The following is a 57,671-nucleotide window of genomic DNA, read 5'->3' on the forward strand; positions in this document are numbered from 1 at the left end:
CTTAATTGAGGTGTCGCTGTTTCAGTGATGGCAATGGCGTAGTTGCGGACAGATGTTTTGGCAAGAACAAGCAAGTCGCCGCTGTAGAATGGGTTATCCGCGCGTTCCTCTTCGTCTTCACGAGGCATCGGTGCCTGAGGGAAGAACTGGAGAAGCTCTCTTAAATTTTGCTCAATGGCTTGTATGGATACGGCATAAAGCTGTTTAAGCTGAGGGTCTTTTACTTCTTTTATCATTTTCTTCAGTTTAATGAGTCCGATTGCCTGAAAAGCGACCAGCTCATGCAACTCTAATGTCTCATGCCAAGCCAATGTTCTGCGTTCATCCATGTAACAATTCTCCTTTATCAATGAGATTCCATATCAGCATATGCCCAACGCTCAATGTTGTTCATGATGTTTTGAAGTTTTTAAAACGGGAAATTCACCTTATATAGGATACGGGTTGAGAACATGCAAATGAGGTGAAACACATGTGGGACATGATAAGGAATTTTTTCTTGTTTAGCAGCGGCGTTCTGCAGGCAACAACCCTTTTACTGGTGATCTTGATCTTTATGTATGTCAGAAAAACGAAAAAGAAAAACAAGGAATCTTCTGGCTTTATGGATGATAAACATTAATCGTGATGGGCATTCTTTTCAAAGAATGTCTTTTCATTTGCAATGTTTCACATGAAACATCAGCGTCATTTTACTTGCGATTTGGACTTATGTTAAAATATAAAAGTAAAATGTAGAGAAGATATTAAAACATTCGATGCAAGCATGTTGCAACGATGAAAAAAGAGCAGTCGTTTATGCTGCTCTTTTCTATTCGTGTTTTAAGGATGATACGAGGTGACTAAGTGAAACAAACGAGAGCTTTAATGGAAGGCGCTGTTTTAATCAGTCTGTTTGCGATCATCACGCTTTTGGTCGTATATGTACCTGTGATCGGAACAATTTTGTTTTTTGCACTGCCACTGCCCATGATCCTGTATACGATTAGACATGGATTCAAATTGGGAATATGGATGGGCGCTGTCAGTCTTCCGGTTGTTTTTATTGTCGGGTCCTTTAACGGACTTATTTTAGCTTTTATGTCAGCTTGCGCCGGCATTGCCATGGGGCACTTTTTCAAAAAGAAAGAACCCGGGAACGCGATCATTTCGGGCGCCCTTATTTATATGCTTAGTATTGTCTTCTATTTTGTGATAAGCATTCAGTTTTTGGGTATCAATATCATTGATGAAGCAATGACACAATACCGGCAGTCTCTTGATATGGTAGAAACGGTAGTGAAGCAGTCGGGCAATGCTGAACAGCTTGACAAGCAATTGAAACTGATGGAAGAACAATTGGGTATCGTTCAATATCTTTTTCCAACAGCTATTGTGATGGTAGGAGCTCTTTTTTCTTTCCTCAGTTACCTTATCGCTAAGCCGCTCTTAAGGCGATTCTCCCCCGATATTCCTAATCTAAAGCCTTTTAGAGAGTTGAAGTTTCCGCAAAGTGTTGTAGTGCTGTATTTAATGATTGTGTTGCTTTCATTTTTGCCTTTAGAAAAGGGCCAAATGCTGTACTCTATCGCTTTAAATGGGGAGTTTATACTCGGGTTTCTTATTTTCATCCAAGGTTTATCATTTATCTTTTTCTATTGCCATAAAAAACAATATCCGAAGGCTGTGGCTGTGATTGCAGTGGTTCTTGGGCTCGTGCATCCGATTTTTATGGCAGCGATTCGCATTTTAGGCGTTATAGATATAGGCTTTAATATAAGGAATAAGGTGAAATGAACATGAGTTTTACTCACATGGTGGGGAGTGATAGAAATGCCAAGCTTTTATGAAAAACCGCTGTTTCGGTATCCCATCTATGCAATGATTGCTCTGTCAATCATTGCAATCCTCATCAGCTTTTATTTTAACTGGATATTAGGAACCGTCGAAGTGCTGTTGCTTGCAGTTATTTTGTTTTTTATTAAACGCGCTGATTCTCTTATTCGACAAGAGATTGATGATTATATTTCTACGTTATCCTACAGGTTGAAAAAAGTCGGTGAAGAGGCATTGATGGAAATGCCGATCGGCATCATGCTTTTTAATGATCAATATTATATAGAATGGGCAAATCCGTTCCTTTCTTCTTGCTTTAATGAAAGCACATTAGTGGGGAGATCACTTTACGATACCTGTGAATCGGTTGTGCCGCTCATCAAACAAGAGGTGGAATCGGAAACGGTTACATTGAATGACCGTAAGTTTAAGGTTGTCATCAAACGGGATGAGCGCCTGTTGTATTTCTTTGATGTAACGGAACAAATCCAGATTGAAAAGCTTTATGAAAACGAAAGAACCGTGCTGGCGTATATTTTCCTTGATAATTATGATGATGTGACACAAGGGTTGGATGACCAGACGAGAAGCACAATGAACAGCCAGGTGACATCTTTGCTGAACGCTTGGGCGCAGGAGTACGGGATCTTCCTGAAAAGGACGTCTTCAGAACGCTTTATTGCTGTACTTAATGAACACATCTTAACTGAACTCGAAAATTCGAAGTTTTCAATTCTTGATGAGGTACGGGAAAAAACCTCATTCGACGGCGTTGCGCTGACGTTAAGTGTTGGTGTCGGGGCTTCAGTCTCCTCGCTGAAAGAACTTGGCGATTTGGCGCAATCCAGCTTGGATTTAGCGCTGGGACGCGGCGGAGACCAAGTAGCCATTAAGCTGCCGAACGGCAAGGTGAAGTTTTACGGAGGTAAAACAAACCCGATGGAGAAACGAACAAGGGTGCGGGCCCGTGTCATTTCCCATGCCTTAAAGGAAATCGTCTCTGAAAGCAGCAATGTGATTATCATGGGTCATAAATTTCCTGACATGGATTCTATCGGCGCAGCGATCGGAATTTTAAAGGTGGCTCAGGCAAATAACAAAGACGGTTTTATCGTCATTGATCCAAACCAAATCGGATCAAGTGTCCAGCGTTTGATTGAAGAAATCAAAAAATATGAAGAGCTGTGGTCAAGGTTTATTACCCCTGAAGAAGCGATGGAGATTTCCAATGATGACACGCTGCTTGTGATCGTTGATACACATAAGCCGTCACTTGTCATGGAGGAACGGCTGGTCAATAAAATTGAACATGTCGTGGTCATCGACCATCACCGCAGGGGTGAGGAGTTTATCAGAGATCCGCTGCTCGTTTATATGGAGCCGTACGCTTCTTCGACAGCTGAATTGGTGACAGAGCTGCTTGAATATCAGCCGAAGCGCTTAAAAATCAATATGATTGAAGCAACAGCCCTATTAGCTGGTATAATAGTGGATACAAAGAGCTTTTCTCTCCGCACAGGATCGCGGACTTTTGATGCTGCTTCTTATTTAAGGGCAAAAGGCGCCGATACGGTGCTTGTGCAGAAGTTCCTGAAAGAAACCGTTGATTCCTATATTAAACGGGCGAAGCTGATCCAGCATACGGTCCTTTATAAAGAGAACATTGCGATTGCTTCTCTTCCTGAAAATGAGGAGGAATACTTCGATCAAGTGCTGGTTGCGCAGGCGGCTGATTCGCTGCTCTCTATGAGTGAGGTTGAGGCTTCATTTGCGGTGGCGAGACGGGATGAACAAACCGTTTGTATCAGTGCGCGGTCACTTGGCGAGGTCAATGTTCAGATCATCATGGAGGCGCTGGAAGGCGGAGGACATTTAACAAATGCGGCGACTCAGCTGTCCGGCATTTCAGTAACAGAAGCGCTGGAGCGGCTGAAGCACGCCATAGATGAGTATTTTGAGGGAGGCGTACAGAGATGAAGGTTATTTTCTTACAAGATGTAAAAGGAAAAGGAAAAAAAGGCGAAGTCAAAAACGTAGCAGACGGATATGCGCAAAACTTTCTGATTAAAAAAGGCCTCGCAGTGGAAGCGAACGCGTCAAACATCAGCGTGCTAAACGGACAAAAGCAGAAAGAGAAAAAAGAAGCCATCGCCGAGCTTGAGCAGGCAAAGAACTTAAAAGAGACTTTAGAAAAACTGACTGTTGAGCTCAGCGCGAAATCAGGTGAAGGCGGCCGTTTATTCGGTTCTGTAACAAGTAAACAAATTACTGCACAGCTCCAAAAAGACCATAAGATTAAAGTAGATAAGCGGAAACTTGACTTGCCGGACGGCATTCGTGCGTTAGGATATACAAACGTGCCTGTGAAGCTGCATCCTGAGGTGCAGGCTGTGTTGAAGGTACATGTGAAAGAAGAAGCTTAATAGAAATAGAAAAGAAGGCTTGGAGCAATCCAAGCCTCTTTTTTTATTTATTCCACAAGATAAAGAGTTTGCTGGCTTTCACCGCCAGGTCCTCCTCTCATGCCTTGATGACTGCTGTTTGTGCCGCTGGAGGAACTGCTGTACTCGTCAGATGATATTTCTTTTCCGGTTTTCTTAATCCAGGAAACAAGATCGCTGTTGCCTGAGTTATTTTCTGACAGAAGGAAGTATTTCACTTTTCCTTCTTTGACCAGTTTTTTCAGTTCGGAAACAGTCAGAATAGGATCTGTGCCGTTAAATCCGCCCATTGCCATAACAGATTCATTTTCATTAATGATGTATGGCGCAGCTGTTACGGTTGTCAAAGTAGCGAATAAATACTCTTCACCGGTATTATGCTTTCTCAGATAGGACAGGAGTGCGGTGTCGACCTCTGAGGAGAACATGCTCCCGCCGTTTGCTGAACTTTTGAGCTGCGGACCCGATTCCGGAAGGACGCTGTTGCCTCCGTATAGAAGCGGTGTTGCTGACCAGTAGACCGGTGCGAGCAGCAGAACGCATAGGCTGATGATGGTCAGCTGCTTGCTGAACGGATGGCTGCGTTTAAGCATCAGAAGCGCAAGAGTGACGCCAAATCCTAATAGTCCCAGTACATACATCCATACACTGCCGATTTGGCTTGTATAAGCGCTCAGAATATAAACCTGAAACGCGGCTGTGATCAGAACGGCTGCGGGCAGCAGGCAGCTGGCCCAGTCTTTATTGTTTTTGTATAAACGGTACATCGTATACCAGCCAATGCCGGAAAGTGCGGCAATCGGCGGTGCCAGCATGATCAAATAATACTGGTGGAAGAATCCTGCGACGCTGAAGAAACCAGCCACAGGAACGAGCCAAGCTGTCCAGAAGATCGTTTCTTTCATTTCAGCTGCTTGTCCGCGGCGATCACGGTACCAGCTGACGATTCCGCCCAGCAATCCGATCAATGCGAATGGAAGCATCCAACTGATTTGGCCGGAAAGCGCCGATTGGAAGAGACGAAGCGGTCCTGCATCGCCGGTGCCGAACATAGTCATGCTTGTTCCGCCGCCACCGCCAGGTCCTCCGTTTCCAGGTCCGTTACCTCTTGTTGGAGGTGTGCCACCGCCTCCATTGGAAGCGCCGGTCTGTCCGCTGGGCGGCTGAGGTGCCTGTGAGTTGTTCTGGAATGATTGGTTATCGTTTTGATTGCTGACACTTCCGTCAGTTTTGCTGGTTCCGTCCTGAGAGGAAAATGATCCGCTTCCGTTTGGCGTTTGCATGGTGTTATGATTCTGCGTGTTACCGCCGGCGGCAATTGTATCACCCTTTGCAAGGCCAGTGGTTTGTCCTAACAGACGCTCTGTGCCGTTGTAACCGAAGGCCAGTTCTAACACTGAGTTGGTCTGGCTGCTTCCGACATACGGGCGGCTGGTAGATGAGGCTGAATCGACCACAACTGCCCATGAGAGCGAAAGGCTTGTCAGAAGGATGAGAGACAGAATCAGAGAGCCGATTTTTTTCTTCAGAGAAACCCGAGATGCAATCAGGTAGAATAACACAAATGCAGGCAATACCATAAACGCTTGCATCATTTTCATATTAAAGGCGAGTCCAATCAGGGCAAATGCCGTCAACAGCCAAAGCAGTTTGCCTTGCTTTACTGCCCGAAGCAGGCAAGCTGAACCGAGCAATAAGGTAAAGACAAGCATGCTGTCAATGTTGTTTGTTCGGCTGACGGCTGCTGCAATAGGCGTCAGTGCCATGACAAGTGCGGCAATGCGGGCCGCTCCAATTCCAAAGGCCGGTTTGATCATTCTGTAGATAAGGTATACAGATCCAACTCCGGCGAGAGCCTGAGGCATGATTACACTCCACGTGTGAACGCCGAAAACCAGTGCGAAAATCGTTTGAACCCATAAAACAACAGGCGGTTTATCCACTGTTACAAATCCGGAAGGGTCAAAAGACGCATAGAAGAAATTGTGGAAGCTTAGCGTCATGCTTTTCACAGCCGCCAAATAGTATTGGTTCGCTGTGTCATCCTGCCAAATGTTATACGTATTTAGAAAAGCCGCTGCAAGCAAAATGAGAATAAGGATAAAGTCGAATCGTTTGTTTTTCATCGTTTTTCACCTCTTTATGGTGTCTAATTGTAAAAAACAAATATGAAAAACTTATGAATAAACCATAACTATTCAAAGAATTTCATGGAAAAAAGCGGAGAGATCTTCCCCGCTTTTTAGGCTGAATTTCTTTGTTTCTCTGGCTGAAGAATGTATTGATCCCGACCGGCTCCCAGCCCGGCTGCTCCCATTGTGATCAGGGCGGCAATGAGAAGGACAAGCGGCATTGTCCATGAATGCGTCTGGTCAAAGAGATAGCCGACAAAGATTGGCCCGATGGCTGCAAGCAGGTAGCCGAACGACTGAGACATGCCTGACAGCGCGGCGGCCTGCTGGGCATTTTCACTGCGGAGACCAATCAAAGTGAGCGCCAGACTAATGCTGGAGCCTTGTCCGATACCGATGATGATCATCCAGACGGCAAGCAGGATATGGCTGCCGCCCGCCAGCAATCCGCATAGCCCGATGAGATAAACGGCAGTCAGCCCCGCAACAATGCCGCGCTGGTGTTTCAAGCGATCTGCGAAAACAGGTGTCAGAAACGTGGAAGGCAGACTCGCAAATTGCATGAGTGACACCATCCATCCGGCTGTTGACGTATCAATCCCGTGTGAACGGAGAATTTCGGGAAACCATGCGATGCTGCTGTAAAATAAAAAGGATTGCAGTCCCATAAAAATGGTGACATGCCATGCCATTTTGGAAGCCCAAATGGAACTGGTTTGTAGCTTTACCGCCTTGTTTGCCGTATCCCGGTGGCGCAGCTGAGGAATCCAGATTAGCAATGCAAGGAAAGCTAAACCGCCCCATAAGAGAAAGGCCTGTTTCCATCCGCCCTCCATTTGTGCTGCCAGAGGTACACTGACACCTGACGCTAAAGCGGCGAATATACACATTGAGGTGGTATATAAGCTGATCATGATTCCTGATTTTTCAGGGTATTTATGCTTAATTAAGCTTGGGAGCAGAACGTTTCCGATGGCAATGCCGATGCCGATTAATGCCGTTCCGGCAAATAAGGCCGAGATCAAGCCGGCAGAACGAAGCAAAATCCCGATCAATAATATCAGAAGGCCGAGCCATAAGGTCCGTTCATTTCCAAGCCGCTGTCCAAACTTAGGCGCAAGCGGAGAAAGAACCGCAAACGAAAGCAGCGGCAGCGCTGTTAAAAATCCGGCTGTCCCATTCGACATATGAAGATCTGCCCTGATTGAGCTGATGACCGGACCAACTGAAGTGATCGCTGGTCTCAAGTTAAAGGCGATAAAGATAATGCCGATGATCAGCCAAAAAGATTGGATGTTTTTGTGTTTTGGCAAAGCAGTTACTCCTTCTTTCTAACATATACTAAATATAATTCCATAAGATATCAGCAAGTATGCGAACGAATGCTACGATTGTTCTTCTTCTTTCTGCAATTCGGCCAATTTGGCAAGCAGGATATGCTGAGGCATATGCATGATCTGTTCAAGCGGCAGATTCAAGGACTCTGCAAGCTTTTGTGCAGTTTCAGCAGAAATTTGCAAAGGTCTCACAAAAGATTCCTCCTCTCTTCTGTCCATTGTACAAGAATCAGATGGGAAACGTAAGAAGATGTCACAAAGGAGTAGAGCAATCCGAAAATGCCCGTTATAAAAGAGGTAAGGAGGGTTCCTATGTACACGCAGTTGCCATTATTAAAACAAATGCTGAATGAACGACAAAAAGACACTGAGAAAGCTGTCACCTTTGAAGAATATTTAGCAGTGAGGCTAAAGCTTCAAGAACTGATGGGGAAATGTGCTTCGTTCGAGGAGTGGGATCTATATCAAAAAGCGGCGGATCTGATGATGCACACAGGTTTCCAATGGATGAAATAAGGCGATACCGCTAAAAACCCCCCGCTGCCGCGAAGGGTTTCATTCATTAATATGAGTATTCCTCTTCTACATTTTTAAACTTGTCATAAATCACAAGCTTTGCCGGACTGTTTTCTTTTGCCACCTGTTTGGCCTTTTCAATTGCGGCGTCTTTAGATGTATACAAAGCTGTCGGCGCCACATTCTCCACCTTAATAAACCAGCCATCCGCATCGACATTGGGTGTAACGGCATATTCTTTCATCATCTTTCATTCCTCCCTCACGTTTTATTTCGTCTTTCCCGACCTGTTACTGTCCGAAACGATCCAATCGGCTACCTGAAAAAAACAGGAAACAGACAATTTTTCTATTTTTTTTCTGTAGAAATGGTAGAATGGAGTTTGGAGATTTTTTAATGAGAGGACGGTGCTTAGCATGACAGACCTTCTAAATGATCGGCTTCCTCCGCAAAATATAGAAGCCGAACAAGCCGTGTTAGGCGCTATTTTTTTACAGCCGTCTGCTTTAACACTGGCTTCAGAAGTATTGATTCCAGATGATTTCTATAGAATGTCCCACCAAAAAATCTATAATGCGATGCTGGTGCTCGGTGACAGAGGTGAACCGGTTGATCTAGTGACGGTTACGTCAGAGCTTGCGAACACAGAACTGCTGGAAGAAGTGGGTGGCATTTCGTATCTGACAGATATCGCAAACTCAGTGCCGACAGCGGCTAACATAGAATATTATGCGAAAATCGTTGAGGAAAAATCGATTCTTCGCCGATTAATCAGAACTGCGACAACCATCGCTCAAGACGGATATACCCGTGAGGATGAGGTCGAGGATTTACTCAGTGAAGCGGAAAAAACGATTATGGAAGTGGCGCAGCGCAAAAACACGAGTGCCTTCCAAAACATTAAGGACGTCCTTGTCCAGACCTATGACAATATCGAACAGCTTCACAATCGTAAAGGCGATATAACCGGAATTCCGACAGGATTTACGGAGCTTGACCGGATGACTGCCGGGTTCCAGCGCAACGATTTGATCATTGTCGCCGCCCGTCCGTCAGTGGGGAAAACGGCCTTTGCCCTGAACATCGCACAAAACGTGGCGACCAAAACCGACGAGAGCGTAGCGATTTTCAGTCTTGAGATGGGTGCAGAGCAGCTCGTTATGCGTATGCTTTGTGCCGAAGGAAACATCAATGCCCAAAATCTTCGTACCGGCAACCTGACGGAAGAGGATTGGGGCAAACTGACAATGGCGATGGGAAGCCTGTCGAACAGCGGGATTTACATTGACGATACACCGGGTATCCGCGTGAGTGAAATCCGCGCCAAATGCCGCCGCTTGAAGCAGGAAAGCGGACTAGGCATGATTTTGATAGACTATCTGCAATTGATTCAGGGAAGCGGACGTTCAAAGGATAACCGTCAGCAGGAAGTATCAGAAATATCCCGTGAACTGAAGTCGATCGCCAGGGAGCTGCAAGTCCCTGTTATCGCGCTTTCTCAGCTTTCCCGGGGCGTTGAGCAGCGTCAGGATAAACGTCCGATGATGTCTGATATCCGGGAATCTGGAAGTATCGAGCAGGACGCGGATATTGTCGCGTTCCTTTATCGTGACGACTACTATGACAAAGAATCTGAGAATAAAAATATTATCGAAATCATTATTGCCAAACAGCGTAACGGCCCGGTAGGAACCGTGTCTCTTGCGTTCGTAAAAGAATACAATAAATTCGTCAACCTGGAACGGCGTTTTGATGACGCAGGTGTTCCGCCCGGTGCATAAACCCCAAGAGCTGATCTTGGGGTTTTTTTCATTCGAAAGATGGAAGAAAAACCGGACGCACAGCGGATGTGAATTTGAAAGCGGTTTAATAAAATAGGGCGTAAAGGAGATGGTAACATGGGATACTGTTTTTCATCTTTTCACGCAGCGCAAATCCGGATTGCGCGGCCTACAGGCCAGCTTGATGAGATCATTCGTTTTTACGAAGAGGGACTGGACTTGAAACGAATTGGCGGATTTTCGCAGCATAACGGGTATGGAGGTGTCATGTTCGGCCTTCCTCATGCCGATTATCATTTGGAAATCACCCAGTATGAGGATGGGGAAAGCACTGCTCCAGTTTCACATCCCGACAGCCTCCTCGTTTTTTATGTGCCGAATGTGAATGAACTGGCATCGGTCACTTCAAGGCTAAAACACATGGGCTATCAAGAGGTCGAATCAGAGAACCCGTACTGGAGTCATGGAGGCGTGACGATAGAGGATCCAGACGGCTGGCGAGTCGTTTTTATGAATACCAAAGGGATTTCAGGCAAGTGATACTTTTTCATGCTAAAGGACAAAAGTTTCACAAGCTTTTTATGACGAAGCCGTTAGAAAACGCTTCTAAAAAGAATGGAAGCGAACGAATATAGTTTTATATTAATTTAATGTTCGGATTTAAGATTGACTTTCTGTTTCTTCACTGATAAACTTGATTTGTTTGAATAGAATCGTTTTAAAGGTTAACGGAGGTGCACGGACATGTCTTCAGTAGTTGTAGTAGGTACGCAATGGGGCGATGAAGGAAAAGGTAAAATTACAGATTTCCTCTCAGAAAATGCAGAAGTGATCGCCCGTTATCAAGGCGGAAATAACGCAGGGCACACAATCAAGTTTGACGGAGTCACATACAAGCTTCACTTAATCCCGTCTGGAATTTTCTATAAGGATAAAACGTGTGTGATCGGAAACGGAATGGTTGTAGATCCGAAAGCATTAGTCACAGAGCTTGCGTATCTTCATGAGCGCAACGTCAGTACAGACAACCTGAGAATCAGCAACAGAGCTCACGTCATTCTGCCGTATCACTTGAAATTGGATGAAGTGGAAGAAGAGCGAAAAGGGGCTAACAAGATCGGCACAACGAAAAAAGGAATCGGCCCTGCTTATATGGATAAAGCAGCCCGCATCGGAATTCGCATCGCGGATCTGTTAGACCGTGACGCGTTTGCGGAGAAGCTTGAACGCAATCTTGAAGAAAAAAACCGCCTGCTCGAGAAAATGTACGAGACAGAAGGGTTTAAAATTGAGGATATCTTAGACGAATATTATGAGTACGGCCAGCAGATTAAAAAATATGTCTGCGATACATCTGTTGTCTTAAATGATGCGCTTGATGATGGGCGCCGCGTGTTATTTGAAGGCGCGCAAGGGGTAATGCTCGATATCGACCAAGGAACATACCCATTTGTTACGTCATCTAACCCGGTTGCCGGCGGTGTCACGATCGGATCTGGCGTCGGCCCGACCAAAATTCAGCACGTTGTCGGTGTATCAAAAGCATATACGACTCGTGTCGGCGACGGTCCTTTCCCGACTGAGCTGAAAGATGAAATCGGCGATCAAATCCGTGAAGTCGGACGGGAGTATGGAACAACAACAGGCCGTCCGCGCCGTGTCGGCTGGTTTGACAGCGTCGTTGTCCGCCACGCCCGCCGTGTGAGCGGAATTACAGATCTTTCTCTGAACTCAATCGACGTTTTAACAGGAATTGAAACGCTGAAAATCTGTGTGGCGTACCGCTACAAAGGCGAAATCATTGAAGAATTCCCGGCAAGCCTTAAAGCACTTGCTGATTGTGAGCCGGTATATGAAGAAATGCCGGGATGGACTGAGGATATCACAGGTGCGAAAAGCTTGAGCGAGCTTCCGGAAAACGCGCGTCACTATCTTGAGCGTGTGTCTCAGCTGACAGGCATTCCGCTTTCTATTTTCTCTGTCGGCCCAGACCGTTCACAGACAAATGTCCTTCGCAGCGTGTACCGTGCGAACTAAATAGATTATGCTTCAGGCCCCTGAATCCAGGGGCTTGTTTTTTGTTTGAAAGCCGCATCTAAGTTGGTCTAAGAAAAAAATATGAAAAAAACCAAAAAAGTTATTGCCACTTCTATTTGTTCGTGATATTATAAATCTCGTTGTTACGGAAACTGCTTCAATAGAGTACTAGATAAGAACTTGGTCAAAGTTGTTTGCTCTATGGAAACTCCGACATCTTAAGAGCCATTAGCTCAGTTGGTAGAGCATCTGACTTTTAATCAGAGGGTCGAAGGTTCGAGTCCTTCATGGCTCACCATTTCGTGAAGGCCCGTTGGTCAAGCGGTTAAGACACCGCCCTTTCACGGCGGTAACACGGGTTCGAATCCCGTACGGGTCATTGATTTACTTTAGCGTTATTGCTAAATTCCTTATTTGTCTGCGAGGGCTGACACGACAGCTCTCCAGGCAATTACTGTAAGGTCCGGTAGTTCAGTTGGTTAGAATGCCTGCCTGTCACGCAGGAGGTCGCGGGTTCGAGTCCCGTCCGGACCGCCATTTTACTTTACTTAGTAGAGAAAAATAAAACATTTGGCTCGGTAGCTCAGTTGGTAGAGCAACGGACTGAAAATCCGTGTGTCGGCGGTTCGATTCCGTCCCGAGCCACTTACCAAACGCATCTGCAATTGTAGGTGCGTTTTTTCTTTTAGGAAAAGGCGAACATGAGAAGTGTTATAATAGAAGAAAAAGGGAGAACCGGCCCTGCGGCCGGCTCAAAGAAGAAGACGTCATCGATAAAGACGCACTCCGATGTCGGGAGGTTTCAGTTAAGTTATCTTTTTTATAAAAATTTGACTAGCATGACAAAAGAGAAACAATTGGCGGATAAAGGTGAAACATGTGTTTTTTTCTAAACCTTTATTTTTTTTATCTTTTGACCTTTAACCGTTATAATAGACAAGGACCCAATGTTTACACGGGCCATAAGTGATGAAACGAATGTTATTTAGATGAAAAGAAGTTATTCGGCAGGAGGAAATCAAAATGATGGATAAGAAGATCCTTGTAGTAGATGATGAAAAACCGATTGCAGATATATTGGAATTTAACTTAAGAAAAGAAGGCTATGAAGTGCACTGTGCCCACGACGGAAATGAAGCGGTTGAAATGGTAGAAGAGCTTCAGCCTGATTTAATTCTTTTAGATATTATGCTTCCTAATAAAGACGGCGTTGAAGTGTGCCGTGAAGTCAGAAAGAAATACGATATGCCGATCATTATGCTGACGGCTAAGGATTCAGAAATTGACAAGGTCATCGGGCTTGAAATCGGTGCTGATGACTATGTCACAAAACCATTTAGCACACGTGAGCTTCTGGCTCGTGTGAAAGCGAACTTGCGCCGCCAGCTGACAACAGCGCCTGCGGAGGAAGAGTCGTCCTCTAACGAAATTCATATCGGCTCTCTTGTCATCTTCCCTGACGCGTACGTCGTATCAAAACGAGATGAAACAATCGAATTGACTCATCGTGAGTTCGAATTGCTTCATTATTTAGCAAAACATATCGGACAAGTGATGACCCGTGAACATTTGCTTCAAACCGTTTGGGGTTATGATTACTTTGGTGACGTCAGAACGGTTGACGTAACAGTCCGCCGGCTTCGTGAAAAAATTGAGGATAACCCAAGCCATCCAAATTGGATTGTCACACGCCGCGGCGTAGGTTATTACTTGAGAAATCCAGAACAGGACTAATGCCCTTATGAATAAGGTTGGTTTTTTTCGGTCGATCCAATTTAAGATTACCTTGATATATGTGCTTTTGATCATCATTGCCATGCAAATCATTGGGGTGTATTTTGTCAATCAGGTCGAGAAATCACTGATGAGCTCTTATGAACAATCACTGAATCAGCGAATCGACAACCTTTCTTACTATATCGAACAAGAATATAAAAGCGATAACGACAGCACCGTTATTAAGGATGACGTCAGCCGTATATTGAATGATTTCACGAAAAGTGATGAGGTCCGGGAAATTAGTTTTGTAGATAAAAGCTATGAAGTGGTCGGTTCTTCAAAGCCGTATGGTGAGGAAGTGGCAGGGAAACAAACGACCGATCTGATATTTAAAAGGATTTTTTCTACTAAACAATCGTATTTAAGAAAGTACTATGACCCGAAAAGCAAAATCAGAGTTCTCATTTCCGCAAAGCCTGTCATGACTGAAAACCAAGAGGTTGTCGGCGCGATCTATGTTGTCGCGAGTATGGAAGATGTCTTTAATCAAATGAAGACTATCAACACGATACTGGCGTCCGGCACTGGTTTGGCGCTCGTTTTGACCGCCCTTCTCGGTATTTTTCTGGCACGAACCATCACCCATCCGCTTTCAGATATGAGAAAGCAGGCCATGGAGCTCGCGAAAGGGAATTTCTCGAGGAAGGTTAAAAAGTATGGGCATGATGAAATCGGGCAGCTCGCCACCACGTTTAATCACTTAACGAAAGAGCTTGAAGATGCCCAGGCGATGACAGAAGGAGAGCGCAGAAAGCTTGCCTCTGTTATTGCTTATATGACAGACGGCGTTATCGCTACAAACCGAAACGGAGCGATTATTCTTTTAAACAGCCCGGCGCTGGAGCTGTTGAACGTTTCACGTGAAACAGCTTTAGAAATGCCGATTACGAGTTTGTTGGGGATTCAAGAGAATTATACGTTTGAAGATTTAGTGGAGCAGCAGGATTCTTTGCTGCTTGAAATTGAGCGAGATGATCAACTAACAGTGCTTCGCGTGAATTTCTCTGTGATTCAAAGGGAACATGGCAAAATTGATGGCTTAATTGCTGTTCTTTACGATGTAACCGAGCAAGAGAAAATGGATCAGGAACGCAGAGAATTCGTGGCGAATGTATCACACGAGCTGCGGACGCCGCTTACGACAATGCGCAGTTATTTAGAAGCGTTAGCTGAAGGTGCGTGGGAAAATAAAGACATTGCCCCGCGTTTCTTAATGGTGACGCAAAATGAAACAGAGCGCATGATCCGGCTTGTCAATGATTTGCTTCAGCTTTCGAAATTCGACAGCAAGGATTATCAATTTAACCGGGAATGGATTCAAATTGTCCGGTTTATGTCTCTGATTATTGACCGTTTTGAAATGACAAAAGAACAGCATGTGGAATTTATTCGTAATCTGCCGGACAGAAATCTGTACGTTGAGATTGACCAGGATAAAATTACACAAGTGCTTGATAATATTATTTCCAACGCTTTAAAATACTCACCGGAAGGCGGACATGTGACGTTCTCAATTGACGTAAACGAAGAGGAAGAGCTTCTCTATATCAGCGTCAAGGATGAAGGGATCGGTATTCCGAAAAAAGATGTCGAAAAAGTCTTTGACCGCTTCTACAGGGTGGATAAAGCAAGAACGAGAAAGCTCGGCGGCACCGGTCTGGGACTGGCGATTGCCAGAGAAATGGTTCAGGCGCATGGCGGGGATATTTGGGCGGACAGCATAGAAGGAAAAGGCACGACGATTACATTTACTCTTCCATATAAAGAGGAACAAGAGGATGATTGGGATGAAGCGTGAAAATATAAAAACGATATTACTTACGATACTCGTCGTCATCAGCCTTGTGTTTACGTGGGGGATATGGACGTTCCAGCCAAACTTTTCCGGAGGCTCATCATCAACAGCGTCTACTGTGCGTGAGAAGCATAAAATCGAAAAAAACACCCAAAAGCTGTCTGAAACGGTAAGGCCGAGGGACATGTTTATCCATGATGGCGGCGCTCATTATAAAGTGAATGATGATTCACTTTATAATGAAGTCTGGTCTGACTTGCCGCATTGGGATGTAAAAGGGATCAAAGATATTTCTGATCAGTATGACAAGACTTCATTTAAGAGCTGGTTTTACGGGATAAGCGGTTATGATGCGAAGCTTGACTTGCAATTCAACGACACGATTCCTATTGATATCTTCCAAACGCTGTTTAAATGGTCTAACCAGTCATTTGAGTACAGTTCATTTGACCACATTTTGATTCCGATTAATGAAACAAAAGCGAACAAGAAAATCTATTTGGTGTCTTTCAGCAAGCAGCTGATTCTGGAAGTGACTGTTGAATCGGCTAACTACCGGAACATGATGAATGACTTGAAAAACAGTCAATCAAACATGCCGGCATTCAGTCTGTTTTCTATCGGTTCAAAGAAAGAGTTTCTGCTGTCGAACAAAACGCTTACGATGGACAAAAAAGAATTTGTCACAGAATCGATTAAAACAAACACCTTTAAGCAGGCCTTGTTCAGCGATCCAAGTATTGTAAGGGAAGATTCGAATTACAACAACAGAAATGTGCTGACAGATGGAATCAGCCGTTTAGATGTGAATCTAAGCCAGCGCCAGGTACAATTCCAACAGCGCAATTTGGTGCAGAGCACTTCCTATCAAACAGGTGAATTAATTAAAAAGAGCCAAAAATACCTTGAGGATACGGGCAGCTGGACAGATCACTATCAATTTTTCAATATCAATGACAGCCAGCAGTTAAGCTTCTATATCTTTATGGACCAGATGCCGGTCATTAACAGTACCGCCAAACCATTCGGAGCGACATCCGCGATTACGGTGCAATGGGCCAACGATGAAATTCTCAGCTATAAGCGGCCGAATTACAGTCTCGGAACGAATCCGATTAAAACGACAGAGACTGAGCTGATGAGCGGGAGCGAAGTGAAGATGCTGCTTTCTAAACAAACGGCATATAATACGGATAAAATTGATCAGATCTTCCTTGCGTATCAATTGGTATCAACATCATCCAATAATGACCCTCTTGTTGAACTGGAACCGGTTTGGGGGATGAAAATAAACGGGAAAATTGTGCCGATCACGAAGGACTTATTAACGAAGGAGGGGGCAAACAGTGGAGTGGAATAAGACAAAATCAATCTTCATCGTTGCCTTCCTCATTTTAGATATTTTTTTAGGCTATCAGTTTTTTCAAAAATGGCAGTCTACCAGCAAAGATTATGAAGTCATTAAAAATGATGTCGAGCATGACATGAAGGCCGATCATATTACGTATGAAGGGCTGAATAAGGAAGCAACAGAAGGCTACAGAATCACAGCGAATCAAAAGGCCTTCACCAAGGACGAAATTGAGGCGCTCAAGGATCAAAAGCCGTTGATGGACATGCCTAGTGATGATCGTAAAGTAACGACCCTGAAAATGAAATTTACGAATCCGATCGCCCTGTCAAAGAAGAAGATTGAGGACGATGCTCAGGCGTTTGTTTCTTCGAAAATCCAAGATGGTGAAAAATATGAGCTTTGGAAGGTTGATAAATCGCAAAAAGAAATTATTTTCTTCCAAACATATGAGGGCCATTATATTTATCAGCAGACCGACACTTCTTCTAATATGATCGGGCAAGTGATTTTGCGTTTAAACGATAAAAACGAGGTTGTGTCATACGACCAGACGACGCTTGAGACCTTTAAGCAAATTCAGAAGGAAAGCCTAATCACTGAAATGGATGCGGTTGAGTTATTGTACTATCAAAATCAATTAAAAGAGAACAGTACGATAAAAAGTGTCAAATTCGGCTACGTCGCGCAATATCCGCTGACAAGTACACAGGTGCTGGCGCCGGTATGGAGAATTACAGTCGAGTACGATAAAAAAGTGAACGGTGAGAAAAAGACAGTGCAAGAGTATTTTACAGTGAATGCTTTGGAGAGTACGATTTTAGATACAGATCAATGAAAATAATGGAGTGAGACACATGAGCTTGCAATTTAGCGTACTTGCGAGCGGGAGTACGGGAAATGCGTTTTACCTTGAAACTGAGGATCACGCATTTTTGGTAGACGCCGGTTTGAGCGGGAAAGCCATGGATGGATTGATGGCGCAAATCGGGCGTAAGCTGGATGATGTAGACGGCATTTTTGTGACGCATGAACATAGTGACCATATTAAGGGCCTTGGCGTGGTCGCCAGAAAGTACAAGCTTCCGATCTATGCGAATGAGAAGACATGGAAAGCGATGGAGAACCAAATTGGCAAAATTGATACCGATCAAAAATTTGTGTTTCCGATGGAGACGGTGAAGTCGTTCGGCGGACTTGATGTGGAATCGTTTGGCGTCTCACACGACGCGGCGGAGCCCATGTTTTATGTGTTCCATTATAACGGCCGAAAGCTTGCTTTAATGACAGATACGGGGTACGTCAGCGACCGGATGAAAGGGATCATCCGCTCAGCGAATATGTTTGTGTTTGAAAGCAATCACGATGTCGGCATGCTGCAAATGGGGAGATATCCATGGAGCATTAAGCGGCGGATTTTAAGTGACGTCGGGCACGTTTCAAATGAAGATGCTGCCTTAGCGATGACCGATGTCATTGGCGACGAGACGTCTCGTATTTATTTGGCGCATTTGAGCCAGGACAACAACATGAAGGATCTGGCGAGAATGTCTGTACAGCAGACATTGGCTTCTAAAGGGTTTGTGACGGGGGAAACATTTGATTTGTTTGATACCGACCCGAAGAAGGCCACACCGCTCTGCGCTGTATAATTTTTCTATGTAAATCATGACTATTATAGGAGTTTCTAACCCACAATATAACCATATTAACGTTCTTGGAAAGGATGGAATATGGTGGATTACGATCGTGAGGAAGAACATACTGCTCCTGAACAGCCAAAGAGAAGCAAAAAAGGATATTTCCTTTCTAGTCTGATTGGCGTGATTGTCGGTGCCGTATTAATGGCGTTTATCATGCCGTACCTTTCAAATGAAGGGATAGATACGGGCGTCTTAGAAGAGCAGCAGAACAACAATAACCGGGAATCAATCAGAACGGTGAATGTCAGTGTCAACAACGCAGTCACCAAGATTGTCAGCAATGTGTCGCCCGCCGTTGTCGGTGTTGTGAACATTCAAAAATCAGATATTTGGGGAGAGAGCGGTGAGGCTGGGAGCGGCTCTGGCGTCATCTATAAGAAAAATGACAACTCCGCTTATGTCGTGACCAACCATCATGTCATCGAGGGCGCTTCCCAAATTGAAATCAGCCTGAAAGACGGCTCGCGTGTATCGGCTGAACTGATCGGCAGCGACCAGCTGATGGACCTTGCTGTTTTACGAGTAAAAAGCGATAAAATTAAAGCAGTCGCTGATTTCGGTAATTCAGATAAAGTGAAATCAGGGGAGCCGGTTATTGCGATCGGGAACCCGTTAGGCCTTGAATTTGCAGGCTCTGTCACACAGGGCGTCATCTCGGGAACGGAGAGAGCCATCCCAGTGGATTCGAACGGTGATGGGCAGCCTGACTGGAACGCAGAAGTCCTGCAAACAGATGCGGCCATTAACCCTGGGAACAGCGGCGGCGCTTTGTTAAATATGGACGGAAAAGTCATTGGCATCAATTCAATGAAAATTGCCGAGTCGGCGGTTGAAGGAATTGGCCTGTCGATTCCGTCTAAGCTTGTGATCCCGGTGATAGAGGATTTGGAGAAATACGGCGAGGTTAAACGTCCGTTCCTTGGCATTGAGATGAAATCGCTAAGCGACATCGCCAGCTATCATTGGGACGAAACTTTGAAGCTTCCTAAGGATGTCACCAATGGAGCGGTTGTGATGGGGGTAGATGCCTTCTCACCTGCCGGAAAAGCAGGGCTTAAGGAACTGGATGTCATCACAGAATTTGACGGTCACAAAGTAAATGACATTGTTGATCTGCGGAAACGGCTTTATCAGAAAAAAGTCGGTGACCGGGTGAAAGTGAAGTTTTACCGCGCCGGAAAAGAAAAATCCGTTGACATTCAGCTCTCCTCCGCAGACCAATTAGGAAGTTAACAGAAACAGTCTGGCACCGTGCCAGACTGTTTTTTTATGCAAAAAAACTGAACGAGGGTCACGCCCGTTCAGTTGAAAAAGGATCTATCGAATATGAAGAAACATACAAGATGGGTGTTACACGTGAAACAGCAGGCAAGGACTGACCAGCATTGACTTAATGGTTTGTTCCGTATGGTTGCTGGTGATGAATTTTATGATGTATACATAGATTTCTTTTTCTTCCCTCGATACAGAAGATTTTATTGTGCCTTTTGCATGTGTTCAGCGCGATGTTTTTTGTGATTGCGGTTTGCTGTCAACATGATGTTTGAAGGCTTTTCCGCTGTTGCAGTTGGGTGTGAGCTTTGCCGTTTAACGACATACACGTCTGGCTTCCTGCGCCGGAATAGGACTGTTACTCGGCAGGCGGGTGGGAAAATTTCTTCAGCCGGTATTGAAGGCTTTGTCTGCTGATGCCAAGCTCCTGAGCAGCTTGTGAGATGTTATGGCCGTGCTTTCTTAACACATTTTCAATCACATATTTTTCGAAGCTCTCCATTTTTTCTTTTAAGTCCGCGGCCGGCTGGTGTCTTGCTGTTTCCGGTTCTGAGATGTTGGCTGGCTTGATTTTCATGCGGTATTGATAGGGCAGATGGGAAGCCGTAATCGTTTGCTCATCCGTCATGAAATTCATTGCGCCTTCGATCATATGCTCAAGCTCACGTATATTTCCCGGCCAGTCGTAGGATAGGAAAAATTGCTTCACATCTTCGCTGATGTGTTCGACATTCATTTGGAACAGGTGGTTGTTTTTCTGAATGAACTCCGATGCGAGAAGCAAAATGTCTTCCTTTCGTTCCCGAAGCGGCGGGATGATCAGTGTCACGACGCTCAGCCTGTAATACAAGTCCTTCCGCATTCGTTCGCCCGCAATCGCGTCAATCGGGTCTTCGTTCATTGTGGCAATTATACGCACGTCAATCGGCGTATCCTTTGTCGAACCGATGCGCCTGATTTTCCGTTCCTGAAGAGCGCGCAGCAGCTTCGCCTGAAGACTCAGATTCAGCGAGTTGATTTCATCTAACAGCAGCGTGCCGCCATGTGCTTGTTCAAACAGTCCGGGCTGGTCGACAGCGCCTGTAAACGCCCCTTTTTTCGTTCCAAACAAAATGCTTTCTACAAGGCTGTCTGGCAGCGCCGCGCAGTTTTGTGAAATAAACGGGCCGCCTGAGCGATCGCTGCCGTTATGAATACTTTGCGCGAATAGCTCTTTTCCCGTGCCGGTTTCGCCTGCGAGAAGGACCGATGATGACGTTCTCGTTGCCCGTTTGGCGTTTTCGACGACATCTTGAATGGCCGGGCTGGTGCCGAGAATGCTGTCAAATGTATATGTTGTGCTGCCTTTTTTGTTCATATTCTCCCTGATCAGCCGTTCAAGCTTTGTCACATCCTTGGCAATTTCGACTGCGCCCCTGATTTTGCCGTCTTGGACGATGGGATATGTATGATTGATCGTCGTGATTTCCTGGCCTTTATTATTGAAGTAGCTCTGCTTCACATTTTTAATCGTTGTGCCTTCCTGAAGGGCCTGTACCAGGGTGCTGTCCTGCTGTTTAGAAAACATAAACACATCCATCAGGTTTTTATTGAGGACGTCATGCTTCTCCATATCTTCAATCTGCATCATTTTGTTGTTATAAACGATCGTGTTTCCATGCTCGTCTACCACGTGCAGGCCAACATCAATCTCATCCAAAATACTCTGAAAAACCAATGTGAGGAATTCGCTGTCCTTGACCACTGTATGAACCTCCCTCAATTATTTTCTTAATATTGCTTCTATTTTATAAAAGAATGGAGAGGATATGCAAAAGAATTTTGCACTTGCTGAAATTTTTGCTTGAAATATCAGAATGTTTTTGCACCTTATCCTCGAAAATTGTAGAAAACACACGAAATCTTGATTTGGCACAGAACTTGCATTTATAAAAAGGGAAAGCAGGATAACATGTTGAAACAGAAAACAAGGGGGAATTCAAATATGCCAGCTTTATCTAAATCCAAAGAAATTATTGATCAGACGTCTCATTATGGAGCCAACAATTACCATCCGCTCCCGATTGTCATTTCTGAAGCGCTGGGTGCTTGGGTAAAGGACCCGGAAGGCAATGAATATATGGATATGCTGAGTGCTTATTCTGCGGTAAACCAGGGGCACAGACACCCGAAAATCATTCAGGCATTGAAGGATCAGGCTGATAAAATTACCCTCACGTCACGCGCGTTTCACAACGATCAGCTGGGGCCATTTTACGAAAAAACAGCTAAGCTGACGGGCAAAGAGATGATTTTGCCGATGAATACAGGAGCTGAAGCGGTTGAATCTGCGGTGAAAGCGGCGAGACGCTGGGCTTATGAAGTAAAAGGCGTGGCAGACAATCAAGCTGAAATTATCGCATGTGTCGGGAACTTCCACGGCCGGACGATGCTGGCGGTATCTCTGTCTTCTGAAGAGGAATATAAAAGAGGATTCGGCCCGATGCTTCCGGGAATCAAGTTAATCCCTTACGGCGATGCGGAAGCGCTTCGTCAGGCCATTACGCCGAATACAGCGGCATTTTTATTCGAACCGATTCAAGGCGAAGCGGGCATTGTCATTCCGCCTGAAGGATTTTCACAGGAAGCGGCGGCGATTTGTAAGGAAGAGAATGTCTTGTTTATTGCCGATGAGATTCAGACGGGTCTTGGACGAACAGGCAAGACGTTTGCGTGTGACTGGGACGGCATTGTTCCCGATATGTATATCTTGGGTAAAGCGCTTGGCGGCGGTGTGTTCCCGATCTCATGCATTGCGGCGGACCGCGAGATCTTAGGCGTGTTTAACCCGGGCTCACACGGCTCGACATTTGGCGGAAACCCGCTTGCATGTGCGGTGTCTATCGCTTCGTTGGAAGTGATGGAGGATGAAAAGCTGGCGGAACGTTCTCTTGAGCTTGGCGAATACTTTAAAAGAGAACTTGAGAGCATTGATAACCCTGTCATTAAAGAAGTCCGCGGCAGAGGGCTGTTTATCGGTGTGGAATTGACGGAAGCCGCGCGTCCTTATTGTGAGCGCTTGAAGAAAGAAGGGCTTTTATGCAAGGAAACGCATGATACAGTTATTCGTTTTGCACCGCCATTAATCATTTCGAAAAAAGATTTGGATTGGGCAATAGAGAAAATTAAGCACGTGCTGCAAAACGCATAAATCCGCACCATGGCGGGATATTCACTTCGTTTGTATAAATTTACAACAGAAAATTAAGCACTCCCTATTTGCTCAGCTACAGTATTTTAGTATAATGTATCTTTATGAGAAGAAGTGAATTTTATATTAAATAGATAAAGGCTCTTTGGACAGCAAACTGGGATATGCACCGTGTAGTCATTCCAGCTTAGATCCAATACAAGTTGCTGAAGGGGTGCAGAATGTGAATACAAACCAAGATAACGGAAATCAGCTCCAGCGGACAATGAAATCACGCCACTTGTTCATGATTTCATTGGGCGGAGTGATCGGAACCGGTTTCTTCCTTGGAACCGGGTTTACCATTAACGAAGCGGGACCGCTCGGCGCGGTTCTGTCCTATTTAGTAGGCGGCTTTATCATGTTTTTGACGATGCTCTGCTTAGGGGAGCTGGCAGTCGCCTTTCCTGTGTCGGGGTCCTTCCAGACCTATGCGACAAAATTTATCAGCCCGGCCTTTGGATTTGCGTTCGGCTGGCTGTACTGGCTCGGCTGGGCGGTTACATGCGCCATTGAATTCTTATCAGCGGGGCAGCTGATGCTCCGCTGGTTTCCGCACGTAGACGTGTGGATCTGGTGTCTGGTATTTGCGGCACTGATGTTTATACTAAATGCAATAACAGCCAAAGCCTTTGCAGAATCGGAATTCTGGTTCTCAGGCATTAAAATTTTGATTATCCTTTTATTTATTATTCTCGGCGGAGCTGCCATGTTTGGCCTGATTGATTTGAAAGGCGGAGAGCAGGCACCGTTTTTGACACATTTTTATGAAGACGGGTTATTCCCGAACGGGATAAAGGCAATATTGATAACGATGATTGCCGTAAACTTCGCATTCCAGGGGACTGAGCTGATCGGGGTTGCAGCCGGAGAAAGTGAAGATCCTGAAAAAACGATTCCGCGGTCTATCAAACAGACAGTATGGAGAACGCTTGTCTTCTTTGTTCTATCCATCATTGTCATTGCCGGCATGATTCCGTGGAAACAGGCTGGAGTTGTGGAAAGTCCGTTTGTTGCGGTATTTGAACAAATCGGAATCCCGTATGCCGCTGATATCATGAACTTTGTTATTTTAATCGCGCTATTATCTGTTGCGAATTCAGGTTTATACGCATCAACACGTATCCTGTACGCGATGGCGAATGAAGGACAGGCCTTCCAAGCGCTGGGCAAAACAAACAAACGAGGTGTGCCGCTGAACGCATTAATCGTAACGATGGCTGTGGCCTGCCTATCGCTCATATCAAAAGTGGCGGCGGCTGAAACCGTGTATATGGTGCTTCTATCTTTGGCGGGCATGAGCGCCCAGGTCGGCTGGATCACGATTACGCTTTCTCAAATTATGTTCAGACGCAAATTTATCCGTGAAGGCGGCAAGAAGGAAGATTTGAAATTCAAAACACCGCTGTATCCGGTGCTTCCGCTGATCGGCCTGACGTTAAATACGGTCGTTCTCATCAGCCTTGCATTTGATCCGGAGCAGCGTATCGCGCTGTATTGCGGCATCCCGTTTATGATCATTTGCTACATCATTTATCATGTCGTCATTAAAAAACGCCAGCAGGCAAATCGTCAGCTAGAGCTTTAAACACATTGTCCGCAAGTCATCTTTGTTATAACCCGCATAGGACATTATCTTATATGTTGAGGTGGAATCACAGATGGATAAAACGATTTCGGTTATTGGAATGCCAATGGATTTAGGACAAGCACGACGCGGAGTGGACATGGGCCCGAGCGCCATCCGGTACGCCCATCTGATTGAGAGGCTGTCAGACATGGGTTATACGGTTGAAGATCTCGGTGACATTCCGATCAACCGCGAAAAGATCAAAAATGACGAAGAACTGAAGAACCTGAATTCCGTTTTGGCGGGAAATGAAAAACTCGCTCAAAAGGTCAACAAAGTCATTGAAGAGAAAAAATTCCCGCTTGTCCTTGGCGGAGACCACAGTATTGCGATCGGCACACTGGCAGGTACAGCGAAGCATTACGATCATCTCGGCGTCATCTGGTATGACGCGCACGGCGACCTGAATACGCTTGAAACATCACCGTCAGGCAATATTCACGGTATGCCGCTTGCCGTCAGCCTCGGCATCGGCCACGAGTCACTGGTTAACCTTGAAGGCTACGCGCCTAAAATCAAACCGGAAAACGTCGTCATCATCGGCGCCCGGTCACTTGATGAAGGGGAGCGCAAGTATATTAGGGAGAGCGGCATGAAGGTGTACACGATGCACGAAATCGACCGTCTTGGCATGACAAAGGTGATCGAAGAAACCCTTGATTATTTATCAGCATGTGACGGCGTCCATCTCAGCCTCGATCTGGACGGACTTGATCCGAACGACGCACCGGGTGTCGGAACCCCTGTTATCGGCGGCATCAGCTACAGGGAGAGCCATTTGGCTATGGAAATGCTGTATGACGCGGGTATCATCACCTCAGCTGAATTCGTGGAGGTCAATCCAATTCTTGACCACGAAAACAAGACTGGACAAACAGCAGTGGAGCTCGTAGAATCTCTGCTCGGTAAGAAGCTGTTGTAATAAGAAAACCCCCGCATCCGCGGGGGGTTCAGCGTGTCGACAAACCCTTGCATTCGTTGTCAGGCCTGCGCGTTGGTGCTCACGAATTACGAAAGGAACGGCGGCTAAATGCTTAGGCGTCCTGCCTAAACACCGCCGTCATCACATCCTGTGAAAGACTGCTCCAATGCTCGCTCTTCCTAGACTTCAAGGGTTTTCAATCACGCTGAAAATATGAAAGAATCCTAAAACTACAAACCGTTTTAGGATTCTTTCGTTAAATTGAACCCCCGCATCCCGCGGGGGTATTTCATTTACCCAATCATTTTCTCAGCGACTTTCATCTCCTGTGAATGAGTTTGGTGGTCCGCAATAAACCATCCTGATAAAATCACCGCTGCGATGCCTGCACCAATCAGATATTTTTTCATTTATATAACCTCCGTTCGTTTGATGAGTTCTTCAATTTGTAATGCTTCATAAAAAAAGTGGGCAGCTTCTTTGTAAAGCTCATGCTCTCTGTACTTTTCACCAGCCAAAATGGAAAGTTCTCTTACACTGTCAAACTCTTTCCAGGACACCAAATCATCCATATGTTGTTTGCATAAGTGAAACGTTTCCGCATGACCTCCTTCTGCATAAATCGCATATAAAATATCTATTTTTGCCTCACATATTCTATTCGGCTCGGCTGTCAATTTTTCCTTCACTTCTTGGTAATAAGATAAAGCTTGTTCTTTCTTTTGAATCTTAAACAGCTCACGTATCAGCAAATAGGCAGAATGATAGTAATAGGCGGAGCGGGCGTATTCTTCGTGTTGTAGGGCCTCTTCTAATTTGGAGACCGCTTCTTCTGATTTGCCGCTTTGCGCATGAAGAAGTCCGAAGTTATGCAAAAGCTGGGCTTCAAAAAAATAATCCTCTAATTCTCTCGTGATCCGAATCGCTTCGTCCAAATATGTTTCAGCTTCTTCAAACTGGCTCATCTCGGTAAAATTGCCTGACATGGTGATCAGCGCCGAGGCCAGTTTCTTTTTATAATCGGTCTCTTCCCTGAACGTTTTGACCGCTTGCCGTGTATGATTGAGGGACACAATATTTTGTCCCAGCTTATAATAGAGCTTACCGACCTTCAGGTGGAATTCGGCTTTCTCAATCGGGTCGGGAACGTTGCCAAGATACTGCTCGGCCTCTTTATACAGCCCAATGGCAATATCGTAATTATTTTTATAGGCTTCGTACATGCCTTCAAACAGAAAAAAGTAATATTTCAGCATGTCTGACGCAGCATTCATATGAGAAGGCTCCTCATGCTGAAAACCCTGTCCTCTCGCCTCGTGAAGCAAAACCTTGTGGCGCAGTTCCAATAAGGAGAAGTAGGCAAGCACCTCCTGATCCTCTTCCATGTCATCCAATAAAGGCTTCACTTCTTCAAACAAACGGGCGGACTCTTCAACTTCATGTTTCTTGATCGCAAGGTACCAGTCATTGAGCATGTTAGCGATTTCTGCGGGTGCAATCTTATTCATTTGAAACTCCTTTCTCTCGTGACTTATCAATCTCAGTTGTTTATTCTGATAGTAACACCTCTTTCTATTTTATGTAAAATCCTATAGTCAATATATGAAGGAGCGATGATATGACAATGATACTGACTCCCATGCAGACAGAACAATTCCGGTCTTATCTCACGTATACGACCAAGCATTATGCGGAAGAAAAGGTAAAGGCGGGAACATGGCAGCCTGAAGACGCACAGCTATTGTCTAGGCAGGTCTTTTCCAATCTGCTTCCGAAAGGGCTGGAAACCCCCCATCATCACTTATGGAGTCTCACGCTGAATGAAAAGAAAATCGTTGGCTGGCTCTGGATACATGCAGAACCGGAGCATGCGCAACAGGAAGCGTTTATTTACGATTTCGGGTTATATGAACCATACCGGGGCAAGGGTTATGCAAAGCAAGCATTGGCGGCATTAGATCAGACAGCACGCAGCATGGGAATCCGGAAGCTGTCCCTCCATGTATTTGCCCATAATCAGACAGCGCGGAAGCTATACGAGCGAACCGGATTTCAAGAAACAGACGTGGTGATGAGCAAGAAGCTTTAAACGTAAAGGGCCTGATAAAGGCCTTTTTTTGCGGACAGCCTTCTGTAAATGATTTCTAAAAATTCTGTAAATGACCTAGTTACTTTCCTTATTTTCCTAATATAATGTGGGTGAAGGAAGTCACCTTTCCTACATTCAAAAGAAAAGAGGAGATGTAATGAAGTTCAAGAAACGGATGGTATTGTTTATGGTAGCGCTTACAATGATGTGTGGCGGACTGTATGTTTCTCCCGCCAAAGCCGTAAAAACCACAAACTATGCAGAAGAAATCGCCGCACTGCAGCCAGGCACGACACCGGAAGAAATCATGAAGTCCGCCAGCCAGATTGCCAAACAGCAGCACGTCAAGCAAGACGTCATTCTGAAGCAGTTCTATGAGGAAATCACTGCGGATAAAGCAGAAGGCGACAGGCTCGCCAAGGGAAGCGGCATGTCTATCATGGGCGGCTCGTCCGGCACGAAAAAACTCCCGACAAGCGCGAAAGGGAATATCTATTACACCAACTCCTACACAGCCTTCTACAACCACGGTCACGTCGGCATGTACTCCGCGGCTGACAAAATTGTTGAATCTGTCCCGAGCGACGGGGTCAGGCAGATCGCTTACAATGCCAGAGACGTGGAAGACAACTCCATCGTGCAAACAGTCAGCGTAACCTCATCTCAAAAAACATCCGCTGCCGACTGGGCGGTCTCAAGAGTCGGCGACGCATACTCATTTAACTTCGTTAATAACAGAAATACCGGCCATGATGGCGCCAAAAACTGTTCAAAGCTCCTATGGTCCGCCTTTTTGCTGAAAGCAGGCATTGATATAGATGGCAACGGAGGCTTAGGCGTATATCCGCGCGACATTACAAGCTCTTCCTATACGTCAACCATCATGACCATTTACTAAGGAGAAAGATATGAAGAAGTGGATGATTACCATCGCCATGCTGATTCTCGCAGGGATCGCACTATTTGTCTTCGTTTCTCCTCTCACAAGCCATAAAGCCGTGAGTCAGCAGGATCTCAGCGACACCGATTTTCTGGACGACAAGGACAGCCTGCTGTATCTCTCAACCTCTGCGGATCAAGATGCATTCGGCGGCGGGAAAAGCTACGCCCTGTTCATCAGCCAAGACGGGTCGCTGTCTTCTTTTAAGATGAAGGGCCTTGAGCTGGGCTCAGCCAAGATTCACGGCGACAGTGTGATGCTGGAGGACAAAAACACGATTTTCACAATCAAAAACGGCCTGCGCTCCCATAAAAGAGCCTATCAACACACCGGTGACAGCGCGGGCTTTTTACAACAGACGGACGGTTTTTACACCCTCTACAACTCCGGCTACGACAAAAAGGGAGACGGGTACCGTTCAGAGCTGTACCGCCAGATGGACGGAGAGTGGAAAAAAGACGTCATCCCCTACTACATCCGAGCCTCCGGTTTTCATGACGGCGCCATTTACGCACTCGTTCCAACAGCTGACGAAAAAAGCTATCAACTCCTCCAGATTCAAGCCGATCAGAAGAAGCTTACCTATCAAACGATGACGGAATGGCAATACCGGGAAGGAGCCTCAGTCGAATCCCAGCTTGCTGTGGATGATCAAGCTGTTTATGTCATGATTCGCGGCCAAAAGGCGAGCAATCTATATCAAATGGTCAAAATCAACAAGAAAAGCGGCAAAGTGGAACTGCACGACATCGCCAAATACAAAAACGACGAACAAACGATATACAGCTCCATGCCCTTCAGCTTTAAAAACAGCTTTTTCTCTTATGATGGATACCTGTACTTCATTGACGGCTTCGGAAAGGTGTACAAAATCGATGCAAAGACAGGAAAATCAAGCATCGCCTTCACTCTTTCACCAGAAAAAATGAAAGCCGATTTCAAAGAAATCACCCGAAAAGGCAGCAGTCTTTATTTCTTCACATACACATATAACCAGCCTGCATATATTGAACAATACAGCCTGAAAACCGGAAAGAAAGTGAAAGAAAAAGAGATCGGGAAGGTAAAGGATGTCGTGACGCCGAAGAGTCATTTGAAGCTGTATGATTTTGAAGTGATGAAGGGGTTTTAAGCGGCAATATTGTCACATTATTTCTCAGGAAATACGAAAAAGAGACTTGCAGGAAGTCTCTTTTTCTGTTGCTTAGTTTGATACATATCCTTGATAGAAAGCTGTCCAGCCACCGTCATAACGTGGTTCAAAGTTATAAAGCTCCAATGTTCCTTTATAGCCATCAATTGAGTAGTTGTAATAGTCAGGGATATCGTTGTAATCAGAAAGCCCCCAGTAAGTCACTTTATAACCCGTGACATATTTGATATCCTGTGCTTTGACTTCCTGTGTAGAAAGTTCAGCCGCAGAAGCCGGACTAGCAAAAGTGCTCCCAACACCTAGTGTAATTCCCAAAGCTAATGTACCAATCACAATTTTTTTAAACATTTTCTTACCTCCCATTTTTTTGAAATCAAATATAAAATTCAATGATTTCTTTGAGAATCCTATCTGTTTTAAATTAATTCTGTGTTATAATTGTGAATTTTTGTAAAATAATGTATCGATTGGATTGAATGACGGGTAAAGGAGGGATCAAATGGGCACCAAACGTGTCATGCTGCAAGCAGCGATTATTGGTCTGACTTCGGCGGTTACTGTGTTCCTGCTGAACGGGGGAAAAGCGGGCTGGTTGGACATCGTCGGAACCATTGTCGGGTGCTGGCTTGGCATTTTTATTGTCGTTAAGATGCAGAAAAAACAGTCGTGAAAAAGGGAAAGGGTCATGCCGAACCGAAGTCATGTTCAAGGACGAAAAGTCCAAAAACATGAATGGGAGGAATGGCGTTGACAGGAAACAAAGCGGTTGTGTACAAAGGCGAAGGAACTGTAGCGGTGGAGGATATCGGGTATCCGGAGTTAATCTTGAAGGACGGGCCCGGCGTTCCGAAGGCGAATGTGAATCGTAAATGTGAGCACGGGGTGATTTTGAAGGTGCTTACCACAAACATCTGCGGAAGCGATCAGCACATGGTGCGAGGCCGCACGACGGCGCCGGAAGGCTTGGTGCTCGGGCATGAAATCACCGGAGAAGTCATTGAAACGGGGCGGGATGTTGAATTTATCAAAAAAGGTGACATCGTATCCGTTCCTTTCAATATTGCCTGCGGGCGCTGTGTGATGTGCAGAACGCAGAAAACGCACGTGTGCTTGAATGTCAACCCGGAACGGCCGGGATCGGCTTACGGCTACGTCGATATGGGCGGCTGGGTCGGCGGCCAGTCGGAATACGTCATGGTGCCGTACGCCGATTTTCAGCTATTGGTGTTCCCGGATAAAGAACAGGCGTTAGAAAAGATTCTCGATTTGACGATGCTGTCCGACATTTTTCCGACCGGCTTCCACGGGGCGTACACAGCGGGCGTGCAAACAGGTTCAACCGTTTATATCGCTGGAGCGGGACCTGTCGGCTTAGCCGCCGCACACTCCGCCCAGTTCCTTGGCGCCTCGACGGTGATTGTCGGCGATCTGAACGAAGACAGACTGGCACAGGCGAAAAGCTTCGGCTGCGAAACGGTCAACGTGCAAAAACACGATCGCCTCGGCGAGCAAATTGAACAAATACTAGGTGAACCGACCGTTGATGCCGCCGTGGACTGTGTCGGATTTGAAGCATCTGGACATGGCAATCAAGGAGAAGCGCCAGCCGCCGTGCTGAACTCGATCATGGACGTCACCCAGGTCGGCGGAAGCCTTGGCATTCCGGGCTTATATGTGACCGAAGATCCCGGTGCAAAGGATACGGACGCCAAAACAGGCTCACTAAAAATCCGCTTCGGTCTCGGCTGGGCCAAAGCCCACACCTTCGTCACCGGACAAACACCAGCCATGACATACAACCGCAATTTGATGAAAGCGATCTTGAGCGGCAGAGCGCAAATCGCAAAAGCCGTCAACGCCACAGTCATATCGCTGGACGAAGCCCCAAACGGCTATAGCGACTTCGATAAAGGCTCAGCCAAAAAATTCGTCATCGACCCGCATGGAATGCTGAAGTAAAGAAAAAGCCGGACGTTCTCAGAACGCCGGCTTTATTGCTGGTCATCTGTTTCTTTAAAACGATCTCCTGATTCGTCTTGGACGATGAAGTCTCCTTCTATTTTGTCCAGTCCAATCAGAATATAAGGGTTTTTCTCATTTGCCTTGGTAGCGGGTTTTCGCTTCACAGTTACAATCGTTTCCTTAGGCGAGAATTTGACGCCTGACACCTCAAGCTTCTTATCCTTCTCTCTGCTTCCAAGAGACACAACAACCATTTTTTTGCCTTCTGAAATGGTGAAGACTTGATATCCTTTTACGTCATCATGCATTTGAAGGTAATTAGCGTATATTTCTAAGTCTGGACTCCCTTCACCGATTCGATCTTTCTCTAACACCCAATAAGACGGCTGACACCCAGCAAGCAGCAACATGATCACAAAAAGCCAAACCCATCTAACGCGCAAATGCAGACCTCCCCAAACATCGGTTACATCCAAACTAACACACGAGCGAAATAGAGTCATCAACAGCTTGTTTGTCGAATTGTGGATAAAACTCAGCCCGAAGCACTACTAACATGTGAATAAATAGGTTATATTGGGAAGAGAACATTTACAAAAACGCAAGAAACCATCGGAGGATTTGAACATGAAACAAACGTATTATTCCTGTGAAGAACACATCGAAACCGTGTTGGATATGTACATAGACGACCACGAGCTGCCGCCCGAAATCAGAAAAATCGAACATACTAACAGTTTATCCACAGCCTGTGAATTATGTGGAGACCCCGCAGTATATATAGTGGGGAACGAATGATCTTACACAAAATACAGAAAAGATATCCACAATTGTGGGCAACATATATGAATAACTTGTTCTTAAAGTGGGGATGACCTGTGAATATTAATATTGTGACCATCGGAAAACTAAAAGAAAAATACCTCAAGCAAGGCATTGAAGAATACACAAAACGACTTTCGGCCTACGCAAAAATCGACATCATCGAACTCCCGGACGAAAAAGCGCCGGAAAACCTAAGTGACCAGGACATGAAAATCATAAAAGACAAAGAAGGCGACCGCATCCTATCCAAAATCAGCCCCGACGCCCACGTCATCGCCCTCGCCATCGAAGGAAAAATGAAAACATCCGAAGAACTAGCCGATACAATAGATAAGCTGGCTACTTATGGAAAAAGCAAAGTCACCTTCGTCATCGGAGGGTCACTGGGATTGAGCGATGCAGTGATGAAGCGAGCGGATGAGAAGCTGTCGTTTTCGAAAATGACGTTTCCTCACCAGTTGATGCGGTTGATTTTGGTAGAGCAGATTTATCGGGCTTTTCGGATTAATCGTGGGGAACCTTATCATAAATAGGTAGCGGTTTTCTTTAAAATCCCGAAGAATGTGGGAGTTGTTAGTAACCATGTTATGTAGGGAGGAGTCACTAGGACTCCTGCTTACTATGATATAGGCAACAAAAGAAAAATTGAATATCTTTTAATTACTTTGCTTACATCAATTTTTATGATAGACGCTACAGGTAGTTGTCTCAATTCCATAGAATCTAAGCGTTCTCATAAGTCTAAAATTTCTTGCAGTTGTGTACATATAAAGTCTGTAGTGACTTAAGTATAATGTTTACTGTTGACCTGTGAAAACTCTTTCCGGTTCTTTGTTCGTTACCAAGCTTATTGAATGGTTGGCGATCTTCAATCATCCCCATCAACATATTTAGAAAAGATCATTTTAACTATTTCTTCGGAAATTTTAATAGCTCCTTATTTTTACTCCGGTATCCAAGAACTCGTCCACCATGAATTCCCCTTATTCTGCCTTTCGGTCATCTCCATATTTACCAGTGAGGAAAAATTATAGTATTAAAGCATTAAAAGGCCAAATATCACTTTCTTTTAACAAGTAATTAGGCCTTTATTCTTTCACAAGCGGGCTCTATTGTTGCACAAATGTACTTGCCTATAGGCTAAGAAATTGTAACCAAAACAACCTCTTTTGCACATAAAACTATCATAGATAGGATTCATATTAAGGAGAGTATTTTTGTGAATTATGGCTATACGAGGATGACCGAGGGTACATCAAGAACTGGTGAAGCTGCTTTAGGAATTTAAAAACGATAATTTGAAAAATCAACCTACTTGCGTATTTTCAATTACCGAAAAAAATGAATTTCAAAGATCTGTATAAGCATATCATAAAGAATACCATACTTTTGTATAAGTGAACTTTACTTTTATAAAAAAACAGTTTATAATTCAATCAAGAGGTGAAAGTCATGAGGGAAAATTTGGGTGATTCAATCTCAAATAAGGTTTATGAATATCGTGTACTTGCCAGATTGTCTCAGCAAGAATTAGCAAAGAAAGTCGGGGTTTCCAAACAAACCATCTTCGTAATGGAAAAAGGAAATTATGTTCCGACTCTGCTATTAGCTTTTCGAATTGCCGAATTTTTTAAAGTGGATGTAAACGAGATTTTTACTTATGAGAAAGGAAATGATCAAAAATGAAAATGAATTCGATCTCAGATACTATCACTAACGCAATTTTTTCCCCTTTAAAGTCCTGGGCTGAACATTCTCAAGGAAATTGGAGTATTCTCATTGGTAGCGGGTTTGTATTGCTTGTAGTCGGATTGATTCTGACAATCGTATTTCATAAAAAAATGGGTAAGACTGACGAGAGAACAGACCAAATCGCTTTAAAAGGTTGTCTCTGTATGTTATATGCACTAATTTTGTGCGACTTGATTTTCCCAAAAGAATATATGTGGCAAGTTTTCTTCTTATTTAAGTATGCAATTGCATTCTTCGCTTCAGCAATCTATCTAGCCGTTCGATATATAAAAGATTTTTTAAACTAAAGAACTAAATAGGAGGATTGGAAAAATGCATGTAAATTCAATTGCCAAGAAATATAGTGGCTCTGTAGTTTTAAAAGGAATATCTTTTGATTTTAAACAAGGAGAAATCGTTGGTTTAATTGGAAGTAACGGTGCTGGAAAAAGTACTCTTATGAAGATCATTGCTCAAACAATTCAGACATTCGATGGATCTGTTGAAGACAATAATCATGTTGGATACTTAATTGAGGAACCCAAACTATACAGTAATAAGACCGGATTAGCGCATCTGTCCTACTTTTCAGAAATATACGGAAATAAATTCAAACTTAGCGAATACGAGGAACTTCTAAAGGGTCTACAATTATTTGATGTATTGAATAAAAAGGTGAAAGAATATTCTTTGGGAATGCGGCAGAAATTAGGCATTGTCATAAGTTTATTGAATAAGCCAAGTTACGTTATATTAGATGAACCAACAAACAGTATGGACATAGAAACATCCCTTGAAGTATTACAGCAATTAAGAAAAATGGCTACTGTGTGGAATATCGGTATCTTGATTTCCAGCCATAAGCTAGAAGATATTGAAACAATCTGTGATCGAGTTTTGTTTATAGAAAAAGGCACTATTTCCGACGAACAACAATTTAGTAAGGAGAGCCAATCTATTCTAAAATTAGTTTTTGATAATCCTACTGACTTAGCAACATTTATCGAGAGCCAGGAGTTCGGAAGTATTATTCACACAAGCGAGAGAACAATTCAAATTGAAACGACAGCAGAAAATACTGAGATATTTAAATTCTTAAATCAGTTGAAGATAAGGTTAATTGATTTTACTGCTGAGAAAAAAACGCTTCGTAATGTCTATATGAACAAATTAAGGGGTGAAGATCATGATACTAAATATCAAAAATTACGTTAATTACAATTTTAAAGAACTAATTAAAAAGGGCCATTTGGCTGTTGGAGTGTTGGGAGCTTTTGGACCAGCACTACTCGTGAGTTACTTTATATTAACAGCAAATACGCCGTTTAACATTAAACATGTCTCCAATTTTTATTGTATGTTGGGGATGTTGGCGGCGGTATTACACCCGCTTTATTTTGTCAATAGGGATTACTCTTCTAAGACAATTTCGTTAATTAACAACTCAAAACAAAACAGAAAAAACTATGTATTGGCCAATGTCGTAATTGCACTACTTGTGAGTTTACTTTATGTAGCATTGGGAATAGGTTTACTTCTAGTTACACAACAACTTGGAGTGCCTGGAGAATTGAAGGTTACCTTCCTTCTGGGATTCTTTGTTAATGTCTTTCTTCTAGTGCTGACTTATTTCTTGTTAGGGTATATTTTATTATTATATGGTGTTCGAAGTGGTGCAGTTTATGGTATTTTAACAGCAATGTTACTTTTTTTTCCTAATATTTTAGCGAATATTTTGGAAAGTACTCATAACAAATTTCTTTCAGGCTTAATTGAAAATTTTCCTGGTTATTTCTATCCAGTTATGGTTGGCTCAAATCCACTTTCGCTTCTACAGTACTTCATTGGTTGTTTTATTTTAATCGTACTTTTTGTACTCGTGCTCAAAAAGAGCAAAAAAATTGAAATATAAGAGTGTGTTCAAATTTTAAAAAAGTAATAGACTGCCCTTGTTCTTAGCTAAAATATAGGATAAATTAAACGAATATTCAACTTACTCCATGGTGACGAGTCGAAGAGAGAAATTTTTCTCTTCGACTTTCTTTGTACAGCGCTGAAACAACTTCAATTACCTGCAGAAGTGTAAGTGAATGGATGACGTTTCCACAAGAGATTTAGGCTTATTTGAAGGTTACCCTACTCTGTTTCCCGGATCTTATGCCATTTTGAGAAAAACCATGTTGAAAAATGGGTACCGTTTTACTTTAATTTCATTACCAATCTACCTCACTAATTGCTACCTCAAGGTCTTTCAACAAACAAACCACAAATCCTTTCGACCTTACAATGAAAAAATTTTTTCCTAAAGTCATTTCTAAGCATCAAAACCATATTGACATAATTCATTAATATCAAATACTGTATGGTAACCACCATTCTTGATAAGAGGGTCACATTAATTTGGATTGTAAAATCCTATAAGCCTTTTCAAAAATTTAAAACGTGGAAAGGCTTTTCGTCATGCCTTCATAAGTAAAATGTTACATGCTTTGTGAATTTAAATATTAATAAAAACGTTGCATCCCTTGTTATATATGGTGTACAACGTTTTTTATGCGTTCCTTAAATTTTTTTTATTCTACATGTATTCTTTATTATTAATTGTTGTTCATCATTTATGTCTTTTATATGAAAATGAAATTTCAATAAGATTCCCTAATGATTGTTAATGTATACTTATAGTGGTAAAATCTAATCAGTTCGTGGCAGAAAAATTTCCACAGATGGTTTAAAATACCTAAGTAGCTTTGAGGGATAAAATGCAAAGAGAAAACACAATATTTTAAGTAATCAAGGAGGACGGAAAGTGCACTTTTCAGAAATGATAGATCGTTTGGCTTTATATGATTTACACAGAAAAAGAAGCAAGGATAAACACTTTTCTGCTGCTTTTACAGCCAATATAGATGATAGAGAGGAAGTTTACAGTGCAAATATAGTTGATGTTTCAATTGATTTGAATAAATCTAAAAAAAGTTATAGGGTTGGTACATTTAGTTATGAATCCTTAATTCAAACTGGGAATCTTGTTAATGATACTTTAAAAGGGGAGGTTTTTTTAAATAAAAATGATATGGATCAACCCAATGTCATCTTTGTACACGGTTGGCGCATGGATTCGTACAATAGGATCAAAAAAATATTTCATAATCGTATAATGAACGATTTAGGCTGGAACATGTATTATTATTCTCTTCCATACCATTTTGAAAGAGAACCGGAAAATTCACTGTATAGTGGCGAGTTGATGATTAGTGCAAATATTGATCGTACAATTGAGTCGACAAGACAGGCCATTGTCGATTTACGGGCGTTAATTCACTGGATAAAAGCAAATAAAAAAGGACCTGTTATCATAGTGGGAGTAAGCTTAGGGGGATGGGTTACTAATCTAATTGCAACCCTAGAATCCCAAATTGATGTAGTGGTATCAATCTTTTATGCCAATCGCCTTTCTTATTCAATATGGAACACGATCCCAGGTAAATTCATAAGAGAAGAATTAGAACAAAATGGTGTGACTTATGAAGATTTAGTGACGTATTGGAATATCACAGATGCTAGTCAAGCTTTACCGAAAGTTAATAAAGATAACATTCTGCTGATTTCTGCTAAACATGATCAGTATATTGACTTAAAAGATGCAGATTATTTATGGGAAAGTTGGGGGAAACCCACAAGATATGTCTACAATTGTGGTCATTCAGGCATTGTTCTTTGTCGCAAAAAGCTGGCAAACGATACGCTTTCATTCATTCAAAATAAAATAAAAAGGTAAGATTACGATGCTTATACTTACTGCGTTACTTTGGTTGATGAGTTCTATTCTATTGCTCACATACCCAGAAAATGAAAAAACCAGATGGGGAAGTTTCATTGGCATCGGTGGGGGTTTTGGTGGATTAAGTGTCTTATTATCATATGTTTTTGATCATGCTTCTAAATGGATTCAATTTTTGCATTATCTGTCTTCGTCAATAGGACATTATGGAACTGCATATGCAATTTTAATTTTCGGCTTAGTATTTTCAGATACAATAAAACCAAGGCAAAAACTTCTTTGGAAGCTGTTATTATTCATTCCCGTTATCATCATGCAGGTTTTTTTCACAGATTATCCTATATGGGGGACGCAGCATGTAATATTATCCCTTTGGGTTGTTCCTTATGTTTTTATATCATTGGCTTTGATGGTTTACTCTGCATATTCGGAAACGAATAAGATGGCTAAAAAACAAAAAATACTCACTTGCTTAGTAGTCGTGCCAACACTTATTTTTGCAGTGTTCACAAATATTATTTTAGAGGCTTTTGGGGTATTCGGAATTTGGATGCTCAATCCGTGGGTTATAACAGCAGCATTTTTGCTATTTATCTACTTCATCACTAAATATGGCTTTCTAGGCGTTCAAATAAAGTTTGAAAAACAAAGACGTGACCTAACAATGAAAGCTGTAACATCAGGTACAGCTTTGTTAAACCACTCAATAAAAAATGAAGTGGCTAAAATTGATTTGTTGGCGAATCAATTGAAAGATACTCATAATCAAGAAAATAATGATGAAACCATTGATTTGATTTTAAAGTCTGCAAATCATTTGTTTGAGCTTTCAAGTCGTATTCAAAAAAAATTAGATATTATGGAGCTGAAGGAATCCGAGTTTCGTATGAGTGATTTAATCAAGTCAAGCATCGGCTTACTTCAACCACAGATTTCAGAAGTTGACATATTAAAAAAATATGAAGTTGATGCACAGGTATATGGAGATTTCGTTCATTTACAAGAAACAGCTATAAATATAATGAAAAACGCTATAGAGGCTATGGGAGACAGCAAAACACTGACAATTAGAATCTATGAAACTCGCAAAAACATTCATATAGATTTTATAGATAACGGAAAAGGTATTGAGAAAGATAAGCTTTCAAAAATATTAGATCCCTTCTTTTCAACAAAAAAAAAGGTGGGGAATTTTGGTCTTGGATTAACATACTGTTATAACGTTATGACAAAACATAAAGGTGATATAACTGTAAAAAGCCAATTAGGCCATGGAACAACAATAACATTATCATTGCCAAAAAACAGAGTTCTTAATATTACACCAATCCAAGAATATAAGAATAATTTGTCAGGGGAATGTTATGGATAAAATTAGATTAATGATTGTTGAGGATGATGCGGTCTGGATGAAATGTATATCTGAATTGGTTCAAAAAGAGACCGATATCATAGTTGTTAGTCAAGCATTTACTAAAGATGAAGCTCTTCAAATTGATTCTTCAGACGTTGATGTTGTATTAATGGATTTAACTTTATCTGAAGGTGAAGAGTTAGGCGGGCTTCATTTGTCTAGGGAATTAAATGAGAAAGGTTTTGAAAAGATTATCATGTTAACATCTTGGGACGAGCCAGAAGTCATCTTAGAATCGTTCGATATAGGAGCAACAAATTATATAAACAAAACCTCTTATAAAGATATTCCAAAGGCGATTAGAGAAGCATATTCAGATAAAGTAAGCTTTAATGCAGACGTTTCGAGTTTGCTTATCAATGAGCTTAGATTAGAAAGAAAGGCAAGTGTATTAACACCTGCGGAACGCGAAGTTTTCAAGTTAAAGGAAAAAGGACTAAGTAGAGCCCAAATAGCTGAAAAATTGTTCAAATCGGTTGAAACGATTAAAAAGCAGCTAAAAACAATAAAAGAAAAAATCAAATGAAATCACGATTTTAAAGGGAGGGGTATAAAATTACCCCTCCCTTTTATTTGGAAAATATTGTAGAGTATTATTCGTCAACGAATTAAAAAATTTCCATAATAGCTCACGGTCTTCATCATTTAATTGAGCCAGAGCTTCTGCAAAGGGGGTGATGTTTTTAATAGAGGAAGGATATTTACTGTAAGAAAAGATTGGACTGGCTCTATTTCCCATTCAGACATTGGATTTAAAAACGTTGAGTAGTTGCTATTTATAAGGTGTGTTTGCTTTATCTGAAACAATGGTAATACATTATAATCGGGAACTTCTAGTGTTTCATAATTTAGTCAAATTTATCTGAAATAGATAAAGAAAAGGAGAAATAATATGAAGACTGAATTCAGTAAATTACAAAAAGAGGTTAAACAAGAACAAGTTACTTGGTTTGAAGAAGTTGTAGATCAAGAATTTGATGATGATGTATTTGGAGCATGTACTACAAATACATTCTCTCTAAGTGATTACTGGGGAAATAAGGGTGGCTGGTGTACTGTCAGTAAAGAATGTATGGCTTGGTGTTAATAATTAGAAATGCTTTTATGTGATAATGTCAAAAAATATTATGTGAATAGGGGATATGACAATGAATGATAAAAAGTCTATTGCAAATAATAGTTTAAAAAACGAGCTAGAACTTGGAAAATACCTTGAATCAGATATGATTGCATTAACTGAAGATGATGTTGTTGGTGGTTGGACACCGGCTTTATCTGTTATTACAGGATATATTTCAAGTAACACTTGTCCGACTACTGCTTGTACTCGCGCTTGTTAAAGGAGAGATAAAATATAATGGTTATATATAGGAAACAGTTTTACCCGGAACTTGAAAAGGCGGATTTCGATGAACACATTGCACCACTTCTCCATTATATTGATGATTTGCCTCCGCATTCTCCAGATAATCTGAAGAATGTGGAGAGTTTTAAGGACCGGGAACTTTATCCCTATCATAACCCTTGTAGGATGATTGCGCGAAACATCTGGGAGAAAGTCTGGGACTCAAAGATGGACAAGCATCTCGTTGAGCCTGAATCATTCAAAAAAGCTATCTGTGAGTTGTTTTCACAGATAGCTTTCTCCTACCTAATAAGATGTTTTGCTGAACAGATTAAAACATTACCCAAGGGGTCTATGAATTCAAAAATGATTTATGAGTACTATACCCAAACATTAATGGATACGGAATTTAAAGAATTTGCGGGTACTTACTCAATTGCATGGGGAAGATGCAATAATGTATTAGAAAATAAGGCAATTGCAATCAAAGATACTATTCAATTGACTCAAAAACATCGTCTGAAGATAGAGGAAAAATTCAGCATTCCATGCACTAGCCGTATTGTTTCTGTAGAGTCAGGTGGAGACACACATAATAATGGGTCTTCAGTAGCGATTATTACCTTTGAACAAGGAGAAAAGCTTGTTTTTAAACCACGTTCAGTCTCCGGAGAACTTGGATACACGAATTTTATTCGTGAGATTAACAAATTTATTTCTCCAAAGATGCCTTCTCTGACTGTTGTTGATTTTGGAAAATATGGTTTTACATCTTTTGAAGAAACCAATGAAGACAAGAAGGATATGTTTCAGGCAGGTAGATTAGCATGTCTAATGTTTTTATTAAATGCTTCAGATATGCACTTTAGTAATATATTATGGACAAATGAGGGGCCACTTCCAATAGATTTGGAAACTTTGTTTCATCCATCTCGGGTTAGAACTGGAATTCCGGAGGCTAAAAGAAGCGCATATTATGCAATGGAGAAGTCAGTATATGGTACAGGTGTACTTCCAATATCATTAGGTAAAAAATCAAGTAATGGTTCAGTTGATGTCGGGTTCACTGGTATTCGTGATCAGAATAGTGTAAGTCCTTTTAAAACCTTCGATATAAAAGATGGTTTTTCTTCAGATATAAAAGTTGTCTGGAAACATCAAAGAATTGATAATGCTCTATCGACTGATCCCGATTTAGAAGCGTTGATACATGAAAGATGTGACCAAATTATCGATGGTTTCTCTGATTTTTTCATGCAAATATTTGATCAAAAGGATTTGTTTATTGACGCAGTTATAAAGTCATTTAGAAACGCTAACCTTCGCTATATACATAATATGACGTATAGATACGAACAACTTTTACGTATCTTAACAGATGCAGAGCCATCCAGGAATATAGACACGGCACATGCTTTATTGTCGCGCATTGGAATACTGAGTATGACAAGTGATATTAATTTGGTTAAATCTGAATCTAAACAACTTTGGAATGGGGATATACCATACTTTTCTGTCAATTTTAAAGGAACAGAAGTTTTTTGTGGAAATGAAGTTGTTTCTTCTATTTCAACAAGTCCCGAATCAGCATTTATTTTGAAGATGAAAAGTCTCACAAAATCAGACTTGACTAAACAAATCAATCTAATACGGCTAGCTTTTGTTGCTAAGTTAGCAGATCCCCATACTGATGGAACGTTAAAATTAGAAGAATCAGAATCCACTGAAGAAGAAAGACCTACATTAGAAAGACTGAACACATTAAAAGATGACAATGTTTTAAAGCATAGGGAAATAATTTCTTGGTTTTCAAAATCATTAACTGAATCACTTTTAGACGATCGCTATGAACATTTACCTAAAACTTGGATTGGTCCTGTTGCACGATTTGGGCAAGGCTGGACGCCAGGAGTTTTAGGATACGATTTATATAGCGGAAGAGTTGGCCCGGCACTTGCATTGGCAGTGGCTGGTAAACTTTTATCGGACGATATTGCTTTAAAAGCTTCTTACGATATTTTTGAAAAATCAGCGAAAATTCTTGAGGATAGAAGTTACGAACTTAGAAATGTCCTTCTTTCTGGAATTGGTGCATTTTCTGGAGTTTCAGGGCTACTGTGGACATTATTTTCAGCAGGGGATATCGTCGGAAACGAAAGATGGAAAGACATAGCTGTTAAGTCTTGGCCAATATTGCATCGTTCTTTGGAATCAGAAGATAATAATTTTTTCGATATGATTACGGGAAAAAGCGGTTCGATTGTTATGAGATACCGAATGCAGGAAGATTTCAAATTAAGTGATGATATGATCAATAAAACTCTCTCATTGGCATACTCAAGAATTAATGATAGTGATGCTAAAACAACTTCAGGATTGGCCCATGGATATAGTCAATTACTTTGGTTTTTTGCTTTGGTCAATCAAAAACAAGAAAAAAGCGAGATAAAAAGAGTGATTGAAGAGATTGATTCGATTATCTGTAACAAGTACACAAATAATAATGGAATCATAGAGACATATAAAGATGCCGGTAATGAGCATGTATCATCATCTTGGTGTAATGGTTTAGCAGGCCTATTAATAGCCTATTACGAAGCATACAAATCAAAAGTTCTGTCTCGAGAATCAGTGCTCAATATAATCGGTCAGCTAAAAAGGATCCCTATCTCACGTATTCCGGTACTTTGTCACGGAAGCCTGGGAATAGTAGAGGCGCTTGAGTATGTAAGTGAATCATTTCCAGAAGAAACATCAGAAATTCTTTTAGAAATAAAAACAACTTTCGGCTCTCCAGAATACATTTTTAGTTACTATAAAAACGGGAAAGGTCGTTATCCGTTAAGCCCAGGATTGATGGCGGGTCAAGCTGGTGCACTATTGCACCTTTGTAAATCACTTGATCCTAAAATTAAAATTTCCCCTTTAACGCTAACATGAAAATATTTTCTGAAATTAAAAAAAGAAGACTAATGCCAACTTTACAATTAGCACAATCAGAATGCGGGCTATGTTGTGTTAAGACAATTCTGGAGGCTTATGATTATCAAATTTCACTTTCAGAGCTCAGACAAGTTAAAGAGCCGGGCAGAGACGGTCTAGGATTCCAACAACTAAAAAAATTGCTCTCTCATTTTGGGATGAATGCCAAAACTTATCGAATAAAAGACACGAGGGCACTTAAGGTAATAAACTATCCAATCATAGCTTTTTGGAAAGGGTATCATTTTGTTTGTGTCGAGTCATATAATGAACATGAAGTAATAATCATGGACCCATCGATAGGTCGGATAAAAATTACCCAATCGGAGTTTCTCGAAAATTTCCAAGAGTATGTGCTAGCTACTGAACCTGGAATAGATTTCAAGAAACGCAGCGTTAGCAATCTTTCTAGGTGGAAAAAAAAGTATATTTGGCCATCTAATTTGATAGGTCTATATTTAAAAATAGCTATAATGAGTATTGTTTTAGTTGGAATAACATTAATGATTCCCTTATTTACACAGCTATTAATTGACAATGGGTTTGGTGACGCTACTTCTTTTGCTACAATACTCGGATCTCTCATCATAGCATTAATTATTATGGTAATTCTAAATTTTCTCAGAACCTACTTCTCAATAAAGATAATTTATCGTTTTAGTTGGCATCTTCTGAGTGGTGCTTTTACACGTGTTTTATCACTCCCAGCAAAGTATTTTACAGTAAGAGCGCCTGGTGAAATTATTTATCGGCTCAACTCTCTTACACGAATACAGGATGTTTTGGGAACCACATTAGTACAAGCATGTCTTGATTTGGTAAGCGGTGTAGCAATATTAGTCTATGTTTTTTGGATATCACCATGGCTCGGAATTATGATACTGTTGTTTACTTTATCAACTTTTGCCTTTTTGATTATTGCTCAGTCTTACGTAAATTCTGCAACAGATAAAGAACTACACGAGGGGACTAACGCACAAAGCATACAGTTAGATGCTATAGTTTCTATAAATAGCGTGAAACTAGGAGGCTACGTTCAGTCCTATATCGATGACTGGAAACAGCGCTTCAGAAAATTCTTAAATGCAACAAGCCACAGAATGCGTATCCAGCAAGGAATAATAGGATCGATATTATCCGGAATACAAGTATTTGCTCCTTTGATTATTCTTGTTACAGGTATATATATGGCAGAACTAGGTCTCATGACACTCGGGCAAGCAATTGCGGTTCAGTCTATTGTGGCATTATTGTTCGTCTATGTGAATTCAGTATTTACAATTGCATCTGAAGCTCTGGTTGCGGTGCGGTATATTGTATTAGCAGAGGATATATTTGAATATCCTGTAGAAAATTCTCGTAAAGATTCAAAGGGAATGCCTTCAGGATCAGTTTCAATTAAAAATCTTAGTTTTAGTTATACTTCTGATAGTATCCCGGTCATTAAAAATATTAATTTGGATATTTCTGATGGAGAAACGATTGCTCTTGTTGGATTATCTGGATCCGGCAAGACTACGCTTGGGAAGGTAATTGCTAGTTTATTTGAACCTACTAGTGGTTCTATATATTTTGGAGGAATTGAGTATGATGAATATAATCTTGATACATTAAGAGACTCAATTAGCTATATTCCTCAGGAAGTCAATTTGCACAATCGAACTATCATGGAAAATCTCAAGCTCGGCAGTCAGCTTACAGAAGCAGAAATACGGGAGCTTTGTGATTCGTTGGAGTTTATGAAATTTATTAATGAATTTCCTATGGGTTACAATACAGTTATATCAGAAACGGGAGCAAACCTATCTGGAGGACAAAGACAACGAATTCATATAGCGAGAGTGTTACTTCAAACACCCAAATTGCTGATAATGGATGAAGCGACGTCATCACTTGATAATATTTCACAATCATATGTTTATGATGCATTATCAAAACTTAAGTGTACAAAAATTGTTATAGCACATCGGTTAGAGACTATTCTAAATGCTGATCGTATTGTAGTTCTTGAAAATGGATGCATTGTACAAAGTGGATCTCATGAAGAATTAGTTAATATAGGTGGCTTGTATGCAAAATTGTTTGGGGCAGAGCTTGAAAAGGGGAGAGTTGAAAATGCAATTGGCAGCACATAAAATAGTCCTTGCTGTGGAGAGTTACTTTTCGGATGAATTAGAACTTACTAACTATAAGATAAAAGAACTTCTTTCCCGGCAAGACGTTGTATCACATGCTGAGATAGCAGCTACGAACTGTTTACATGCATTATTGGAATATCATGTGTGGAGACTGTGTCAAAAAACTTTTGTATATGAATTTCACAAATATCGAGAAAGTTTATCTTATCCTGCTGATCCTTCATCATCAAAAGCGTTTGATCGATATGTCAGTTCAATTGATAAGGAACTTATAAGCAATTGGTTTACAAAATATGATTGTTTACGAAAAATGGTCACACAATCAGTGAATAATACTTGTTCTTTTATCGAAGATGTGTGCGCTAATTTTAGCAGAGATGCTACTTTACTCTTATCAGAAGGTTTAATTAGTAGAGGATCAAGATTACAAACTATTATGCCTCTTGAATCCGATCCTCACAATGGTTCAAAAGTAGTTCTATGCTTGGAATTTAAACCGTCGAAAAAGGTTCTATATAAGCCTCGGTCTTTAGAGATTGATGTTTTAATCGATAAACTTTTTTCTGATACTCTGAAATTCGATTCTTTACAGAACCATTCACCAGTTGCCCAAACAGTTAATCGGGGTGAGTACGGTTGGCAGAAGTTTGTGCAGCATACACCCATAAGCCAATCAGAGGTCGGCAGCGCTTATTATAATCTCGGTTTATGTGCGGCGGTGTTTAGCTGTCTTGGAGCAACAGATTTACATGATGAAAATATTATTTTTAACGGGATATATCCTTATTTTGTAGATTTAGAAACTAGTTTACAACCAGCATATAATCGTACATGTGGTTTACTTGACCAATTAATGGAAGAAATGCTTTCCTATTCAATTGCTGCTACGTCAATCATTCCAGCTAAACTCACGATTCCTCGAAAGGTATTGGTTGGTGCTATTAATACACCCTATCCACAAAAAACTAATGAAATGGTTTTTACACTGAAAAACCCAGGAACAGATGCTGTAGATATAGCCAAGGAAAAGATTGATGTAAACCGAACAACTGTACCAATCACGTTAACTAGTAATCAAGCGCCCGATCCACTTCCATTTCAAGAGGATTTTCTTAAGGGCTACTCAGATGGATATGAAAAGATGATGGACAAACGAGAGCAAATTTATTCAATATTTACTGATATTCAATGTTTAATTAGAGTAGTTAATAGACCTACAGTTCAGTATTACTTGATGCTTGATGCGTGCCTATTTCCGGAAAATTTAGTTGACGATACCGCAATAAATCAAGTGCTAAAATATCTTAAGCCACCTAAGTTAATTAGAGATTCTGAAATAGCCAAGAGTATATTAGAAGAAGAAATTCGTTCTTTAAAAATTGGGGATATTCCATATTTTTCTATGAAGGCGAATGATAAACGTTTATATTCAGGGGACTTTATTTCAGATGACATATTTGATGTGTCGCCGGAAAATAATGTAATAAGACGGTTAGAGAACCTTTCACAAAAAAGATTGTTACTTGATAAGCGCTTAATTGCAGAAGGATATTCTGATATTAGAATACATGAGGCTGAGCATAAAAAAGTAGATGATTTGGGTTATCAATCTCCTTTATTTTCAAATGCCTTGCGAAAGGTGACAAAAGATGATCCTAATCCTTTGATTGATTTAATAAGTTCTTTATCAATTACTACCAAAACAGACAATCCTGAAACTGGATGGATTGGAGGAGTGTATGGAAATATCCCTATATCCTATGAATCTAGTCCTCTTATTTCGCTTCATGATAGTGGGGGTATTCTATTTCTCTTGGAGCATCTTACAGAGTATGAAAAAATAGCCAATCGTTCTAAGTACACTAATCTTTATAATCAGGCCAAACGAGGTTTAAAATCCCTTCGTAGTGTATTTTCTTCACAATTAGAATCTGCACCAACATCAATAATTTCAGGATCAAGTTCTTTAGATTTTATATTTAACCATAATAGGAATAGAGTAGAAGAAACAGAACAAGTTGTGTCTCAAATTCAATCAGAGAACATTCCGAATGGTGATGTATTTATTGGCCCGGTAGGTATAAGTCTCATGTTAGCTTCATTTGCGGATACGCCGAATCAGGTTCTGGAAAAACTAGAAGATAAAATTCTCCATGAAAGCCCATCGAGTATGTTATCTAGTGATGGACTAGCGCATGGAAATTTAGGAGTTATATGGGCAAAATTTAGATTATCTTATGCTTTAAATAATACTGAAGGATGTAAGCAACTTTTTAAAAAGGCTGTACAAATATCTTTTCCGAATACTGTTAATACTGCAGGTTGGTGTAACGGAAATTCTGGTTTGCTAATGGTTCTAGCTGAAATGGCAAGAGCATTAAACGAACATTTCAATCTCTATGATATAGCGAGGAAATCAACAATATTACCAGAAAATGGACCTGTAGATTTATCTATATGTCATGGGGCTGCGGGGGTACTTCAATCTCTACTATTTGCATATGAAGCTTCCGGTGATTCGTGGTATCTATCACTTGCAAATCAGTATTGGGAAACTGTATTGGATTTAGCTAATCATAATGGATTTTATACTGGGGAAAAGAATAGAGACTACCTCTTGGGATACTTTCTCGGTTGGAGTGGAGTAGCTGATTCTGCACTTCTGTTAAAGATGTATAATAACGGTGAATCTGCTTGGTTTCCACTTAATCTAAGCTCTGTTTCATATCAACGAAATATATATAAGGAGGATATGGAGTGCGTTCATTAGTGGCAATTAATCCGAGTAGAAAGAATTCAATGGATTATACAGAGCTAGGAATTGTTAAGTTTGGTGAAGTGGATATACTGTTTGGAACAGTTGAATTAGAACAACCTTACTTCGATGCTGAAAATCCGAAGAATCATGAACATGTATTAGTAAGAGTGACAGCTTTTTCATGCAATTACCGTGATAAAGCCATACTACTTGAAAACTACAACTCAATCAAGGATTCTGATCGATTGTTTGTTCCTTTTGGCTCGGAATTTAGCGCAAATATTGTTGCTGTCGGTAGGGACGTACATGAATTTAAGGTCGGAGATCGTGTTATGTCTGATTGTTCATATCCTGATAGCGGAAAACAAGGAATTTTACCGGGTGTAGCTACAAATTTTGCATCGTTGGGTTGGTTGCGTCTTCATAAGAAAAAGATTATAAAAGTACCAAAAAGCTTAAGTGATATTGAAGCCGCCTGTTTTTCTTTGGGTTCCCAAACCGCGTCAGCGATGATAAGACGCTCTGGAATACTTGTGAATGGTGGGAATCCGTTAGTATTTAGTGCACGGTCACACACTTCATTGTTTATTATTCAACAGTTACTCTCTCATGGCATCACTCCTATTTGTTTGTCAACGTCAGAGTGGAGTGATAAAGAAAAACAAAAAATATATCCTAGTCGCGTAGAATTAGTAAGTACAGCTATTAATAGTACATTAAATGATATCGTCAAGCAGAAGATTACTCACGTTTTTGATCCGTTTTTCGATATGAACATCGGCTATGCATTATATTACTTACAAACTGGCGGGACTTATGTTACTTGTGGATTACGAGATCAGCATCCTCTATTGTCTAGTGACACACCAAGTGATGCTGAGCCTGTGGTCAGAGGAGCATTAGAAATGAGTATTGTTAAGAATGTTTCTATTTTAGGAAATTGCCTAGGTTCAAAAGAAGATTTAGAAAGAGCAATTCAGCTACAAAATAGAACGGGGACAAGAATAATCATCGATCAGGAATATCAACTAGAAGAAGGTGTGGATTTTGTACAACGATCTTTTTTTGATTCCTCCCGGTTTGGAAAATGTGTTCTGACCCTTTAAAAAATAACTTGTTATAGGAAAGATTTGTCGTATTAACAACTTAATTTAATTAATGTTGCTTTTATACGAGCAAAAAAAAACAATATTATAAATCAATTGCAGAGAATGTAGAATGAATTATAAGTTAAAATACCAATATGAATACTTTTCTTATTTGATTATGAGGCCTCTCAATACTGTATTTTGAGAGGTTTTTGTTTGATACATAATAGACTGTATGGAATCTTATGTAGACTCTATTAAAAAATTTGCTTAGTGCCTGAAGAGATATTTCAATGGGAAGAGTACCTAAAACACCTTAAAAGCAAACTATTCAATGAAATAAGACAGCTAAAAAACCTCACTTATACATACAACGGTGCACCCGTACCATAATTAACGCAAAGCAGAAAAATACATGTAAATAACTGGACTAAAACGTCGGAAATGAAAAATTAGTGAAATAGATAAGACAGACAGTCATCGTTCCATTGATGGACTGTAAGTGATTTCGCTCTTATCTTTCATCATTCTTATCGTGCCGGTCGAAGTTAAGGTAAGGCGCAACAGGAGAGTGGGTAATTATGCTCGATAAATATTACGCAGAAACTGCTAAAAAATGAGTTCTGGCTTTCAAAACACAGCAGTTGATTATTTTTTAAAAATTGTATATGTATTGGTATTCTTTACGTACTTGTGCACGAGCAAAATAACAGACCCTGTTAGCAATTTGCTTTACTAAAATGAGAAACCGAAAAAAAAAAGAGCCCAGAGAATAATCCCTGAACTCCATATCCCTCACTTCATATACCGATATTCTCGCAAACTCTCCAAAATCGCAACTTCCTGCAACAACTCCTCACCAACATTCGTTTCCTTCACTTTCTTCCGCTCAAGCTCTTTGTCCACTAATCGCTTCACCGTTAAGACGTCTGTTCCGGTGCTTAGGACTTCTGCCTTGGAGTTGAAGTGTTTATGGGCGACGAGCTGCATGCCGTAGGAGTTGTATAGCAGCGTGTAGCCGGCGATGCCTGTTGTGGATTGGTAGGCTTTGGAGAAGCCGCCGTCGATGACGATCATTTTTCCGTTTGCTTTGATTGGGTCTTCTCCTTCGATTTCTTTTACGGGCGTATGGCCGTTGATGATATGGCCGTGATCTGGATTGAGGCCGAATTCTGCCAGGATGTTTCGGCAGGTTGCCTCGTCTTCACGTAAATAGTAATACGGGTTTTTCTTCTCTTTATGTGTTTCCTTCTCTTTAATGAAATAGCGCTCAAATGTCGTCATGGCGCGTTTTCCGAAGAGAGAGGAGGATTCACCTGTCCATAAATACCAGACCATATCTGTGGCCAGGTCATCGGTTTTGTCCGGATGGGCAAACGCTTCTCGTAAGAATCGTTCAAATACATCGAGCAGCTCACGGCCCGCATAAGCTTTGTCCTCAATCATCATCGTTTCCATATTGCCTTTTTCATCGACAGGAATACAGCCGTGAATTAACAGGTTGCCGTTATATTTTAAATAAAGGCTGCCTTTTTTCATCATAAATTTCATATGGCGGCCCAGCTTTTCGGAATGCTGGACAGAGAATAGCAGCTTGTCCAGCACTTCGGCTTCTTCCTCTAATAGCTCATCAGGCTGTTCCGGATTAATCGTCGCAAAGCAGGTGTTTTCCAGTTGATATGTTTTCCCGTGCAGCGTGATTTCATTTTTATCATAATCAATTTTCTCTAGTAACAAGCGTTCATCCATATTAAAGTTCGGCCGTCTCTTGATAATCGGGCTCTCAAGCTTGAATTGGATCATCGCGATCGCTTGATGAATTTTTGTGATTTGCTTTATCTCAGCCTCTGGCCTGTTTTCGTCTGCTTTTGGACGGAACGCTGGATTATCGTCATAATATTTTTCCGCCAGGTTCAGCAGCGGTCTCAGGTTGATGCCGTACACGTCTTCAATAATATCCAAGTTATCATAGCGGGCACAGATACGGATAATGTTGGCCAGGCATACTTTGGAACCGGCATAAGCTCCTATCCAAAGGACATCGTGATTGCCCCACTGAATATCGACAGAATGATAGTTGATCAGTTCTTCCATAATCCGATCCGGCTGCGGACCGCGGTCGTAAATATCGCCGACAACATGCAGATGGTCGACCACCAGTCGCTGAACGCTGTAAGCAAGGCCGGTGATCAGCTTATCGGCCTGGCCAAGTTCAATAATCTGATCTATGATTTCGGAGTAATATTGCTCCTTGTTGGCGGCTTCTTCTGTTTTGTACAGCAGCTCCTCCGTAATATAAGCAAACTGGGCAGGCAGCGCTTTGCGCAGTTTGGAGCGGGTATACTTCGAGGAGCAATAAGAAACGAGCTTAATCATTCTGTTTATCGTTTTTTTATACCAATCATTCAATGCTTCTTTCTTATCAAAGTCATGTTTGATTAACTTTAGTTTATCTTCCGGATAATAGACCAATGCTGCTAATTCATCAATTTCTCTATCGTAAATGACACCGCTGAAAATATCGCGAATTTTCTCTTTTACTCGTCCTGAACCATTACGCAGCACGTGCTGGAATGCCTGATATTCCCCGTGCAGATCACTGACAAAATGCTCGGTGCCTTTTGGCAGGTTCAGAATCGCTTTCAAATTAATGATTTCCGTTACCACTTTTTCTTCGCAATCGTATTTTTGCGCGAGTAAATCTAAGTATTTGCTTTCCAAAATCGTCCATCCCCTTTATAGAATAAAGCTATCCCTATTTATAAGCTTTTGCATGATCAGTTGAATTTAAAAGTGTGACATTGTTTTTCATCATTGGACCTTTATATGATAGTACCGCATAACGCCTTTTAGAGACAATGAAAACGAAGGGAAAGAGGTGCATGAGGCTGAGCGTGGGTCAAGAAAAGCGGAAAACAGAAGATAAACGTAAGGAAGCTAGAGTAAAAAAGAAGGTTTTGCAGATTTGGTTAGTGCTTATTAATCGTAATGGAAATAAGTCTTTCGTTGAACTTATAATACTATATATTGTAAAATAGAGAAAAAGATTCCGTAGCTCTCCTTGCGCTGGATCTGAATCGCTAATCCGAAGAGTTGCCTCAAATAAAGACATGAATAACCAAATTTCAGAGCAGAAATGCTTAATGCTTATGTCAATATTTTTAAGGAGTATACATATGAACATAGCGAATTATACTTTAAAAGTGAAAGGCAAAACGTTACTTCAGGACACTGACTTACATTTTTCGAGTGGGAAAATCAACCATGTAGTTGGAAAAAATGGGGTCGGTAAATCACAGCTTGCTAAAGACTTTTTGTTGAATAATAGCAAACGAATCGGCAGAGACATTCGTCAAAATGTATCTTTAATATCTAGCTCGTCAAATATACCTCATGATGTTTCTAAGGATTTTTTATTACACTTTTTGAGCGAAAAGTTTGATTCCGAAAAGATAAATAAGATTGCACATTTACTTAATCTTGATAATATCGACGGTAAAGTTCTTATTAAGAATTTGAGTGATGGCCAAAAGCAAAAATTAAAACTGCTTAGCTTCTTACTAGAGGATAAAAATATTATTGTTTTAGACGAAATAACGAATTCATTAGACAAAAAAACGGTTATAGAGATTCATGGCTTCATAAACAAGTATATTCAGGAGAACCCAGAGAAAATTATCATTAATATTACACATGATTTGTCTGATTTAAAGGCGATAGAAGGGGATTATTTTATATTTAATCACCAAGAAATCCAACAGTATCATTCAGTGGATCAATTAATTGAAGTGTATATAAATGAGTAATAAAACAGTGGGGGCTTAAGATGAAATTAGAGTTTAAAAAGAGTATAAGCAACAAAGTTTTCATTATTTTAGGATCTATGTTCGTGTTTTTATTTTTACTGGGATATTTTTTACTGGTAGGAATCGATAAAGTCAGCCATGTTACACCTGAGATGTTTTTCTTTAGCTCCTATACCGTTGCGACCCAGTTTGGTTTGATGTTATTTTCATTTGTTATAGCTTTTTTTATTAATAGAGAGTATTCAAACAAAAATATTCTCTTTTACAAATTAATAGGGGACAACATCTATACCTTCTTTTATAAAAAGATAGCTGTTTTGTTTTTGGAATGTTTTGCGTTTATCGCGCTAGGCCTGCTAATTATATCGTTGATGTACGGTGATTTTTCTCATTTTACATTATTACTGTTTTTATTTTCCGCAGTTATATTACAGTATATTTTCATCATTGGAACGATAAGCATGCTATGTCCAAATATATTAATTAGCATAGGTGTAAGTATCGTTTATTGGATGACTTCTGTTATTTTAGTAGCTGTAAGCAATAAAGTGTTTGGTTTTATTGCTCCATTTGAGGCAGGTAACACGATGTATCCCCGAATAGAAAGAGTATTACAATCTGATAACATGACACTTGGGAATAATGACATTTTATATATTATTTTATATTTAGTTTCAATCATGATCATAAATGCGATTATACTTCGCTTTTCTAAAACAAGATGGATCAAAATGGGCATATGATAAAGGAAGCTACTTCTCTCAGTGAAGTAGCTTTTTGTGTGCATCGATATTTTCGTTAAACTCTGAGATAAATCCATGTGGCCTGTTGATTTTGTTAAGGGGGGTGGTCTTCCTGCTTGCATCACCCAATCTATTGTTGTTTTTCTTTCACCATCTTTATAAAGAGAAAAAAGATAATGAATCCAATAAAGTAGTTCATTGGATTCTTAAAGATGCTCATCTCCAGTGAAATCTGTAAGAGTATCCAGAGCACGAAGATGGCTAGTATGGCAGGAATGATGATTTTGTACATGTCGACCACCTTCCAGTTAATCGTCCCCTCATGTTTTTATTAGTAGCAGGATGCAGCAGCCCTACAACAAAAAACTATTAGCCTGCACCACAAACTGCGACTGCTCATAATTATAAGAAATCTTCGAGAAATCAAACGGAACGCCATTCGTCAGGTGAAAAATACTTTCTATATACAGCTTCGGCAGTCCAGCCTTCATCCCTAAATATTCCGCTTCTTCCTCACTAAGCTGATCCACGTGAAGAAACAAATCCGAAAAACCAATTTTCAACCCTAATCCTTCCCGGATGTAATGGAAGATCGAGTGGGAGACGATTTCGTTGTTTAAATACGTGACGATGGATTTGTTGTAATAGGATTCTTCGTAGCACAGGGTTTGGCCGTTGATGTAGCGGACTCTTTTGACAAAGTATACGTCCTCCTCAAGTCCGATGTTGAGGTTGTCCGCCGCTTCTTGTGTCGGCTTTCTCACGTCTAGTTCAATGACTTTTGAGGTGATATTGAAATCCTCAAGGTCTTTTTTAAATCCTTGATTCGACAGGAGGCTGATGTAGCCTTTTCGTTTGTGTTTTCTGACGAAGATGCCGCTTCCTCTGAGCTGAAAGATCGCGCCTTTTTGTTCTAATAGATCTAAGGATTTTGTGATTGTGCTTTTGCTGACTTCAAACTTTGCCATGAGGGTTTCTAGCACTGGCAGTTTGTCTCCCTGCTGAAGCTGGTGTTCTTCTATATATCTTTCAATTTCTTCTGCAATTTGCTGGTACTTTAACATACGCATTCCTCATTTTTTTCGTTTAGTTTCACTTGTCAAAATTATAGCATAAACCGCTTACAATTATAGTTAATGAATAAATATTTTGTTTGGGTATTGATAAATTATACCGGTACAATTATAATGAAAGCGTAACCAAAACGAAGGGGTGGGTGAAAATGTCGGGGAAAGTGAGAGATTATAGCAGACTAGCAAAAGACATTTTGGAGGCCGTAGGCGGGGAAGAGAATGTCATTGGAGCTTCTCGCTGCGCGACGAGGCTTCGGTTGGTGCTGAAGCGGTCTAACCCTAAAGCGAAGGATATTGTGAAGTCGATGCCCGGTGTCATTACGGTTGTAGAGAACAGCGGCCAATTTCAAATTGTCATTGGACAGCACGTCGGGGAAGTCTTCGAAGAATTTTCAAAGCTGGTCAATATCGATCTGTCTGAGGAACAAAGCGAGAATAAAGGGACCGTTCTGAACCGGATTATTGCGACGATGTCAGCGGTGTTTGCGCCGTTTGTATACATTCTGGCCGCTGCTGGTATTTTGCAAGGGGCATTAATTATCATTAATTTATTGTTTGATGGCTTTGAGAAAACAGGAGCTTATCAGGTTTTTAGTTTTATATCTTGGGCGCCGTTTACGTTTTTGCCTATCTTTATCGCGATTACGGCATCAAAGCATTTTAAGGCCAACATGTATATCGCTGTAGCGTGCTGTGCCGCGTTAGTCAGTCCGACATGGGCGGAAATGGCTGTTCAAATCGCAGACGGAAAGAGTATTTCTTTCTTAGGGATTGCTTTATCGGAAACGACATACACGTCCTCCGTGCTGCCGCCATTATTTTTAGTGTGGATTTTGTCTTACCTCGAACGATTTTTGAATAAGAGAATGAATGAAGTGGTCAGGCCGTTATTTGTTCCGTTTCTATGCATGGTCATCATGGTGCCGTTAACGATTATTCTCATTGGCCCTGTGACAACATTAGGCGCAAATGGAATTGCAAACGGTTACAACTTCTTGGCGGAAAACGTGCCGGCTTTGGCTGGAGCGATCATCGGCGCCTTCTGGCAGGTCATCGTCATCTTTGGGGTACATTGGGGCATCACGCCGATGGTATTGGCGAACTATGATTTATACGGACGGGATTCATTCCAGGCGTATCAAACGATTGCGGTCATTGCACAGGTTGGGGCGGTGCTTGGCGTCATCCTTAAAGCGAGAAACAAGGAAACGAGAAAAGTCAGCGTTTCAGCTGGGGTCACAGGCTTGTTCGGCATTACAGAGCCGGCGATCTACGGCGTGACCTTGAGATTTAAGAAACCGTTTATTTTTGGCTGTATATCCGGTGCGGTTGGGGCAGTTGTGGCAAGCTTTTTCAATCCGTATTACTTTGCGTATGCGGGGCTTCCGGGACCGCTGACGATTGTGAATGGCATCAATGAACAATTCCCGACGTCCATTTGGGGCCTTTTGATCGGAGCGGCGATCGCGATTATTCTCCCTGTTGTGCTGATTCAAATCTTTGGCTATGGTGAAGATACAGCTAAACAGGCGGAAAAGGAACATGTTCAAACGGCACAGGAAAATGAAGAAACAGTATATGCACCGTTTAGCGGCAAGGTCATCCCGCTTTCTAAGGTGCCTGATGAGGTATTCAGTTCAGGCGCAATGGGACAAGGGTTGGCGATTGAGCCATCCGAAAATAAGCTTTATGCTCCGTTTGACGGCACCGTTGTCATGGTTGCGCCTACAAAGCATGCGATCGGCCTTCGTTCGGCGTCTGGCGTCGAGTTGCTGGTGCATATCGGACTGGATACAGTGACATTAGACGGAACTCCTTTTTCCTTGAAGGTGGGAGAGGGCGATACAGTTAAAAAAGGCGAAGTGCTTGTTGAATTTGATAAAGCTTTCATTGAAGAGAAAGGGTTAACAACGATTACCCCAGTCATCATCACGAATTCACATGCGTATCAGGAAATTCTCATCGAAGATATTGAAGAAAGTACGTTAGACCAAAAATTATTTACAGTCGTAAGCTGAGGAGGAATAAAACATGGGACACATGCCGAAGGATTTTTTATGGGGCGGCGCGTTAGCTGCACACCAATTTGAAGGCGGATGGAAT

54 protein-coding genes, 4 tRNA genes and 2 pseudogenes (2 of these 60 running past the window's edge) are annotated in these 57,671 nt (G+C 41.6%); 47 read left to right on the forward strand and 13 right to left on the reverse strand.

The genetic code is table 11. From position 1 onward, the window contains the following. Nucleotides 1-329, reverse strand: the 5' portion of a protein-coding gene (locus tag V6D44_RS05550; protein WP_202327761.1) for a spore coat protein. It extends 154 nt beyond the left edge of the window; 329 of the gene's 483 nt are visible here — the first part of the coding sequence; it begins with the start codon at nucleotides 327-329; its stop codon lies beyond the left edge, outside the window. Nucleotides 330-472: 143 nt separating this feature from the next. On the opposite strand from V6D44_RS05550, the gene V6D44_RS05555 reads away from it, so the two are divergent. From V6D44_RS05555 to rplI, 4 genes are all read left to right on the forward strand, one after another. Further along, nucleotides 473-622, forward strand: coding sequence for a hypothetical protein (locus V6D44_RS05555; protein WP_087993668.1), 150 nt, complete (start codon nucleotides 473-475; stop codon nucleotides 620-622). A gap of 224 nt (nucleotides 623-846) precedes the next feature. After that, nucleotides 847-1,776 carry a YybS family protein gene (locus V6D44_RS05560; protein ID WP_087993669.1) on the forward strand — a complete coding sequence of 310 codons (930 nt, stop codon included), beginning with the start codon at nucleotides 847-849 and terminating at the stop codon, nucleotides 1,774-1,776. 36 nt (nucleotides 1,777-1,812) lie between these two features. Further along, nucleotides 1,813-3,792 carry a cyclic-di-AMP phosphodiesterase GdpP gene (gene gdpP / locus V6D44_RS05565; protein ID WP_087993670.1) on the forward strand — a complete coding sequence of 660 codons (1,980 nt, stop codon included), beginning with the start codon at nucleotides 1,813-1,815 and terminating at the stop codon, nucleotides 3,790-3,792. Then, the gene (rplI, locus tag V6D44_RS05570; protein WP_087993671.1) at nucleotides 3,789-4,238 is read left to right on the forward strand and encodes a 50S ribosomal protein L9; all 450 of its coding nucleotides are present in this window, start codon (nucleotides 3,789-3,791) and stop codon (nucleotides 4,236-4,238) included. Before gdpP ends, rplI begins: the two co-directional genes overlap by 4 nt. 47 nt (nucleotides 4,239-4,285) lie before the next feature. On the opposite strand, the gene V6D44_RS05575 is transcribed toward rplI, so the two are convergent. The 3 genes from V6D44_RS05575 to V6D44_RS05585 all read right to left on the reverse strand — a co-directional run bounded on the left by V6D44_RS05575 (nucleotide 4,286) and on the right by V6D44_RS05585 (nucleotide 7,917). After that, the gene (locus V6D44_RS05575) at nucleotides 4,286-6,382 is read right to left on the reverse strand and encodes a glycosyltransferase family 39 protein (RefSeq protein ID WP_333516317.1); all 2,097 of its coding nucleotides are present in this window, start codon (nucleotides 6,380-6,382) and stop codon (nucleotides 4,286-4,288) included. 116 nt (nucleotides 6,383-6,498) lie between these two features. Next, a complete protein-coding gene (locus tag V6D44_RS05580; RefSeq protein ID WP_202327763.1) occupies nucleotides 6,499-7,701 on the reverse strand; it encodes a CynX/NimT family MFS transporter in 1,203 nt (400 codons plus the stop codon). A 72-nt stretch (nucleotides 7,702-7,773) separates the two neighbouring features. Then, the gene (locus tag V6D44_RS05585) at nucleotides 7,774-7,917 is read right to left on the reverse strand and encodes a YycC family protein (RefSeq protein ID WP_064815417.1); all 144 of its coding nucleotides are present in this window, start codon (nucleotides 7,915-7,917) and stop codon (nucleotides 7,774-7,776) included. Between the two features lie 120 nt (nucleotides 7,918-8,037). On the opposite strand from V6D44_RS05585, the gene V6D44_RS05590 reads away from it, so the two are divergent. Beyond that, entirely contained in the window at nucleotides 8,038-8,241 is a 204-nt protein-coding gene (locus V6D44_RS05590) for a hypothetical protein (RefSeq protein ID WP_087993674.1), read from the forward strand. A 46-nt stretch (nucleotides 8,242-8,287) separates the two neighbouring features. On the opposite strand, the gene V6D44_RS05595 is transcribed toward V6D44_RS05590, so the two are convergent. Then, on the reverse strand, nucleotides 8,288-8,488 hold the full coding sequence (locus tag V6D44_RS05595; protein ID WP_148963182.1) for a DUF2188 domain-containing protein: 201 nt from the start codon (nucleotides 8,486-8,488) through the stop codon (nucleotides 8,288-8,290). A 169-nt stretch (nucleotides 8,489-8,657) separates the two neighbouring features. On the opposite strand from V6D44_RS05595, the gene dnaB reads away from it, so the two are divergent. The 14 genes and pseudogenes from dnaB to V6D44_RS05665 all read left to right on the forward strand — a co-directional run bounded on the left by dnaB (nucleotide 8,658) and on the right by V6D44_RS05665 (nucleotide 20,066). Then, nucleotides 8,658-10,022, forward strand: a complete 1,365-nt coding sequence (dnaB, locus tag V6D44_RS05600; protein WP_039074908.1) for a replicative DNA helicase — start codon at nucleotides 8,658-8,660, stop codon at nucleotides 10,020-10,022. 117 nt (nucleotides 10,023-10,139) lie between these two features. Continuing rightward, nucleotides 10,140-10,562: a VOC family protein gene (locus tag V6D44_RS05605; RefSeq protein ID WP_333516318.1), complete on the forward strand. Its 423-nt coding sequence runs from the start codon at nucleotides 10,140-10,142 to the stop codon at nucleotides 10,560-10,562. A gap of 204 nt (nucleotides 10,563-10,766) precedes the next feature. After that, nucleotides 10,767-12,059 (forward strand): adenylosuccinate synthase, encoded by a 1,293-nt coding sequence (gene purA / locus V6D44_RS05610; protein ID WP_087993677.1) that lies wholly within the window; start codon nucleotides 10,767-10,769, stop codon nucleotides 12,057-12,059. Between the two features lie 222 nt (nucleotides 12,060-12,281). Next, nucleotides 12,282-12,357: transfer RNA gene (locus tag V6D44_RS05615), tRNA-Lys, on the forward strand. A 9-nt stretch (nucleotides 12,358-12,366) separates the two neighbouring features. Continuing rightward, a tRNA-Glu gene (locus tag V6D44_RS05620) sits at nucleotides 12,367-12,438 on the forward strand. 81 nt (nucleotides 12,439-12,519) lie between these two features. Further along, nucleotides 12,520-12,596, forward strand: a tRNA-Asp gene (locus V6D44_RS05625). A 35-nt stretch (nucleotides 12,597-12,631) separates the two neighbouring features. Further along, nucleotides 12,632-12,704 (forward strand) — tRNA-Phe (locus V6D44_RS05630). A gap of 381 nt (nucleotides 12,705-13,085) precedes the next feature. Beyond that, nucleotides 13,086-13,793, forward strand: coding sequence for a cell wall metabolism DNA-binding response regulator WalR (gene walR, locus V6D44_RS05635; protein ID WP_032731843.1), 708 nt, complete (start codon nucleotides 13,086-13,088; stop codon nucleotides 13,791-13,793). Nucleotides 13,794-13,800: 7 nt separating this feature from the next. Beyond that, nucleotides 13,801-15,636 carry a cell wall metabolism sensor histidine kinase WalK gene (gene walK, locus V6D44_RS05640; RefSeq protein WP_087993679.1) on the forward strand — a complete coding sequence of 612 codons (1,836 nt, stop codon included), beginning with the start codon at nucleotides 13,801-13,803 and terminating at the stop codon, nucleotides 15,634-15,636. Next, the gene (yycH, locus tag V6D44_RS05645) at nucleotides 15,626-16,993 is read left to right on the forward strand and encodes a two-component system activity regulator YycH (protein ID WP_202327765.1); all 1,368 of its coding nucleotides are present in this window, start codon (nucleotides 15,626-15,628) and stop codon (nucleotides 16,991-16,993) included. The genes walK and yycH overlap by 11 nt, the downstream gene beginning before the upstream one ends. Next, on the forward strand, nucleotides 16,980-17,822 hold the full coding sequence (locus V6D44_RS05650; RefSeq protein ID WP_202327766.1) for a two-component system regulatory protein YycI: 843 nt from the start codon (nucleotides 16,980-16,982) through the stop codon (nucleotides 17,820-17,822). The genes yycH and V6D44_RS05650 overlap by 14 nt, the downstream gene beginning before the upstream one ends. A 19-nt stretch (nucleotides 17,823-17,841) precedes the next feature. After that, nucleotides 17,842-18,636: an MBL fold metallo-hydrolase gene (locus V6D44_RS05655; RefSeq protein ID WP_087993681.1), complete on the forward strand. Its 795-nt coding sequence runs from the start codon at nucleotides 17,842-17,844 to the stop codon at nucleotides 18,634-18,636. An 81-nt stretch (nucleotides 18,637-18,717) separates the two neighbouring features. Next, entirely contained in the window at nucleotides 18,718-19,920 is a 1,203-nt protein-coding gene (gene htrC / locus V6D44_RS05660; RefSeq protein ID WP_202327767.1) for a serine protease HtrC, read from the forward strand. 18 nt (nucleotides 19,921-19,938) lie between these two features. Further along, nucleotides 19,939-20,066: pseudogene (locus V6D44_RS05665) on the forward strand (hypothetical protein). 251 nt (nucleotides 20,067-20,317) lie between these two features. Here the strand turns inward: V6D44_RS05665 and rocR are convergent. Next, entirely contained in the window at nucleotides 20,318-21,703 is a 1,386-nt protein-coding gene (gene rocR / locus V6D44_RS05670) for an arginine utilization regulatory protein RocR (protein WP_202327768.1), read from the reverse strand. A 240-nt stretch (nucleotides 21,704-21,943) separates the two neighbouring features. Here rocR and rocD point away from each other — a divergent pair, with 240 nt between their 5' ends. The 3 genes from rocD (at nucleotide 21,944) to rocF (ending at nucleotide 25,740) form a co-directional block, all read left to right on the forward strand. Beyond that, a complete protein-coding gene (rocD, locus tag V6D44_RS05675) occupies nucleotides 21,944-23,149 on the forward strand; it encodes an ornithine aminotransferase (protein ID WP_333516319.1) in 1,206 nt (401 codons plus the stop codon). A gap of 223 nt (nucleotides 23,150-23,372) precedes the next feature. After that, entirely contained in the window at nucleotides 23,373-24,776 is a 1,404-nt protein-coding gene (locus tag V6D44_RS05680) for an amino acid permease (RefSeq protein ID WP_253268732.1), read from the forward strand. Between the two features lie 73 nt (nucleotides 24,777-24,849). Further along, complete coding sequence (rocF, locus tag V6D44_RS05685) at nucleotides 24,850-25,740, forward strand: arginase (protein ID WP_087993685.1); 891 nt, start codon at nucleotides 24,850-24,852, stop codon at nucleotides 25,738-25,740. A 293-nt stretch (nucleotides 25,741-26,033) separates the two neighbouring features. Here rocF and V6D44_RS05690 read toward each other — a convergent pair whose 3' ends face one another. Beyond that, nucleotides 26,034-26,150, reverse strand: coding sequence for a Phr family secreted Rap phosphatase inhibitor (locus V6D44_RS05690; protein ID WP_087993686.1), 117 nt, complete (start codon nucleotides 26,148-26,150; stop codon nucleotides 26,034-26,036). Then, complete coding sequence (gene rapG / locus V6D44_RS05695; RefSeq protein WP_087993687.1) at nucleotides 26,151-27,248, reverse strand: response regulator aspartate phosphatase RapG; 1,098 nt, start codon at nucleotides 27,246-27,248, stop codon at nucleotides 26,151-26,153. A gap of 110 nt (nucleotides 27,249-27,358) precedes the next feature. Between rapG and V6D44_RS05700 the strand changes: the two genes are divergently transcribed. The 3 genes from V6D44_RS05700 to V6D44_RS05710 all read left to right on the forward strand — a co-directional run bounded on the left by V6D44_RS05700 (nucleotide 27,359) and on the right by V6D44_RS05710 (nucleotide 29,901). Beyond that, nucleotides 27,359-27,829, forward strand: a complete 471-nt coding sequence (locus V6D44_RS05700; protein ID WP_202327771.1) for a GNAT family N-acetyltransferase — start codon at nucleotides 27,359-27,361, stop codon at nucleotides 27,827-27,829. Between the two features lie 157 nt (nucleotides 27,830-27,986). Beyond that, on the forward strand, nucleotides 27,987-28,727 hold the full coding sequence (locus tag V6D44_RS05705) for a hypothetical protein (RefSeq protein WP_202327772.1): 741 nt from the start codon (nucleotides 27,987-27,989) through the stop codon (nucleotides 28,725-28,727). A gap of 10 nt (nucleotides 28,728-28,737) precedes the next feature. Next, a complete protein-coding gene (locus tag V6D44_RS05710; RefSeq protein WP_333516320.1) occupies nucleotides 28,738-29,901 on the forward strand; it encodes a hypothetical protein in 1,164 nt (387 codons plus the stop codon). 72 nt (nucleotides 29,902-29,973) lie between these two features. On the opposite strand, the gene V6D44_RS05715 is transcribed toward V6D44_RS05710, so the two are convergent. Beyond that, nucleotides 29,974-30,270 (reverse strand): hypothetical protein, encoded by a 297-nt coding sequence (locus V6D44_RS05715; protein WP_064815437.1) that lies wholly within the window; start codon nucleotides 30,268-30,270, stop codon nucleotides 29,974-29,976. A gap of 151 nt (nucleotides 30,271-30,421) precedes the next feature. On the opposite strand from V6D44_RS05715, the gene V6D44_RS05720 reads away from it, so the two are divergent. Then, nucleotides 30,422-30,592 (forward strand): hypothetical protein, encoded by a 171-nt coding sequence (locus V6D44_RS05720; RefSeq protein WP_087993692.1) that lies wholly within the window; start codon nucleotides 30,422-30,424, stop codon nucleotides 30,590-30,592. Between the two features lie 62 nt (nucleotides 30,593-30,654). After that, nucleotides 30,655-31,881 carry a formaldehyde dehydrogenase, glutathione-independent gene (fdhA, locus tag V6D44_RS05725; RefSeq protein ID WP_333516321.1) on the forward strand — a complete coding sequence of 409 codons (1,227 nt, stop codon included), beginning with the start codon at nucleotides 30,655-30,657 and terminating at the stop codon, nucleotides 31,879-31,881. Between the two features lie 32 nt (nucleotides 31,882-31,913). Here the strand turns inward: fdhA and V6D44_RS05730 are convergent, their stop codons facing one another. Further along, nucleotides 31,914-32,327 carry a hypothetical protein gene (locus V6D44_RS05730; protein WP_087993694.1) on the reverse strand — a complete coding sequence of 138 codons (414 nt, stop codon included), beginning with the start codon at nucleotides 32,325-32,327 and terminating at the stop codon, nucleotides 31,914-31,916. A gap of 184 nt (nucleotides 32,328-32,511) precedes the next feature. Between V6D44_RS05730 and V6D44_RS05735 the strand changes: the two genes are divergently transcribed. The 16 genes and pseudogenes from V6D44_RS05735 to V6D44_RS05810 all read left to right on the forward strand — a co-directional run bounded on the left by V6D44_RS05735 (nucleotide 32,512) and on the right by V6D44_RS05810 (nucleotide 49,964). Beyond that, nucleotides 32,512-32,682, forward strand: a complete 171-nt coding sequence (locus V6D44_RS05735) for a CxxH/CxxC protein (RefSeq protein ID WP_003236479.1) — start codon at nucleotides 32,512-32,514, stop codon at nucleotides 32,680-32,682. A gap of 80 nt (nucleotides 32,683-32,762) precedes the next feature. Continuing rightward, a complete protein-coding gene (gene rlmH, locus V6D44_RS05740) occupies nucleotides 32,763-33,242 on the forward strand; it encodes a 23S rRNA (pseudouridine(1915)-N(3))-methyltransferase RlmH (RefSeq protein ID WP_003226975.1) in 480 nt (159 codons plus the stop codon). A 919-nt stretch (nucleotides 33,243-34,161) separates the two neighbouring features. Continuing rightward, nucleotides 34,162-34,395 (forward strand): helix-turn-helix transcriptional regulator, encoded by a 234-nt coding sequence (locus tag V6D44_RS05745; protein ID WP_333516323.1) that lies wholly within the window; start codon nucleotides 34,162-34,164, stop codon nucleotides 34,393-34,395. Then, nucleotides 34,392-34,748 carry a DUF2178 domain-containing protein gene (locus V6D44_RS05750; RefSeq protein WP_333516324.1) on the forward strand — a complete coding sequence of 119 codons (357 nt, stop codon included), beginning with the start codon at nucleotides 34,392-34,394 and terminating at the stop codon, nucleotides 34,746-34,748. Before V6D44_RS05745 ends, V6D44_RS05750 begins: the two co-directional genes overlap by 4 nt. A 25-nt stretch (nucleotides 34,749-34,773) precedes the next feature. Then, complete coding sequence (locus tag V6D44_RS05755) at nucleotides 34,774-35,655, forward strand: ABC transporter ATP-binding protein (RefSeq protein WP_333516325.1); 882 nt, start codon at nucleotides 34,774-34,776, stop codon at nucleotides 35,653-35,655. Next, on the forward strand, nucleotides 35,627-36,352 hold the full coding sequence (locus V6D44_RS05760; protein ID WP_064671702.1) for a hypothetical protein: 726 nt from the start codon (nucleotides 35,627-35,629) through the stop codon (nucleotides 36,350-36,352). Before V6D44_RS05755 ends, V6D44_RS05760 begins: the two co-directional genes overlap by 29 nt. An 894-nt stretch (nucleotides 36,353-37,246) precedes the next feature. Then, nucleotides 37,247-37,408: pseudogene (locus tag V6D44_RS05765) on the forward strand (abhydrolase domain-containing 18); the annotation flags it as partial. A gap of 144 nt (nucleotides 37,409-37,552) precedes the next feature. Continuing rightward, the gene (locus V6D44_RS05770) at nucleotides 37,553-38,218 is read left to right on the forward strand and encodes an alpha/beta hydrolase (RefSeq protein ID WP_124072819.1); all 666 of its coding nucleotides are present in this window, start codon (nucleotides 37,553-37,555) and stop codon (nucleotides 38,216-38,218) included. Between the two features lie 7 nt (nucleotides 38,219-38,225). Beyond that, nucleotides 38,226-39,593 (forward strand): sensor histidine kinase, encoded by a 1,368-nt coding sequence (locus tag V6D44_RS05775; protein ID WP_327844998.1) that lies wholly within the window; start codon nucleotides 38,226-38,228, stop codon nucleotides 39,591-39,593. Further along, on the forward strand, nucleotides 39,586-40,161 hold the full coding sequence (locus tag V6D44_RS05780; RefSeq protein WP_064671705.1) for a response regulator transcription factor: 576 nt from the start codon (nucleotides 39,586-39,588) through the stop codon (nucleotides 40,159-40,161). The genes V6D44_RS05775 and V6D44_RS05780 overlap by 8 nt, the downstream gene beginning before the upstream one ends. 366 nt (nucleotides 40,162-40,527) lie before the next feature. Then, a complete protein-coding gene (locus V6D44_RS05785) occupies nucleotides 40,528-40,722 on the forward strand; it encodes a plantaricin C family lantibiotic (protein WP_064671706.1) in 195 nt (64 codons plus the stop codon). A gap of 61 nt (nucleotides 40,723-40,783) precedes the next feature. Continuing rightward, nucleotides 40,784-40,975, forward strand: coding sequence for a class II lanthipeptide, LchA2/BrtA2 family (locus V6D44_RS05790; protein WP_064671707.1), 192 nt, complete (start codon nucleotides 40,784-40,786; stop codon nucleotides 40,973-40,975). A gap of 17 nt (nucleotides 40,976-40,992) precedes the next feature. Continuing rightward, the gene (lanM, locus tag V6D44_RS05795; protein WP_333516326.1) at nucleotides 40,993-43,920 is read left to right on the forward strand and encodes a type 2 lanthipeptide synthetase LanM; all 2,928 of its coding nucleotides are present in this window, start codon (nucleotides 40,993-40,995) and stop codon (nucleotides 43,918-43,920) included. Nucleotides 43,921-43,952: 32 nt separating this feature from the next. Then, nucleotides 43,953-46,097: a peptidase domain-containing ABC transporter gene (locus V6D44_RS05800; protein WP_250541113.1), complete on the forward strand. Its 2,145-nt coding sequence runs from the start codon at nucleotides 43,953-43,955 to the stop codon at nucleotides 46,095-46,097. Next, complete coding sequence (gene lanM / locus V6D44_RS05805; protein WP_333516327.1) at nucleotides 46,078-48,870, forward strand: type 2 lanthipeptide synthetase LanM; 2,793 nt, start codon at nucleotides 46,078-46,080, stop codon at nucleotides 48,868-48,870. The genes V6D44_RS05800 and lanM (V6D44_RS05805) overlap by 20 nt, the downstream gene beginning before the upstream one ends. Then, nucleotides 48,858-49,964: an MDR/zinc-dependent alcohol dehydrogenase-like family protein gene (locus V6D44_RS05810; protein ID WP_333516328.1), complete on the forward strand. Its 1,107-nt coding sequence runs from the start codon at nucleotides 48,858-48,860 to the stop codon at nucleotides 49,962-49,964. Before lanM (V6D44_RS05805) ends, V6D44_RS05810 begins: the two co-directional genes overlap by 13 nt. A 777-nt stretch (nucleotides 49,965-50,741) precedes the next feature. Here the strand turns inward: V6D44_RS05810 and fbp are convergent. Next, on the reverse strand, nucleotides 50,742-52,667 hold the full coding sequence (fbp, locus tag V6D44_RS05815; RefSeq protein WP_333516329.1) for a fructose-1,6-bisphosphatase: 1,926 nt from the start codon (nucleotides 52,665-52,667) through the stop codon (nucleotides 50,742-50,744). A gap of 455 nt (nucleotides 52,668-53,122) precedes the next feature. Here fbp and V6D44_RS05820 point away from each other — a divergent pair, with 455 nt between their 5' ends. Beyond that, nucleotides 53,123-53,752 carry an ATP-binding cassette domain-containing protein gene (locus tag V6D44_RS05820; RefSeq protein ID WP_148963211.1) on the forward strand — a complete coding sequence of 210 codons (630 nt, stop codon included), beginning with the start codon at nucleotides 53,123-53,125 and terminating at the stop codon, nucleotides 53,750-53,752. Between the two features lie 20 nt (nucleotides 53,753-53,772). Then, entirely contained in the window at nucleotides 53,773-54,495 is a 723-nt protein-coding gene (locus tag V6D44_RS05825) for a peptide ABC transporter permease (RefSeq protein ID WP_253268726.1), read from the forward strand. 130 nt (nucleotides 54,496-54,625) lie between these two features. Here the strand turns inward: V6D44_RS05825 and V6D44_RS05830 are convergent, their stop codons facing one another. Further along, nucleotides 54,626-54,787, reverse strand: coding sequence for a hypothetical protein (locus tag V6D44_RS05830; RefSeq protein ID WP_333516330.1), 162 nt, complete (start codon nucleotides 54,785-54,787; stop codon nucleotides 54,626-54,628). A 61-nt stretch (nucleotides 54,788-54,848) separates the two neighbouring features. Then, nucleotides 54,849-55,559, reverse strand: coding sequence for a GntR family transcriptional regulator (locus V6D44_RS05835; RefSeq protein WP_333516331.1), 711 nt, complete (start codon nucleotides 55,557-55,559; stop codon nucleotides 54,849-54,851). Nucleotides 55,560-55,717: 158 nt separating this feature from the next. Here V6D44_RS05835 and V6D44_RS05840 point away from each other — a divergent pair, with 158 nt between their 5' ends. Both V6D44_RS05840 and bglA read left to right on the forward strand, forming a co-directional pair. Further along, entirely contained in the window at nucleotides 55,718-57,586 is a 1,869-nt protein-coding gene (locus V6D44_RS05840) for a beta-glucoside-specific PTS transporter subunit IIABC (protein WP_333516332.1), read from the forward strand. A gap of 13 nt (nucleotides 57,587-57,599) precedes the next feature. Continuing rightward, nucleotides 57,600-57,671 carry the 5' portion of a 6-phospho-beta-glucosidase BglA gene (gene bglA / locus V6D44_RS05845; protein ID WP_087991817.1) on the forward strand. The gene runs 1,368 nt beyond the window's last position, so the window shows 72 of its 1,440 coding nt (coding positions 1-72); it begins with the start codon at nucleotides 57,600-57,602; the stop codon falls past the right edge of the window.

Origin of the sequence: Bacillus sp. 0209A (assembly GCF_036765095.1) — a bacterium.
Lineage (GTDB): Bacteria > Bacillota > Bacilli > Bacillales > Bacillaceae > Bacillus > Bacillus subtilis_G.

Coding starts and splice junctions, on each gene's coding strand:
- V6D44_RS05555 (WP_087993668.1), top strand. CDS start 473: ATGTGGGACATGATAAGGAATTTTTTCTTGTTTAGCAGCGGCGTTCTG.
- gdpP (WP_087993670.1), top strand. CDS start 1,813: ATGCCAAGCTTTTATGAAAAACCGCTGTTTCGGTATCCCATCTATGCA.
- rplI (WP_087993671.1), top strand. CDS start 3,789: ATGAAGGTTATTTTCTTACAAGATGTAAAAGGAAAAGGAAAAAAAGGC.
- V6D44_RS05575 (WP_333516317.1), bottom strand. CDS start 6,382: ATGAAAAACAAACGATTCGACTTTATCCTTATTCTCATTTTGCTTGCA.
- V6D44_RS05590 (WP_087993674.1), top strand. CDS start 8,038: ATGTACACGCAGTTGCCATTATTAAAACAAATGCTGAATGAACGACAA.
- V6D44_RS05595 (WP_148963182.1), bottom strand. CDS start 8,488: ATGATGAAAGAATATGCCGTTACACCCAATGTCGATGCGGATGGCTGG.
- dnaB (WP_039074908.1), top strand. CDS start 8,658: ATGACAGACCTTCTAAATGATCGGCTTCCTCCGCAAAATATAGAAGCC.
- V6D44_RS05605 (WP_333516318.1), top strand. CDS start 10,140: ATGGGATACTGTTTTTCATCTTTTCACGCAGCGCAAATCCGGATTGCG.
- purA (WP_087993677.1), top strand. CDS start 10,767: ATGTCTTCAGTAGTTGTAGTAGGTACGCAATGGGGCGATGAAGGAAAA.
- walR (WP_032731843.1), top strand. CDS start 13,086: ATGGATAAGAAGATCCTTGTAGTAGATGATGAAAAACCGATTGCAGAT.
- walK (WP_087993679.1), top strand. CDS start 13,801: ATGAATAAGGTTGGTTTTTTTCGGTCGATCCAATTTAAGATTACCTTG.
- yycH (WP_202327765.1), top strand. CDS start 15,626: ATGAAGCGTGAAAATATAAAAACGATATTACTTACGATACTCGTCGTC.
- V6D44_RS05655 (WP_087993681.1), top strand. CDS start 17,842: ATGAGCTTGCAATTTAGCGTACTTGCGAGCGGGAGTACGGGAAATGCG.
- htrC (WP_202327767.1), top strand. CDS start 18,718: ATGGTGGATTACGATCGTGAGGAAGAACATACTGCTCCTGAACAGCCA.
- rocD (WP_333516319.1), top strand. CDS start 21,944: ATGCCAGCTTTATCTAAATCCAAAGAAATTATTGATCAGACGTCTCAT.
- rocF (WP_087993685.1), top strand. CDS start 24,850: ATGGATAAAACGATTTCGGTTATTGGAATGCCAATGGATTTAGGACAA.
- V6D44_RS05690 (WP_087993686.1), bottom strand. CDS start 26,150: ATGAAAAAATATCTGATTGGTGCAGGCATCGCAGCGGTGATTTTATCA.
- rapG (WP_087993687.1), bottom strand. CDS start 27,248: ATGAATAAGATTGCACCCGCAGAAATCGCTAACATGCTCAATGACTGG.
- V6D44_RS05700 (WP_202327771.1), top strand. CDS start 27,359: ATGACAATGATACTGACTCCCATGCAGACAGAACAATTCCGGTCTTAT.
- V6D44_RS05705 (WP_202327772.1), top strand. CDS start 27,987: ATGAAGTTCAAGAAACGGATGGTATTGTTTATGGTAGCGCTTACAATG.
- V6D44_RS05710 (WP_333516320.1), top strand. CDS start 28,738: ATGAAGAAGTGGATGATTACCATCGCCATGCTGATTCTCGCAGGGATC.
- V6D44_RS05715 (WP_064815437.1), bottom strand. CDS start 30,270: ATGTTTAAAAAAATTGTGATTGGTACATTAGCTTTGGGAATTACACTA.
- V6D44_RS05720 (WP_087993692.1), top strand. CDS start 30,422: ATGGGCACCAAACGTGTCATGCTGCAAGCAGCGATTATTGGTCTGACT.
- fdhA (WP_333516321.1), top strand. CDS start 30,655: ATGGGAGGAATGGCGTTGACAGGAAACAAAGCGGTTGTGTACAAAGGC.
- V6D44_RS05735 (WP_003236479.1), top strand. CDS start 32,512: ATGAAACAAACGTATTATTCCTGTGAAGAACACATCGAAACCGTGTTG.
- V6D44_RS05745 (WP_333516323.1), top strand. CDS start 34,162: ATGAGGGAAAATTTGGGTGATTCAATCTCAAATAAGGTTTATGAATAT.
- V6D44_RS05750 (WP_333516324.1), top strand. CDS start 34,392: ATGAAAATGAATTCGATCTCAGATACTATCACTAACGCAATTTTTTCC.
- V6D44_RS05755 (WP_333516325.1), top strand. CDS start 34,774: ATGCATGTAAATTCAATTGCCAAGAAATATAGTGGCTCTGTAGTTTTA.
- V6D44_RS05760 (WP_064671702.1), top strand. CDS start 35,627: ATGATACTAAATATCAAAAATTACGTTAATTACAATTTTAAAGAACTA.
- V6D44_RS05770 (WP_124072819.1), top strand. CDS start 37,553: ATGGATTCGTACAATAGGATCAAAAAAATATTTCATAATCGTATAATG.
- V6D44_RS05775 (WP_327844998.1), top strand. CDS start 38,226: ATGCTTATACTTACTGCGTTACTTTGGTTGATGAGTTCTATTCTATTG.
- V6D44_RS05780 (WP_064671705.1), top strand. CDS start 39,586: ATGGATAAAATTAGATTAATGATTGTTGAGGATGATGCGGTCTGGATG.
- V6D44_RS05785 (WP_064671706.1), top strand. CDS start 40,528: ATGAAGACTGAATTCAGTAAATTACAAAAAGAGGTTAAACAAGAACAA.
- V6D44_RS05790 (WP_064671707.1), top strand. CDS start 40,784: ATGAATGATAAAAAGTCTATTGCAAATAATAGTTTAAAAAACGAGCTA.
- lanM (WP_333516326.1), top strand. CDS start 40,993: ATGGTTATATATAGGAAACAGTTTTACCCGGAACTTGAAAAGGCGGAT.
- V6D44_RS05800 (WP_250541113.1), top strand. CDS start 43,953: ATGCCAACTTTACAATTAGCACAATCAGAATGCGGGCTATGTTGTGTT.
- lanM (WP_333516327.1), top strand. CDS start 46,078: ATGCAATTGGCAGCACATAAAATAGTCCTTGCTGTGGAGAGTTACTTT.
- V6D44_RS05820 (WP_148963211.1), top strand. CDS start 53,123: ATGAACATAGCGAATTATACTTTAAAAGTGAAAGGCAAAACGTTACTT.
- V6D44_RS05825 (WP_253268726.1), top strand. CDS start 53,773: ATGAAATTAGAGTTTAAAAAGAGTATAAGCAACAAAGTTTTCATTATT.
- V6D44_RS05830 (WP_333516330.1), bottom strand. CDS start 54,787: ATGTACAAAATCATCATTCCTGCCATACTAGCCATCTTCGTGCTCTGG.
- V6D44_RS05835 (WP_333516331.1), bottom strand. CDS start 55,559: ATGTTAAAGTACCAGCAAATTGCAGAAGAAATTGAAAGATATATAGAA.
- V6D44_RS05840 (WP_333516332.1), top strand. CDS start 55,718: ATGTCGGGGAAAGTGAGAGATTATAGCAGACTAGCAAAAGACATTTTG.